Genomic DNA, 55,249 nt, shown 5'->3' with positions numbered 1-55,249 from the left:
CGAGCGCGTCCGCGTCGAGCTGATCGGCATGGCAGGCTGCTTCGATGGCGGGCACGGCCGCCGCAGGAATGACGCGATGCGCTGCGGAAGCGCGCGCGAGCGCTGCTTCCACGTCCAGCATGCGTTGCAGCGTGGCGCGCGGCGACCAGATGTCGTTCATCGGCTGCGTGCCGCAGAGAAGGCCGGTCAGCCGGCCGCTGGAGTCGAGCATGATGACTTCGATGATCGATGATTCTGATGAATGTAGCACTGCGCGCGGCAACGCGTGGCGCACCGCGGCATGCGAACCGCGGCGCAAATCCCTGCACCGGCCTGCGCGCGCATCAGTATGCGCTACAGCGCGCTCACGCCGCCCGCGCGGCTTGGGTACCGTCGATCAGCGGCACGCCCGTGAGTTTCAGCAAGGCGTCGAAGTCGATGTCGGAGAAAATTTCGCGCACGACGAGACCCTCTTCCGTCACGTCGATCATCGCCAGATCCGTATAGATGCGGTCGACGCAACCGACGCCCGTCACCGGATACGTGCACTCGGCGGTGATCTTGCTTTCGCCCTGCTTGGTCAGATGCTCCATCATCACGTAGACCTGCTTGGCGCCGATCGCGAGGTCCATGGCGCCGCCCACCGCGGGAATGGCATCCGGCGCGCCGGTGTGCCAGTTCGCGAGGTCGCCCTTTGCCGACACCTGGAACGCGCCCAGCACGCAAAAGTCGAGGTGACCGCCGCGCATCATCGCGAACGAATCGGCGTGGTGAAAAAACGCGCCGCCCGTAAGCAGCGTGACATGCTGCTTGCCGGCGTTGATCAGTTCGTCGTCTTCCTCGCCTTTGGCGGGCGCCGGGCCCATGCCGAGCAGGCCGTTTTCGCTGTGCAGGAAGATTTCCTTGTCGGCGGCGAGGTGGTTCGCCACGAGCGTCGGCACGCCGATACCGAGGTTCACATACGCGCCTTCGGGGATATCCTGGGCGACGCGCTTGGCCATTTCATCGCGGGTGAGTTTCTTCATGTCGGTCTCCGGTTCAGGCAGCGGCGTCGCGCGGATTGGCTTGCGGGGCATGGGCGGCTTGCGGCACTTCGATCACGCGCTGCACGAAAATGCCCGGCGTCACGATGTTTTCCGGGTCGAGCGCGCCGAGCGGCACGACTTCCGACACCTGCACGATGGCCGTCTTGGCCGCACTCGCCATGATCGGCCCGAAGTTGCGCGCGGTTTTGCGATAAACGAGGTTGCCCCAGCGGTCGCCCTTATACGCCTTGATCAGCGCGAAATCCGCATGCAGCGGCGACTCGAGCACGTAATGCCTGCCGTCGATCAAACGGGTTTCCTTGCCTTCGGCGAGCTTCGTGCCGTAGCCGGTCGGCGTGAAAAATCCGCCGATGCCCGCGCCCGCCGCGCGGATGCGCTCGGCCAGATTGCCCTGCGGCACGAGTTCGAGCTCGATTTCGCCGGCGCGATAAAGCGCGTCGAACACATACGAATCGGTTTGGCGCGGGAACGAGCAGATGATCTTGCGCACGCGCTTCGCCTTCAACAGCGCGGCGAGGCCGATCTCGCCGTTGCCGGCATTGTTGTTGACGATGGTGAGCTCGCGCGCGCCCTGCTCGATCAGCGCGTCGATGAGTTCCGACGGCATGCCGGCCGTGCCGAAGCCGCCGATCATGACGGTCGCGCCGTCGTGGACGTCGGCGACGGCCGCTTGAAGTGACTCGAAAATCTTGTTGATCATGTCGAATTTCCTTGAGAGGCGCCGGTCGGCTCACAGCCGGTTTGTTCGCTCATTTGTTCGCCCATTTGTTCGTATAGTGAACACTGATTCGATTAGCGAACGATTCGGCGATTATGGTTGCGCTTGCGCTGCATTGTCAAGGCGCGGACTTTCCCTTAATCATAGGTTGCCGCGCGGTGGACGGCGCGCCGCGTGGCTGTCCCGCGGCGCCGTCGCTGACTCAATGCAAGGAAAGAGCAAAAGAAAACCCCACTATCGCGTAAGGCGATTCTTCCGCTATGCTTTATCGCTATATCGAATAGCGCCTCGCGGCCCTCGTCGTAGAACCCACCCATGTCGGACAACACGCTCGATCTGAACCTGATCCCTTATCTCGTGGCGATGGAGGACACCCGCAACGTGAGCCGCGCGGCCGAGCAGCTGGGCGTGAGCCAGCCGCGCGTCAGCACGGCGCTTGGCCGGCTGCGCGAGTATTTCGACGACCCGCTGTTCGTGCGCACGTCCAAAGGCATGGAGCCCACGCCGCGCGCGCTCGCGATCCTGCCCGCCGCGCGCGACGCGCTTCTGCGAATCGAAAAAGGCATGCTCGACGTGCAGGACTTCGATCCACAGACCAGCACGCATACCTTTTCAATCGCGCTCTCCGATGTCGGCGAAATCGTCTTCTTGCCGCGGCTCCTGCAGCTTTTCGCCGAGCGCGCGCCGCATGCCAACCTGCGCTCCGTGTCGCTGCCGCCCTCGCATGTGGAACGCGGGCTCGAATCCGGCGACGTGGATCTCGCGGTTGGTTACTTTCCGGACCTGGCGGGCAACAACTTCTTTCAGCAGCGGCTCTTCACGCACCGCTTCATTTGCCTGATGCGCGCGGGTCACCCGCTCTCGCGGGCGCCGCTCACGCTCGCGCAGTTCGTGGCGTCGGGACATGCGGTCGTGCGCGCCGAAGGACGCAGCCAGGAAGTCCTCGAACAGTACCTCGTGAAAAAGCGCATCAAGCGACGCGCGGTATTGGAGACGCCGCACTTCATGAGTCTGCCGTTCATCCTCGCGCGCACGGATCTGATCGCCACGGTGCCGCATGCCATCGGCTTCGCGTATGTGTCCGAGCATGCGTCGATCACGCTCGTCGAGCCGCCCTTGCCGTTGCCGCGCTTCGATTTGCGGCAGCACTGGCATCGCAAGTTTCATAACGATCCGCGCGGCACCTGGCTGCGCGGCGTGGTGGCCGGGCTGTTCAACGACGCGCTCGACGAATGGCCGAAATGAAATCGTCAGCCCCGTGCCGCCCGAAGGGGCATCGGCACGGGCCGGCGTAAACATGGAACAATGACTGTACTCATGAACCCGCGCGCTCCCTCAGGGCCGACGCGCGATTCCGCAGGAGCGACGGATGACCAGCAGCAAAAGAGAAAACACCCCGCCCGCGGCCGCCAACGGCCGTCCGAGCCGCGAAGAAGCGGAAGCCGCCGTGCGCGTGCTGCTGCGTTGGGCCGGCGACAACCCGGAGCGCGAGGGTCTCGTCGACACGCCGGCGCGCGTGGTGCGCGCCTATGAAGAGTTCTTTGCCGGCTATCAGGTCGATCCGCGCGACATCCTCGCCCGCACGTTCTCGGAAGTGGACGGCTACGACGAGATGATCGTGCTGAAGGACATCCGCTTCGAAAGCTATTGCGAGCATCACATGGTGCCGATCATCGGCCGCGCGCACGTTGCGTATCTACCGGGGCATCGCGTGGTCGGCATTTCGAAGCTGGCGCGCCTCGTCGACGCGTTCGCGAAGCGTCTGCAGATTCAGGAAAAGATGACCGTGCAGATCGCCGATACGCTTAACGAGGTGCTGCAACCGGCGGGCGTCGGCGTGATTCTTGAGGCCGCGCATCAGTGCATGTCCACACGCGGCGTGCACAAAGCCGGCGTGACGATGGTCACCTCGCGCATGCTCGGCACGTTTCGCACGGATCCATCCACGCGCCGCGAATTCCTGTCGATTGTCGGCAACCCCGGCGCGATCGCCGTGCCGAACACCTGAGCGAACAGCACGGAGCACAGGCGACGCGGCGAGTTCGGGACGTGTACTGCGCGTGCTTCTCAGGCCCTGTGCTTCAGGTCGGCATCACGTGACCTTGCGCGTGCCGAACATTTGCCCGAACGTCGCGAGCATCACGGCACCCAGCACGCACGCCACGCCCGCAAGCTGCGCCGCACTGACCCGCTCGTGCAGCAGCAGCGCGGCGAGCGCCAACGCACTGACGGGCACGAGCGCTGTCATGAGCCCGGCTTCAGCGCCGCTCACGCGCGCCGCCCCTTCATACCAGAGAACAAAGCCGGCTACGGTCGGCACCAGCGCGTAATAGAGCACGCCGGTGAGCGCACCGGCGTCGAGCGGCATTTTCCAGGGCTGCTCGAAACAGGCCGGCACGATGCACACCGCGAGGCCGATCCCGCACATCAACGCGGAGAGCGGCAGCGGCGCGACCGGCGTGCGCAGCTTGCGGTTCAGCAGAATGAAAAGCGCCTCGCAGACAATCGCTGCAAACACCAGCAGGTTGCCGGCCACGGAGCCGCCTTCATGCGGCGCGGCGCTGCCACCCGGGTGCACGGTGCACGCGAGCACACCCGCCGTGGCGAGAACAATCGCGCCGAGCAGCGCGGGCGACGGACGCTCGCCCAGCGCCACCATGGCCACCAGCGCCGAAACCGCGGGCAAGGTGCCGGCAATCACGCCTGCATCGCCTGCCGAGGCCAGCTTCATGCCGCTGATCAGCAGCACCGTATAACCGACGCTGCCCGCCGCGGCCTGCGCGATCACGAGCGCGGTGTCGCGCGGATCAAGGCGCGGCCAGCGCACGCCGCGTCGGCGCATCACGAGTACGAACAGTGGAAAGGCAATCGCGAAACGCAGCGCCGTCGCGCTGAAGGGCGGCAACCCGGCGGCAATGGGCCTGCTCACCACCACCGTGCTGCCCACGCCGATCATGGCGAGCGCGCAGCAGATATAGCCGACATAGCGTGAGTTCATCGTGCATCTCCGAGACAAAGGGAACAGCACGCAGATTAGGCAGGCGGCAGAGCGAGGTCTTGAACGAAATTGCAGGCGCTCGCGCGGTGGCCCGGCTCGCGGTCCATCGAGTATCCTGAACGCCGCAGGGCGCGAGGCACCACGGGAACGGACTTTGCGTGAGCGAACCCGGCGACCGGCCACGCCGGCGCAGCCCGCTTGCCGGCAAGAAACGGGAAAATGAGGGAAACAGGTGGCGGAAAAAGCGGGAACGAAACGGGAAACAAGCGCGAAAGAAACAGAGGAGCCGCTCAATTGGTCGAGTTTCCGTCGTCGGCGGTTGCCACATGGGGCGGCGCGTTCGTCTTCGTCAACGTGCTGTTGACGCGCCTCGGCGTGCCGATCCCCGCCGTCCCCGTGCTGCTGTTCGCCGGTTCTGCGATTGCGGCGGGCACCCTGTCGTTCTGGCCGGTGCTGTGCGCGGCCGTGCTCGGCGCGCTGATCGGCGACGGCGTCTGGTTTACCGCCGGCCGTCTGTATGGCCGCAAGCTGATCGGCGTGCTCGGCCAGATGCTGCCTGCCGTCGATGCCCGCGTCGAGCAGGCGCGGACCCTCTTCGAGCGCTTCGGCGTGCCGCTCGTGTCGATCTCGAAGTTCGTGCCCGGCCTCGGACTCGTCACCCCGCCGCTGATGGGGACGACAGCCGTCGATGCCCGCATCTATGCGATCTGGGACCTCACCGGCGCGACCGCGTGGGCCACCTTCTGGCTGCTCGGCGGCGCGGCGGCGGAGCGGCAGTTGCACATGCTGTTTGCGTTCGTCCGCGCGCGCGGCGGCACCGTGATCGACCTGCTGATCGCCGCGGCGTTGCTGTATCTCGCGTACCGGCTCATGCAGCAGCGGCGCGCACGCCGTCATGCGGCCGCGGACGCCGCCAACGCACGAGCCTCGCTGCGCGCTCCCGGCCGCGAGGCGACGCCCAAGGTGCTCGACGCCCGCCCGCAGAGCGTGGCGCGCGAGCCCGCCTCGCCGATTCCCGGGGCGCTCGCACTCGACCCGCACTCGCCGGAACAACTCGACCTCGCCCTGCGCACCTACGACAGCGTCATCTACTGCGTATGTCCGGACAGCGCGACCGCCGCCGAGATCAGCGTGCGCATGCGCAATTACGGCTATACGCGGATTCGCGCGCTGCACGGCGGGTTGGAAGCGTGGCAGCGGCGCGGCTTTCCGGTGGGCCTGCTGCTGACGGACGACACAGGCTCGGGCACGCTCGCGCACTCACTCGCCGAATCCGCCGGCGACGCGGGTAACGCCGTGACACTGCGCGGCTTCGCGCCGCGAAGCCGCGCCGGCGCCGGCGCGTGAGGACGTGAGGACGTGAGGGCTGCATGTTTGTAGCGGCCTGTCAGGCTCGCTTTCGATCACGCCTGGGACGGCGAATCCTGCGCCTCCGAGCCCGCCGCCACCTGCCCGCCGGCCACGCGATTGCGTCCGGCCGCCTTGGCGAGGTAGAGCTGACGGTCCGCGGCGGCGAGCAGATCGAGCGCGTTCTCGCCTTGCGCCGGCACACTCGTCGCGCAACCCACGCTCACCGTGACCGTCCGGCTGCCGTCGCCCCCATGCAGAATGTCGTGCGTCTGCACCCTGCGGCGAATTTTTTCCGCGACCGCGAGCGCGCCGTCCGCCGACGTATCCGGCAGGATCACCGCGAACTCCTCGCCGCCGTAGCGCGCGACCACGTCCACCGCGCGACGTACCGTCGTGGCAATGCACTCGGCTACCGCACTCAGTGCCTCGTCGCCGCTTGCATGGCCATAGGTGTCGTTAAAGCGCTTGAAATGATCGATATCGATGAACAGCGCCGACAACGGCTGGCCCGTGCGCCGCGCGCGCCGCCATTCCTCGTCGAGGCGCCTGTCGAGCACGCGGCGGTTGGCGAGTCCGGTCAGCGGGTCGGTGGCGGCAAGACGCGTCAGCGCGGCCTGCGCCTGCAGTTTGCCGCGCAAGGCAAACGCGAGCAGCCACGACACCACCACGAACACCGCGCCGAACGTGAGCGTCAAGGCGCCGCTGATCAGGGCGCGGTGCCGCCACGGCGCGAGCACGTCGTCGACGGCGGGCGCGACGACCGCGATCAGCGGCGTGCCGGGCACGTGCGCGTACGTGTACATACGCTGCACACCGTCGACTGCGGAACTCGCCACATACGATCCGGCGCCTTCCGCGGCCATGCGGATGAAGGTCGGCGACCCGGCAATGCTCGCGCCGATATCGCGCGGCGAATAGGGCTTGCGGGCGATCAGCGTGCCGTCGTCCATCGCGATGAACACCGAGCCCTGCTTGCCGACGCTAATGCGCTCGAGCAGTCGCTGGAAATATTCGATGCGGATCGCGAGCAGCGCGACGCCGGCAAAGCGGCCGTGCTCGTCGTTGATGCGCCGCGTGAGCCCTATCGACAACTTGCCGTCGCGCACACGCGAGCGGAATGGATGCGACAGGTAAAGCCCCACCGCTGGATTGCGCTGATGAACGACGAAATAGTCGCGGTCGGTGAAGAAAACGTTCGCGTTGATCTCGCCGCTTTGCGAGGCGATGACCTCGCCCTTCGCACCGACGATATACGCGCCGCCGAGATAAGCGGCCGTCGTCGCGCGGTCGAACAGCACCGCGCGCTGCACGTTGGGCGGCAGGCCCGCGCTCAGGTGATGCTCGGCGCCGTCCACCATTGCCTGCAACGAAAGCGCGTAGATCTCGACGTTTCTTTCAAGGTCGCCGGACACGGTCGACACGAGGTTCTGCGAGGTTTCGCGCGCATGGTCGAGCGCGTCGGTACGGCCATTGAAGAGCGTCAGCAGCGTGAGACCCGCCATGGCGAAGGCCACGAGCGTGCCGGCGAGACCGGCCAGCACCGGATGATTGCCCACATAACGTGCGACGCCGGCTCCTGCATGCCGCACATTCCTGCGCCAGCGGCGCCCCTGCGATTGCGCTCGATGTGCCACCTGCGCGTTGCCTCCCTTGCCAGCGGGTCCGCAGCAAGGCGTGCGGACCGCCATCCCATGTTATTGACAGGCGCGCGCTTTGTCTGCCGCGTGCCCCGCCGCCTTCACGCGTCACAGCTTGCGCAGCAATCCGGCGGCCGAACGCATGCGGCGTTTGCGCTCCTTGTGAAACCAGTGCAGCACGCCCTCGGTGTCGCCCGACCCGGCGAGCAGACTCGCGTTGTCGCGCAGCAGCATTTCACTTGCGACAATATCGTTTAGCGCGCCGAAACGTTTTTGCACCTGCTTCAGACGCTTGAGCGTGCGCTTGTGGCTGCCGCTTAACACCGGCTCGAAAAATTCGAGCAGATAGCGCAGCTTTTTGCCGGCTTTCCTTACGTCGTGAAAGGCCGCGTAGTTCGAGCGCCTGGCGCGGCGGGCGCGTTTCGCGCGCTTCATCAGCGAACGCTCCGACGCGGCCACCCGCTTGCTCGCGAACTTGTGCAGCGGCACCCGTTCGTGTGCCGTGTTGATGTCGGTGGATGCGCTTGTCAGCGCTTCGCGCAGCAGGTGCTTGACGTCTGCATTGGTCAGCGTCTCGCGGCTGGTTGTGAGCGCGTTGCCGCGCGCTTCTTCGAGCGTGGGGGTCAAGCTGTTGGCGGCCACGTCTTCATGCCGGATCAACTCGATCAGGATGTCCCAGTCACGCGTTTTTCCCGCCGCATTCGCAAGATATTTGTAGAGCGCGCGTTGCCGCGTGTTTTCGCCTTTCTCGAGAAGCGGCGCGAACGCCCACCACAACGAGCGCAAACGGCGCAGCGAAACCCGCAGCTTGTGCAACGCTTCCGGCGAGGGATCGTCGCGCACCGCATTGGCGTACGCGATCGCGTCGCTAACGAGCGGCGCCGCATACGACGCGAACGCGGCCTGGGCCGTGGGCTCGGGCGGATTGGAACCGGCGGGCGAGCTGCCGCCGTCCGTCTTACGACTTTCCCTGTGACCGTCACGCTTCATCGAGACTCCTGGAAAGTGCTGCGCGTCTTTCCAGCGTAGCAAAAAAGATTCCCGTTCGCTGCAAGAAGCCTGCAGGAAGGCCGCATGAAGGCCGCCTGAGGGCGGCAAAATCGAGGCGCGGGCCGCCACGCGCCCAAGCGAAGAACCCGCCTGGCGGAAAGCGGCTTACGGCTGTCATCGTACCGACACACGCCCCCAGCAGGATCGGAAGTTCCGCGACATTTCTCCAGGGGCACACGTCATGCCGGAACTTTCGTACCCGCAATCCAGCGGGGTAAGTGGCAAGGGGCGCAACCTCGGCCTCGTGATTTTCCTCGCCGTGATCGTAGTCGGCATCGGCTATTGCAGCATGCAACTGGTGGGCGACCTGCAACCCGTGCGCGAAGGCTCGATCCTGCCGTACCTGCTGCTCGGCGTCGCGCTTTTGATCGCCCTCGGATTCGAGTTCGTCAACGGCTTTCACGATACCGCGAATGCGGTCGCGACCGTCATCTACACGCATTCTCTCGCGCCGAATCTGGCGGTGGTGTGGTCGGGCACATGGAATTTTCTGGGCGTGCTGACCTCGAGCGGCGCGGTCGCGTTCGGCATCCTGCAACTGCTGCCGGTCGAACTGATTCTGCAAGTCGGCAGCAGCGCCGGCTTTGCGATGGTGTTCGCGCTGCTGATCGCGGCGATCATCTGGAACCTCGGCACATGGTATTTCGGCCTGCCGTCGTCGAGCTCGCATACGCTGATCGGCTCGATCATCGGCGTGGGCCTGATGAACCAGCTGATGCATGGCGTGAACGGCACGAGCGGCGTGGACTGGAACCAGGCGCTCGGCGTCGGCAAGTCGCTGCTGTTTTCGCCGCTCGTCGGCTTTCTCGCGGCCGGCCTGTTGCTGATGATCCTGAAAGCCGTGGTGCGCATTCCCGCGCTGTACGCCGAGCCGAAAGGCAAGGAGCCGCCGCCGTTCTGGATTCGCAGTCTGCTGATTCTCACATGCACGGGCGTCTCGTTTGCCCACGGTTCGAACGACGGCCAGAAGGGCATGGGCCTCATCATGCTGATTCTGATCGGCACGGTGCCGACAGCCTATGCGCTGAACAAGGCCGTCACGCCCGCCGAAACGCAGACCTTCGTGGCGGTCGCCGAGCAAACCTCCGCGGCACTCGCGCGATATGCCAACGGCGCGCCGCCGTCGGCGAATCCGCGCGCCGACGTCGAGGCCTATGTGCGCACGCGTCAGCTCACGCCCGCCACCTTGCCCGCGTTGAAGCAGTTGACGGACCTGATCGCGCAGCAGGTTCGCGCGTCCGGCTCGATGGCCGCCGTGCCGCAAGGCATCGTCGATAACGTGCGTAACAACATGTACGTCGCGTCGGAGGCGATTCGCCTGATGGACAAGGCGAAGCAACCGGCCTTCGCGCCGGAAGACGCCAAAGCCATCACGAACTTCAAGGCGCAGACGGATCACGCGACCAAATTCATTCCGACGTGGGTCAAGGTCGCGGTGGCGATCGCGCTGGGCATGGGCACGATGGTCGGATGGAAGCGTATCGTCGTGACGGTCGGCGAGAAGATCGGCAAGCAGCATCTGACGTATGGACAGGGCGCATCGGCGGAACTCGTCGCAATGATGACGATCGGCGCCGCTGACATGTATGGGCTGCCGGTTTCGACCACGCATGTGCTGTCTTCAGGCGTGGCCGGCACCATGGCGGCCAACGGCTCGGGTTTGCAATGGGCGACGGTGCGCAGCCTGGTGCTCGCGTGGGTGCTGACGCTGCCCGCATCGATCGCGCTTGCGGCAGGGTTGTACTGGGCGTTTCGGGCTGTGTTTTGAGGAGTCAGCGGCGCTTGACGAGGGGCGGCATCTGAGTCGATAGAGTTTAAGTCCGATGGGGTCAAGTCGATCAAGTTGCGGCGCTGCTGCCCGACGAACACGAGCGGCTTCGTCGCTCGCCCTGACCGACACCGCTCAATACACCTCAGGCACAATCATCGAAGCCGGCACCGGCTGCCGGCTGTACTCGTCGTGATAAACACGCGCGGGCAACTCCACGCGCGGATGCTCGATCTCGTGATACGGCACCTGACTCAGCAGATGGTGAATGCAGTTCAGGCGTGCGCGCTTCTTGTCGACCGCCTGCACCACCCACCACGGCGCCTCGGGAATGTGCGAGCGTTGCAGCATCACCTCTTTTGCCTGCGTATAAGCCTCCCAGCGGCGGCGGCTTTCCAGATCCATCGGGCTCAGCTTCCATTGCTTCAGCGGATCGTGAATGCGGTTCTGGAAGCGGATTTCCTGCTCCTCGTCGGTAATGGAGAACCAGTACTTGACGATCTGCACGCCGCTGCGCACCAGCATCTTCTCGAACTCGGGCACCGAGCGGAAAAACTCTTCGTATTCCTCGTCGGTGCAGAAATTCATCACACGTTCGACGCCCGCGCGGTTGTACCAGCTGCGATCGAACAGCACCATTTCGCCGCCGGCCGGCAGATGCGAGACATAGCGCTGGAAATACCATTGGGTGCGCTCGCGATTGTTTGGCGCCGGCAGCGCCGCGACGCGGCACACGCGCGGATTGAGCCGCTGCGTGATGCGCTTGATTGCGCCGCCCTTGCCCGCGGCATCGCGTCCCTCGAAAATCACCACCAGCCGATGCCCCGTCTGCACGATCCAGTCCTGCAGCTTGACGAGCTCGCCCTGCAAACGGAACAGCTCGCGGAAATACATCTTGCGTGCTTCGCGGTGCTCGCGCGTGAAGGCCTCCGGACCGTCGAGGATGCGGTCGTCGACCTCCATTTCGAGTTCCTCGTCGTACGCGTCGATCAGGTCTTCCTCGAAACGGCGTTGCCGCTCGATCAGCAACTCGGCCTCAGGTTTCGGGTCCTGCTCTTTCATTGCGGCTCTCCTGGCGACGGAAATAATCGGGCGCGCGGCGGTATGCGCGACGCGGACGCGCCCGATTATCGGTGCGTCCGGTGTCAGCCGTGTTACCGTTCAGCCGCTTCATGATAGCGAGTTTTCCGCCGGCACTCGCGGCTAGCGCAGCGGTTTCGCGAAGCTGAGCTCGTGTCCATCCGGATCGGTGAGGTGAAAATAGCGCTCGCCCCAAGGCGCGTCAGACGGCACGAACGACGGCACGAAGCCCGCCGCCAGCGCCTTGCGATAAATCGCGTCGACATCCGATACGTAGACGATCACGCGCCCCCACCAGTTGACCGGCGCGCGCGGGTCGGCGATCAGGTTCAGATACGTCCCGCCGAACGCAAACGACGTGAAATCAGCCTCTTCACCGCCGAACTTGAGCGGAAAACCAAGGGCCTCGTAGAAACGCACCGCTTGCCGCATGTCGGCGGTGGCAAGCGTGATCGCGCTCAGCGACTCGATCCGCGGTTCGCCGGGCGCGGTGCCGGAAGACGTTGCGGAAGCATCGGAAGACGTGGCGGACGGGTTCATGATGACTCCCTGATGTGGCGTGACGGGCCGTGAATGGCCCGCTCATCATCTGCTATTGCAAAGTGTCTCACACAGCGCGATCCCGCCACGCGCGCGCCGCTTTACCCTTGAAAACGCCGCGCACGCCCCGCATCTGCGGATCCGTTTATCCGGAGCATCGCCATGGGAAGCCGTCCACGCTTCATCGATGACCTGTCGCGCGCCGCATCCGACGCCCCCGGGCCGAACCCCCTGACCCCGCTATCCGACGACGCCCTGCTCGACGCCTACTCGCGCACCGTGATCGGCGCGCTCGAGCGCGTGCAGCAGGCCGTCGCCTTCATTTCCGTCGAACGCCGGCTGGCCGCCGCCGCAGCGGGCCGCGCGCGCGGCGGCACAGGCTCGGGCTTTATTTTCACCCCTGACGGCTATCTGCTCACCAATAGCCATGTCGTGCACGGCGCAACGCACATTCAGGTGACGCTGGCCGACGGCGCCAAATTCGACGCCGATCTGGTCGGCGACGATCCCGGCAGCGATCTCGCCGTGCTGCGCATCGGTTCGCCGGAGCCGCTGGCGCACGTCGAACTCGGCGATTCGTCGAAGCTGCGCGTGGGACAAATCGCCATCGCCGTCGGCAATCCGCTTGGCCTCGCGCAAACGGTGACGACGGGCGTCGTGTCGGCGCTCGGCCGCTCGCTGCGCTCGAATTCCGGCCGCATGATCTATGACGTCATCCAGACCGATGCCGCGCTCAATCCCGGTAACTCGGGCGGCCCGCTGATCAATTCCGCGGGGCAAGTCATCGGCGTGAACACCGCGATCATTCCCGGCGCGCAGGCCATCTGCTTCGCCACCGCAATCGACACCGCCAAGTGGGTGATCATGCAGATCTTCGCGCACGGCCGCGTGAGGCGCGCGTATATCGGCGTGGCGGGCACGACCACGCCGCTGTCGCGCCGCGTGCAGCGCTATTTCGGCTTGACCGCGCAAAGCGCCGTGCACGTGATGGAAATCGTTAAAGGCAGCCCGGCGGCGACGGGCGGTCTGCGCACTGACGACACCATCGTCGCCGTCGGCTCGCAACCCGTGCAGGATGTGGATGCGCTGCAACGCACGCTCGACGCCTCGCGCATCGACAAGCCCGTCAACGTGACGGTGCTGCGCGGCGCGCAGCGGCTCGAACTGACGGTGACGCCCGTCGAACAGACCAGCTGATTTCCGCACGAAAAAAAGACCTCGGGCTCTTTCGAGCGCGAGGTCCTGTGCTGATCGCCTTGCGACGGCACATCGCGGCGGATGCGCCGTCATACGCGCCTTAAGCAAGGCCTACTGAATGATCCGCGTCACGCCGCGGCCGCGCGGATCCGCCGCCGGCTCGGGCGTATTGTCGTTGATCTTGATTGCCTGAATGTCGCCGTTGAAATTCTGCGCCTTCAGGTTATAGCCCTTCGCCTCCACCTGTTTCGCGAGCTCGCCGTTGATGGGCATGTACGGCTCCCAGAAAATCGTGTTCGGCGGCAGCAACTGGTGATGGAAACGCATCGCGGCAACTGCGTCCGGCAGCGGCATGTTGAAGTCGTAGATGTTGTTGATCACCTGGAAGATCGACGTGAAAATGCGCGACCCACCCGGCGTGCCGATCACGAGCGACACCTTGCCGTCCTTCGTGAGGATGGTCGGGCTCATGGAAGAGAGCGGGCGCTTTTTCGGTTCGATCGAGTTGGCGTCGCTGCCCACCACGCCGAACATGTTCGCCACGCCCGGCTTCGCCGAGAAGTCGTCCATCTCGTCGTTCAGCACGATGCCCGTGCGATCCGCGACCACGCCCGAACCGAAGTAGCCGTTGATCGTGTAGGTGTTCGACACCGCGTTGCCCCACTTGTCGACCACGGAGAAATGTGTGGTCTCGGCCTTCTCCGGCATCGACGTGCCGAGGCCCGGCTGCACGCTCTTGGTGTCCGACGGCGTGTCGGGATTGACTTCGGCGGCGCGCTTCGCGATGTACGGGTCGTCGGTCAGTTGCGCAACCGGCACCTTGTAGAAGTCGGGATCGCCGAGATATTGCGCGCGGTCGGCGAACACGCGCTTCTCGATTTCCGCGATCAGATGAATGTATTGCGGCGAATTGAGCGGCACGTCCTTGAAGTCCGACGCAAGATCGGCCTTCATTTTCAGCAGTTGCACGAGGCCGATGCCGCCCGAGCTCGGAGGCGGCGCGGTGTACACGCGGTAGCCTTTCCAGTCGGCCTGGATGGGCTGACGCCACACGGCCTTGTACTGCTGCAAATCGGCCTTTGTGATGAGGCCGTGACCGCGCATGGATTCCGCGATCAGATCGGCGGTCTTACCCGAATAGAAATCTTTCGCGCCCTGGTCGGCAATGCGCTGCAACACGGCGGCAAGATCCGGCTGCTTGAAGTTGACGCCCTGCTTCATCTCGCCGAAATAGGTGTCGAAGTTCGTCTTGCCGGCGAATTCCTTGGCGGCCGCATCGCGGCGCTCCTGCAGTTGCTCGCTGACCACGAAGCCGTCGCGCGCGTAGTGGATGGCGGGCGCGAGCACCTGCTTCCACTTGAGCTTGCCGAAGCGGCGCTGTGCCTGCCACATGCCGTCCACCGTGCCGGGCACGCCCACCGCGCGATAGCCGTACAGGCTCATGCCTTTGATGACCTCGCCCTTGTCGTCGAGATACATGTTCTTCGTGGCCGCCAGCGGCGCGCGCTCGCGATAGTCGAGGAAGTACGGCTTGCCGGCCACATACAGCGTCATGAAACCGCCGCCGCCGATGTTGCCCGCTTCCGGATAGGTCACGGCCAGCGTAAAGGCAATGGCGACCGCGGCATCGACCGCATTGCCGCCCTCCTTGAAGATCTGTTCGGCGGCATCGGCGCTGTATTCGTCGGCGACCGCAATCGCGGACGCAGTCAGTACAGGCGGCTGCGCTTTCGCGGGCGGCTTCGCGACGGCCGGCGTGGCCTCCAGAAAGCCGAAGGAAACAGACAACACTGTGGCCAGCGCAAATACGCTGGCGGACGCTCTGGCGTTGCGGAACAACTTCATTGATATCCCCCAAGACGACTGTTTCACCTGACGATAACTACAGCTGCCTTGGGCTTATAACATGTGAAGCGCCTCCTTGCGAAGCCGCGCATTTCCGAATGGCGAGTGCTGCGGCACACAAAGAGGCGCACGGCCTTACTCAAACGGCAGCAGCCGGCGTGAGGACCTGCGAGGCGACTTCGTCCACCGCGGCGCGCGCGAGCCGCACGATCTCGTCGACATCGGCACGCGAAGTCACGAGCGGCGGCGCGAAGCCGAGAATGTCGCCGTGCGGCATGGCGCGCGCGATCAACCCGCGCTGCAGTGCAGCAGCCGACACGCGCGGACCGACTTTCAGTGCCGGATCGAACGGCCGGCGCGCATCCTTGTCGGCCATGAATTCGAGCGCGGCCAGCATGCCCGCGCCGCGCACTTCGCCGACGAGCGGATGCGAATCGAATGCGGCATGCAGCTGTTCAAGCAGGTACGCGCCGGTTTGCGCGGCGTTTTGCGTCAGATTCTCGCGCTCGAGGATATCGAGGTTCGCCAGCGCCGCGGCCGCGCAGATCGGGTGTCCCGAGTAGGTCCAGCCGTGACCCATTGGACCGAATTCCTGCGAAGCCTTGTCGATCACATCCCACACACCCTCGCTCACAATCACGCCGGAGAGCGGCGCATAGGCGCTCGTCAGTCCCTTTGCGACCGTGATGAGGTCCGGCGTGATGCCGTAGTGCTGCGCGCCCATCTTCGAACCGAGGCGGCCGAAACCGCATACCACTTCGTCGCAGATGAGCAGAATGTCGTGCCGCTTCAGCACTTGCTGGATCGCGGGCCAATAGCCCGCTGGCGGCGGCAGAATGCCGCCCGTGCCCATGACCGGTTCGCCGATAAATGCAGCGATGGTGTCGGCGCCTTCGCGCGCGATCAGCTGTTCGAGTTCCTCGACGCAGTATGCGACGAACTGCGTTTCGTTCATGCCGGCCGGCGCGTTGCGATACCAGTGCGGACATGTGGTGTGCTTGACGCGTTCGATTGGCAGGTCGAAATATTGATGGAAGCTCGGCAGACCGGTCAGGCTGCCTGTGACGATGCCCGAGCCGTGATAGCCGCGCTGCCGCGAGATGATTTTCTTCCTGTTTGGCCGCCCCTTCACGTTGTTGTAGTACCAGACGAGCTTGATCTGCGTTTCGTTTGCATCCGAACCGGACATGCCGTAATAGACTTTCTTCATGCCTTGCGGCGCCCACTCGATGATGCGCGAAGACAGCTCGATAATCGTATCGGTCGAGTGGCCGACATACGTATGGTAGTAAGCGAGTTTCTTCGCCTGCTCGTAGATTGCCTCGGCAACCTCAGTGCGGCCATAACCGATGTTCACGCAGTAGAGTCCCGCGAATGCGTCGATAAAAGACCGGCCCTCGTGGTCTTCTATGCGAATGCCTTTCGCGCCCGTCACGATCCGCCCCGGCAGCGCGCCGCTCGCATGGTCGTGAGCATGCGTCGAAGGATGCATGAAATGCGCGCGGTCGGCACTGAAAAGCTGATCGAGTTGCTGGCGTTGTTCGAACTGAGTCATGGAGTGCTCCTTCGTTGAATTCATGAATTCGGGTTATGCGGCGGCGGCGCTGCGAGCAGGAAGATTCACGGTCAGCGGCAAGCCGAGCTGGCCGAGGCAGAAATAGCGCGTCTCGACAAACGGCTCGAAGCCCTCGGCACCGCCTTCGCGGCCGAGCCCCGACGATTTGATGCCGCCAAAGGGAATCGGCGCACCGGTAAACCTCGCGCCGTTCACGGAGACCATGGCGAAGTCGAGACGGCGAATCAGTTGAAAGACCGTGTTCAGATCGCGCGAACAGACGTAAGCGGCGAGACCGTACTCTGTGTCGTTCGCGCGCTCGATTACCTCGTCGAGCGAATCGAAGGGCGTCAGCGCGGAAATCGGCGCGAAGTTTTCCTCGTCGTAAATGCGCATGCCGGGCGCGGCGTCGGCCACCACGGTCGGCTCGAAGAACCAGCCGCCGCGTTCATGCGCCGCCCCGCCCACCGTGATGCGCGCGCCCTTCGCCTGCGCGTCCGCGACGCGCCGCACGGTCGTGTCGAATGCGGCCTGGTGCATCAGCGGGCCGACGTCCACGTCGGCTTCGAATGCCGAGCCGACTTTCAAGGCGCGAACCGCATCGCTGTAGCGTGCGACGAACGCCTCGTACAGCGCACGCGCAACGAAAATGCGATTCGCCGCGCAGCAGTCCTGACCAGAAGTCTGGAATTTGGCGGCGACCGCAACGCGCACGGCCTGATCCAGATCGGCGTCTTCGGCCACGATGAAAGGCGCGTTGCCGCCCAACTCGAGCGCCGTCTTCTTGATGCCGGCGTTCGCCACGGCTTGCATGACGAGCGCGCCGACGCGAGTCGAACCGGTGAAGCTCACTGAGCGAACACGCGGATCGCCCACGAGCGTTTGCATCGCCATCTGCGGCTCGCCTAGCACCACATTGAACACGCCCGCAGGAAAACCGGCCTCTTCGGCGAGTTGAGCGAGCGCGAGCGCCGAGAACGGCGTTTCATGCGCAGGCTTCACCACCACCGTACAGCCCGCCGCGAGCGCGGCAGCCGCCTTGCGCGTGATCATTGCGCATGGAAAATTCCACGGCGTGATCAAGGCCGCAACGCCGACGGGCTCGATCACCGTGCCGAGCTGCGCGCCGTCGATATGCGTGGGAATCGTGCGGCCATTCAGGCGCCGTACTTCATGCGCGAACCATTCGACGAAACTCGCGCCATACGCAATCTCGCCGCGTGCTTCGGCAAGCGGCTTGCCTTGTTCCAGCGAGAGAATGGCGGCGAGGTCGTGCTGATGGCGCAGGATCAGTTCATGCCAGCGCAGCAGCAACGACGCGCGTTGCGCCACCGGCAACCAGCGCCACGCGGAAAAGGCGCGCTGCGCGGCGTCGACTGCCTCGGTGATCTGCGCCGCGTCCAGCATCGGCACATGGCCGAGCACCTGCTGGTCCGCGGGGTTGCGCACCTCGATACTGGCTGCGCTCGCGCTGTGCACCCAGCGCCCGTCGACGTAGCACAGCGATTTGAACAGAACCGGATGGCCCAGCAACATGACGATCTCCTGTGTGCAATGTATGCCTGTCACTGTACGTGGCGCGGCGTTGCAGTTTTTTCGGTTCGCGCATGCTGAGACCCGCTTTTTTTCCGTAATTCGCAGCGGCACGTTGTGTTTTTCCGGCCGCTTCGCGGCGCATCTCACGTCTCGTCGCCGAAGGCTTCGCCGGCCCAGTCGGGCACACCTTCCGGCATGCTCTTCACGACCTTCGTGACGATGTAGGTGAAGTACTTCTCAATACCCAACTCCGCCGTGAGCAATGAGTCGATAAAGCGTTGATAGTGGTCGATGTCGCGCGACATCACATGCATCACATAGTCGACACCACCGCCTGTTGCATGGCATTGCACGACTTCCGGCGATGCGCCGATGCGTTCCTCAAAGCGCCGCATATCCTGCGCGGTGTGGCGCGCGAGCGTCACCTCGACTACCACGCGGGCGCCCTTGAACGCGCGCAACCAGTCGACGTCGGCGCGATACCCGCGAATCACGCCACTGTCTTCCAGGCGCTTGACGCGCTCCCACGCCGGTGAAATCGACAGGTTGATGTCTTCCGCGAGGCGCGACTTCGTGATGCGTCCGTCGCGCGCCAGAATGCGCAGAATCGCCAGGTCATAGCGGTCGAGCTTCATCGCGCTCAGACGCTCACCGGTATGCCGCGCTCGACGACGTCGGCCACCACCGCAACCGTATCGCCGATGCGCACAAGGCCCGGAAAATGCCGCGCCGCGAGCAGTCCGCTACGGCGCGCGCGATAGTCCACCGGCGCGATGCCTGTGCGCGACGCATCGTAAATCCGCGCGATCACCTCGCCGCTTTCCACCGCATCGCCCAGGTCCTTGCACATCTCGAGCAGCCCGTCGTGCTCGCTCGTGGTGAAGCAGCTACCGTCGGGCATATCGAGCAGAGTCGTGGTGCGCGCGGTTTGGTCATGCCTGTACGGCTGCGCTGCGAGGATGCCGGCGTGCTGCAGAAAACCACGCACGCCGCGAGCGGCGACCGCCACGCTGGCCGCCGTGGCCGTGCCGCCACCGCCGAGTTCGGTCGAGACGAACACCTTGCCGGCTTCCTCGGCTGCGGTATCGAAGAGTCCCACGCTGTCCAGTTCGAGCAGACGCATCGAGTACGGCGCGCCGAACGCACGCATCGCGGCTTCGCAGCGCGCCTGCTGGCGCTCGTCGGAGAGCAGATGAATCGCGGCGAACGGCAAGAAGTCGAGCGTGCGGCCGCCTGCGTGCAGATCGAGGACGTAGTCCGCGAGCGGCAATAGATGGCGCTGAAAATAATCGGCGATCTTCTCGGTGACGGTGCCGTCCGGCCTGCCCGGAAAACTGCGGTTCAGATTGCCGCGGTCGATCGGCGACGTGCGGCTGCCCGCACGAAACGCCGGGTAGTTCATGAAGGGCACGATAATGACGCGGCCCTTCACATCCTCAGCTTTGAGCGTCGACGCGAGCTTCGAGAGCGCGATCGGCCCCTCGTATTCGTCGCCGTGATTGCCGCCCGTCAGCAGCGCGGTCGGGCCGTCGCCGTTGCGAATCACCGTGACTGGGATCATCACGGCGCCCCACGCGGAGGCGTCATGAGAATGCGGCAGTTTCAGGAAGCCGTGCTGTTCGCCGTCGGTATGAAAATCCACCGTTGGCTGAATGGGCGATGCGCGCATATGCACTACTCCTTCACGAACAGCTTGCGCGGGGTGTTGCAGAAGGTCTCGACGCCGTTCTCCGTGATCAGGATGCTTTCGGTAATTTCGAGGCCCCAATCGTCGAGCCATAAGCCCGGCATGAAGTGAAAAGTCATGCCCGGTTCGAGGACCGTCTTGTCCCCCGGCCGCAGGCTCATGGTTCGCTCGCCCCAATCCGGCGGATAGCTCGCGCCGATGGGATAGCCACAGCGGCTGTTCTTCTCGATGCCGTATTTGTGCAGGACAGCGAAGAATGCATGGGCAATGTCCTCACACGTGTTGCCGGGTTTCGCCGCGGCGAGCCCCGCCTCGATGCCTTCCACTACCGCGCGTTCACCGTCGATGAAATGCTTCGGCGGCTTGCCGAGAAACACGGTACGCGACTGCGGGCAGTGATAGCGCCTGAAGCACCCGGCGATCTCGAAGAACGTGCCCGCCCCTTTGACGAACGGCGTGTCGTCCCACGTGAGATGCGGCGCCGCGGCGTCGGCGCCGGTCGGCAGCAACGGCACGATGGCCGGATAGTCGCCGCCATGACCCTGCACACCGCGAATCCCCGTGGAATAGATGTCGGCGACCAGATCGTTCTTGCCCATGCCCGGCTCGATTCGCTCGACAATGCGCTCATGCATCGCCTCGACAATGCGCGCGGCCACGCGCATGTATTCGATTTCGCGCGGCGACTTCACCGCACGTTGCCAGTTCACGAGGCCGGTCGCGTCGTACCATGTCGCTTTGGGCAGATGCTCGACGAGCGAACGGTATGCCGCCGCGCTGAAATAGTAGTTATCCATTTCGACGCCTATCCTCAGCGCGCCCCAGCCGCGTGCCTCGATCACATCGCGCGCGAGGTAATCCATCGGATGACGCACGGCGGACTGAACATAATGATCGGGATAACCAACTATATGGTCATGCCGCATGAAGACCGTTCGTTTTGCGCCGTTCGCGTCCTGACCGCGGCCGAACCATACCGGCTCGCCGTCAAGCGCGAGCAGCACGCATTGGTGGACGTAGAACGACCAGCCGTCGTAGCCGGTGAGCCAGGCCATGTTGGTCGGATCCGACACGATCAGCAGTTCGATCCCGGCGGCCTGCATCGCCTTGCGCGTCTTCGCGATACGCGCGACGTATTCGGCCGGTTCGAACGGCAGGCGCACAGCCGGAGCCTGATCGCTCGCATTGCGTTCCAGTTGAGTTGTCTCGGACATCATCCCCTCTTAGCGCTGCACATCGTTACGGAAGATCATTCCTGCGGTGGCGTCACGCGCACGCTGCAAGGCGAGCGCGGCAATCGCCGTGTCCTGCGCGCCCGTGCCGGTGAGATCGCAGAGCGTCACGTCGGCATCGCTCGCCCGGCCCACCGCTTTGCCGGCGATGACTTCGCCCAGCTCCGCGATCCCGGCGTCGGCCTTGACCGCGCGCGCAGCCAGCGCGTGATGCAGTTCGCCGAGCACACGCGTTTGCTGCACCCGGTCGCAGATGTAGCGCGCCGCGGCCAGCGCAGCCGGCGCAATTTCGTTCTTGTGTTCGGCATCCGAGCCCATTGCGGTGATATGCAAGCCGGCGTGCAGGTGCTTTGCTTCGATCAGCGGCGTACGGCTCGGCGTCGTCGCGATGGCGACATCGGCTTCGGCAAGCGCGTGAGCAACATCTCGCGCGGCTTCGCAGCGCACGCCGAGCTTGGCCGCCGTCTCTTCGGCGAAGCGCTGGGCGTTGGAAGGATTGCGAGCCCACACGCGCACATGTTCGACACGGCGCACCAGCATCAGCGCCTGCAATTGCAGACGCGCCTGCTCGCCCGCACCGAGCACCGCCACTTGCGGCGTCTCCTGTCTCGCGAGCCAGCGCGCGGCAACCGCGCCCGCAGCCGCGGTTCGCACAGCGGTCAGATAGCCGTTGTCCAGCAACACCGCTTCGGTCAAGCCGGTCTTCGCGGAGAGCACCAGCATCAAACCATTCAGGCTCGGCAAACCGAGCGTGGGGTTATTGAAAAAGCCCGGACTGACCTTGATCGCGAAACTGTCGAAGCGCGGCAGCCAGGCGGTCTTGACATCCACCTCGCCGTTTTGCGCCGGCAGATCGAGGCGCAGGACAGGCGGCATCGCGACGTCTTCGGTCGCCGACGCGAGGAAGGCCGCTTCGATCTGATCGATAGCCGCGAGGTCGAGCGGCACGAGTTCGCGAAGCTGCGCTTCGCCGAGCAATGTGATGGACGTCATGGCGTTTTGTGAGAATGGAATGGCGCGGGCACCGTGTGGACGATGCGGCGATGCAGATTGATGTCGATATTCGCGCCCGTCACGATGATGACGAGCGGGCCGCGTCGAGCACGCGTGTCCGGCAGCGCGCTGTCGAGCAATGCCGCAATGCCGACAGCCGCAGCGCCTTCCACGACGAGCCGCTCATGCCGATAGGCGTGGGCGATGCCGCGCGCGATGGAATCCTCGTCGAGCAGCAGTGCGTCATCGATGAAATCGCGCGTAAGCCGATACGTATAGCGGTTTTCAAGGCCGATCCCGCCACCAAGCGAATCGGCCAGCGTATCGACTTCTTCCACGAGCACGGGCCGGCCGGCCGCCAGACTCGCATGCATGGCGGCGCCGCGCGCCATCGTCACGCCGCTCATGCGAATCGCGCGATTCGCGCTTCGGGCCGCCAACGCGACGCCGGCGAACAGGCCGCCACCCGACAACGGCACGACAATATGCGCGACGTCCGGCAAGGCTTCGACGATTTCCAGGCCGATGGTCGCCTGCCCCGCAATTACGCTTAAGTCGTCGAACGGCGGCACATAGGCGAAGCCCTCTTCGCGCGCGAGCCGCAGCGCTTCGCGCTCCGCGTCGTCCTGGCTTTTGCCCGCAATGCACACGCGTACGCCGAGCGCGCGCACCGCTCCGACCTTGTTCTCGGGCACGAGCGCCGACATGCAGACCGCCGCGTCGATACCGAGCGCACGCGCCGCATGCGCCACCGCGCGCCCATGATTTCCCGTCGATGCGGTCACGACCTGGCGGCAGCCGCGCTCGGCGAGGTCAGCCAGCGCGTTGGTCGCGCCGCGCAGCTTGAAACTGCCGGTCGGCTGCACGGTTTCGAGCTTGAGAAACACCGGTGCGCCCGCGATGGCAGACAGGCTCGGCGATTCGATGAGCGGCGTGCGCAACACGCGTCCCTCGATACGGCGACGCGCGCGGTAGACATCGGCCAGCGACAGAACGGACATGAACTCGGCCCTGCATCAAAGGAATTAATTCGATGCCTGCGCTGCTGCGCGACGACTGAAGCGTCATGCCGGCTGCGGCCGCATCGTTTCGAATGCAGCCCAGTCTAATGTTCTAAAAAACGATTTCTATTGTCCTAGTTCATTTCGCGAGCACCGCTCGAACGGGGCACGCGCTCAGGTGAAATCGTGCACTTGCGGATACTGCTCGAAAACCTCCCGCATCGTCTCCAGCGCGGCCTTGTAGGTTTCGTCGCTCACTTCGGCGCCCACGCATACGCGCACCGCACTCGGCCGCTCCGCTCCGCGCACGAGGAATGGATCGGCGGAAGTCACCGCAATGTCGCGATTGCGCAGTTCCCTGACGAGGCGGTCCGCCTGCCAGTGCTCCGGCACGCGCAGCCAGGCAGACAAGGCCTGCGGATGTGCACCCAGCACATAGGCGCCGAGCGTTTGCTGCAGCAGCGCCTGGCGTCGCCCTAAACGCTCGCGCTGAATCTGCACGAGACGCTCCGCTGTACCGTCGGCGATCCAGCGCGTCGCGACTTCGGCGATCGGCGAGGTCGCCATCCAGCTGCTCACGCGCAGCACGCTCTCCGCGCGCAACGCAAGCCGGCGCGGGGTAGTCAGATAACCGATGCGCAAGCCGGTCAGTACCGACTTCGTCATACTCGTGCAGTAAAACGACAACTCGGGAATGAGGCTCGCAATCGGCGTCGCCGGTTTGGCCGGCAATGGCCCGTAGACATCGTCCTCGATCACGTAGACGCCGTAACGCTCGGCAATGCGTGCAATTGCCCGGCGCCGCGAGTCCGGCATCATCGCGACTGTGGGGTTGTTCAGCGTGGGCGTGCAGACGAGCGCGCTGATCCGCTCGCTGTCGCACATCTCTTCGAAATGCTCCGGGTGGATGCCGTATTCGTCGATTTCCAGGCCTTTCAGCGTGAAGCCCAGCACGTTGGCCGAGCCGATTACGCCGTGATCGGTCAGGCTTTCGCACAGCACCGTATCCCCGGGGCCGACGAGCGAAGCAAGTGCGAGAAAGATGCCGTGCGCCGCGCCGTTCGTCACGAGCAGCGTATCCGCCGAAGCCGGCATGCCCAACGAAGCGAGCCACGCCACGCCCGCCTGCCGGTGATGTTCGAAGCCTGCAATGGGCCGGAACGCACGAATCCACGGCTGGTCGTCGAGGGTGGAAAGCGTCGCGCACACCTTGCGCCACATGGCGTCGTGTTCGGGCGTGTGGATGATGCGAGCGATTGAAAAGTCGACCACGGAGCGCTCGGCCGTATCGAGCATGTAGTTCGACATGGTCTCGGTGACCCGCGCCGCCACGAAGCTACCGCGGCCGACCTCGCAGCGGATCAATCCTTGCCGCTCCAGTTCCTTGTAGGCATTGGTCACGGTCTGCACGCTGATCGCCAGTTCGGCGGCGACGTCGCGCTGCGGCGGCAGGCGCGCGCCCGCAGGCAGCGAGGCGCTTTCGATATCGCCCGCAATCGCCTTGACCAGCCGTTTGTATTTCGACTCCACGCCGTGCACCGCGCGCACCGCATCACGCCACTGCCCGATCACTTGCGTCCTCCGTCATTCCGCTGTTGCGAGCCCGTGCGACAAGCTCTTGCTTTGTCGTCGTATACCCTTGCCTCACGCCCATTCAGAGAGCCGCCGCGCCGGGCATCGCCGTTTCCCATAGTGCCGCGAAACAGGCCCGGAAAATTATTGTCCTAGAGCAATCGGATTAAAAAATTGGCTTTGTATGCTGCATTCAGGGTTGCAGCAGGAGGCCTGGCAGGACGCGGCATCGGCGGCCCTTCGGGTTGGCGCGCGCATGATGCGTCGCGGCATTCATCACCTTATTCATTAGGTCACACAACGGAATCGATATGAAAGCGAAGCGCACTTCAGGATTGCTCGGAGCCCTCTGTGTCGCTGCCGCGACCCTGGCCGTGCCGGCGCAGCATGCGTCGGCGGAAACGACGTTGCAGCGCATCCAGCGCACTGGCGAAGTGCGTATCGGCTATGCGAACGAAGCACCGTTCGCCTACACCACGCCTGATGGCAAGGTGACAGGCGAATCCCCGGAAATCGCCCGCAAAATCTTCGCGAAGATGGGCGTGAAGAAAGTGGACGGCGTGCTGACCGAATGGGGCTCGCTGATTCCGGGCCTGCGCGCGGGCCGTTTCGACGTCATTGCGGCCGGCATGTACATCACGCCGGAGCGCTGCAAGCAGGTCGCATTCGCCAATCCGCAGTACCAGATTCAGGACACGTTGCTCGTGCCCAAGGGCAACCCGAAGAACCTTCATAGCTACGCGGATATCGGTAAGCAACCGGACCTCAAGCTCGCAGTCATGGCCGGCGCGGTGGAGCTCGCCAACTCGCGCGATGCCGGTGTGAAAGACGCGCAGTTCATGCAGGTGCCGGATACGACCGCGCAATTGCAGGCCGTGCGCGCACGCCGCGCCGACGCCGCAGCCGGCACCGCGCTCACCATGAAGGGCCTCGCCGCGAAAGCCTCCGACCAGGTCGAGGTCGTGGCGAACTTCACCGACGACGCAAAGCACACCGGCTATGGCGCGCTCGCATTCCGTCCCGAAGACACGGACTTGCGCGATGCGGTCAACAAGCAGTTGCACGACTGGCTCGGCACACCCGACCATCTTCAAACCGTCGCGCCGTTCGGTTTCGACAAGACCAATCTGACGACGCGCACCGCCGCCGACATCTGCGGCAAATAAGCGAATCTGGAGGCGCCAGCGAGTGCTAGCGCCGACTTTTAAGGCGTGTGCGGCGCACACGCCGTCATGCAAGCGAGGATCCGCCATGCGTGAATTGCTTCCCCTGCTGCTGCAAGGCACGCTCGTGACGATCGAGATCGCCGCCTGTGCGACGGTCCTTGCAATCGTCATGGCGTTCGTCGCCACCGCCGCCAAGCTCGCGCCCTGGGCGCCGCTGCGCTGGCTCGGCAACGCTTACGTCGAGATATTCCGCGGCACCTCGTTGCTCGTGCAACTATTCTGGTTTTTCTTCGTGCTTCCGCTGCCGCCGTTTCGCATCGAAATGACGCCGTTTACCGTCGCTATCGTCGGACTGGGTTTGCATTACGGCGCATACGGTTCGGAGATTCTGCGCGGCGCGCTGCGCTCAGTGCCCGGCGGACAGTTCGAAGCCGCGCTCGCGCTGAACCTGTCGCCGCTCACCCGCATGCGCCGCATCGTATTGCCGCAGGCAATGATCAACGCGCTGCCGCCCGCCACCAATCTGATGATCGAGCTGCTGAAAGGCACCTCGCTCGTATCGCTCATCACCTTGTCCGATCTGACGTTTCGCGCGCGGCAACTCGACGAGGCGACCTTCAGGACCGCGGAAATTTTCATGCTGACGCTTGTGATTTACTTCGTGCTCGCGCAGGTTCTGGTTGCGTTGATGCGGCATTTCGAGCGCCGCGTGAGCCACGGCATTCTGCAGAGGGCCGCCCGATGAACAGCTTCTTCGATCTGCATTACGCCGGGCAGATTCTGCCTGCGCTGCTGCGCGCATCGATCTATACCATCTTTATCACGTTGATCGGTTTCGCCATCGCGCTCGTCCTCGGGCTCGTGCTGGCCGTCCTGCGGCGCAGCCCCGTCAAGGCGGTATCGCGCACCGTGGGCTTTATCGTCGAATTCATTCGCAGCACGCCGTTGCTGATTCAGGTGTACGTACTTTTTTATGTGCTGCCGGTGTATGGCATCACGATGTCGGCATTGACGGCGGGCACGGTCGGTATCGCGCTGCACTATGCGTGCTACACGTCGGAGGTGTACCGCGCGGGCCTGAACGGCGTGGCGCGCGGCCAGTGGGAGGCGGCCTGCGCGCTGTCGTTGTCGCCGTGGCGCACCTACCGCGGCGTGATTTTGCCGCAGGCGATCCGTCCGGTGATTCCCGCGCTCGGCAACTATCTGGTCGCGATGTTCAAGGACACGCCGGTGCTCTCGGCGATTACCGTCGTCGAATTGATGCAGCAGGCCAAGAACATCGGCTCGGAGACATTCCGCTACCTTGAGCCGATCACGCTCGCCGGCATTTTCTTCCTGCTGATCAGCGTGACCTTCGCGCAACTTGTGCGGCGGCTCGAATACGGTTTGAGGTTGCCATGACCGTGAAGACCGACGTCGACGCCCTTACGCCGCCACATTCTGCCTTTGCCGTGGAGAACCCGATGAAACGAGACGATCCCGCTTCCGTACTGGAGCCGCAGGCCGGCGTGCCGGGCGAGGCGCCCATGGTGCGCTTCGTCGGCGTCACGAAGCGCTATGGCGCGCTCACGGTGCTCGACGAACTTGACCTGGACATTGGCCGCAACGAGAAAGTCGCGATCATCGGTCCGAGCGGGTCGGGCAAGTCGACGCTGTTGCGCGTGCTGATGACACTGGACCCGCTCACGGGCGGCATGATCGAAGTGGACGGCGAACCGCTCACGCATATGCGAAAGAACGGCGAACTGGTGCCCGCATCGCCGAAACATCTGCGGCGCGTGCGCAGCAAGATCGGCATGGTGTTTCAAAGCTTCAATCTGTTTCCGCACATGACGGCGCTCGCCAACACGATAGAAGCGCCGATGCAGGTGCTCGGCCTCTCGCGCAAGGAGGCGACCGAGCGGGCGCGCGATCTGTTGTCGCTCGTCGGACTCGAGGACAAATGCAATCACTATCCGTCGCAGTTATCCGGCGGCCAGCAACAGCGCGTGGCGATCGCGCGGGCGCTTGCCATGCGGCCCAAGGTGTTGCTGTTCGACGAAGTGACTTCCGCGCTCGACCCCGAATTATGCGGCGAAGTGCTGAACGTGATTCGGCGCCTCGGCAGCGAGCACAACCTGACCATGCTGATGGTGACGCATCAAATGGGTTTCGCACGCGAATTCGCGGACCGTGTGTGCTTTTTCTCGCAAGGCAAGATCATCGAGCAGGGACCGCCGCAGCAGTTCTTCAGCGCCCCACAGCATGAGCGCACGCAGCAGTTCCTGCGCGCGGTGAAGGAAGCGGTGTAGCGCTGTCGCGGGCTTCGCGCCGCTTCACGCCGCTTGACGCGATCACGCACTGCCGCGCCGGCCGCGTGCGATCTCGTCGCCGGCGCCGCGCGGCAGGCGTGCGGTGACCGGAATCGACAGAAACGAGAACAGGCCAACCACGAGGAACGCCGGCCAGAAGTCGGAGAAAACGATGCTCGAATGGCCCTGCAGGTTGTGCGAGATCTGCAGCACGATGCCCGCGATGGTCACGCCGAGCCCGAGCGAAAGCTGCTGGATCACACTGGCGACGCTCGTTGCGCGGCCCACGTCTCGGCTGGGAATGTCGGCATACGCCAGCGTGTTCAGCGAAGTGAACTGAAGCGACGGAAAGAAACCGCCGAACAGCACGACGCACCAGATCAGCCAATGCGGCGTGCCGGGAAAGAACAAGCCGTAAATCGCTATGGCCACGCCCGCGCAGCCCGCATTGAACATGAGCACCGTGCGAAAACCGAATCGTTCGAGGATGCGCGAGGCCGCCGCCTTCATGAAAATCGAGCCGAACGCCGACGCGCAGGTAATCGAGCCCGACACGAACGCCGTCATGCCAAGCCCTTCCTGCAACGCAAGCGGCAACAGAAAGGGCACGGCGCCCAAGCCGATGCGAAAGAGCGACCCGCCTGCCACGCTCGCGTGAAAGCTCGGAATGCGCAAGAGGCGCAGATCGAGCACCGGCAATTCGACGCGATTCGCGTACAGCACGTAAATGAAGAGCAGCACGACACCCACCGCGCACATGCCGAACGACACCGTGTTCGACACCAGCTCGCCGCCCACGAGCGAAAGCCCGAGCATGAAGAGCGACGCGCCGCTCGCGGACAGCAGAAAGCCGATCCAGTCGAGCCGTCCGGGATGCGCTTCGCGCACATTGGCGATGTGCTTATTGGCGAGCCAGATGCCGAGCAGGCCAATCGGAATGTTGACGAAGAAAATCAGGCGCCAATGCAGATACGTCGTGATGAAGCCGCCGAGCGGCGGACCGACCACGGGCCCGAGCAGCGCCGGCACCGTCAGATAATTGACCGCGCGTATGAAGTCCGACTTCGGCACGGAGCGAAAGATGATGATGCGGCCCACCGGAACCATCATCGCGCCGCCAATGCCCTGCACGAAGCGCGCGACCACGAACATGCCGAGCGACGTCGACGCCGCGCACATCAGCGAGCCGGCCATGAAGATGCCGATGGCCGTGCGAAACACCGTGCGCGAACCAAAGCGGTCCGCGACCCAGCCGCAAATCGGAATGAAGACGCCGAGGCCGATCACATACGCCGTGACGGCCAGCTTCAGGGTGATGGGATCCTGGCCGAGATCGCGGGCCAGCACAGGCAGCGACGTCACGATAACCGTGCCGTCCACGTTTTCCATGAACATCGCGCACGCGACGATCAGCGGAACAATGAAAGCGCCTAAAGCGAAGGGCATTGGCTGGGCGACGGGTGACAAGGCCGTCGCGTCGATATAAAGCGTCGATTATGGCATTGCAGCGGCAACGAATGTTGCGCCGATCCCCTGCAAAGCCATTTCACGACGAAGAGCCGGCATAAAGCCGGCTCTGCGCGATTCAGCGAGACGCGCTGACGAGCGGCTGCAGCTGCGGCAGGATCTCGGTCGTGGCGCGCGCCACGTCGTTCGGGAAGTCGATTTCGATCCACGGGGCGCCGGTCACGTCGGCGGTATCGAACACCTGGCTGCGCTCGAGCAACAGATCGCGCACGGCTTCCTCGTGCGGCATGTTCGCCCGGCCGCTGTCGATATAACCCGCCACGATTTGCGCAAAGCGCCGCGCCGTTTCTTCGCGGAAGCGGAAAAAGCCGACCGATTCGCCGATGGTGTCGTATTCCAGATTCACCGCGAGCTGCTTGCGCAACTCGACCGGCACGCCGTCTTTCAGACAGAGCTTGACGGGCTCGTCGCCGGTTTCGAAATCGCGGTCGATCAGCAGGCGGTTGACCGTTTCGCCCGCCACCAGCGCGGCCAGAATGCGCTCGTCGTACAGCACGTCGGCGTCCATCAGCAGCACGTCGCCGCCGCGCGTCAGCGCCTCGGCGACCGTGTGCACCGTCAGCACGCTGCCCAGATCGTAGCGCGTGTTGAGCACGGTTTCGACCTCGTGCGGCCAGTCGATGCGCGCCAGCTCCGCCTGCACCGACTCCGGCTGAAAGCCGAGCGCCAGCACGACTTCGGTCACGCCGGCGGTTTCCAGCATGTGCAGGTGCCGTTCGAGCAGGCTCATGCCGTCGAACTGCAACAGGCACTTCGGGAACTGGGCTTCCGGCGGTTGCTGGAGACGCAGGCCGAGGCCCGCAGCGAGGATGATGGCACGCATGCGTGGTCCTTTTGAAAAGATACGGGAGTTTAATCGACGGCGGGAACGCGCCCAAGGGCACGCCGCCGCTGCCAGCTTCGTTCGCTGAAATGCAACACCAGGAGGCCCGGCAAGCCTAGCAGGATTTCGCGCGCGCGCTTGGCGAGCGAGAGCGCGAGCGCCGCGTCGGGCGGCAAACCTGCGAGGGGCGCGAGCAGCAGATAGCCGCCTTCCTGCACGCCGAGCGAGCCGGGAATCATGAAAGCCGCGCCACGAATCGCCTGACCGAGGCTTTCGAGCAGCAGCGCGTCGACCCAATCCACGGGATGGCCGAGAAAACGCAGCGCGAGCCACACTTCCACCGTCCCGACGATCCAGCCCGCGAGGCTGAGCGCGAAGCTCGCCGCCACGCGGCCGCGCTCGCGGTACATGGCCTGGACGGCGGCATCGACGGCTTCGGCGCGGGTCATGAGGCCGGACCAGTCGCGCTTGCCGAATACTTTGGAAAGCACGCCGAGCAGGCGGCCGAAGAGCCCGCGCCGCTGCGCATAATAGAAGCCGACGATCATGCCGCCGAGCACGGCCGTTGCAATCAGCGTGGCCGTTTGCAGATCGTGCAGCGCGCCGTGTGCGGCGTAAGCGCCGAACATCAGCAGCCCGAACAATGCAAAGATGATCTGCGCAAGCGCCTGCGCCGTCGTGCTCACGGTGATGGCCGCGGCCGCGTCGCGCATGCGCATGCCGCGTTGCGACAGTTGCCGCACCATCACGACCGGCCCGCCGATCTGGCCCGCGGGCAGCAGGCTGTTCACGGACTCGCCGATCCAGCGCGCGAACAGCGCGTCGCGCAGCGGCAACGGGTGATGATGAGGATGAGGCGCGCCCTCGCGGCGGCGCGGCAACAGCACGGAGATCGCGCCGGCGTCGAGCGCGAGCGGCACGACGTGGAACGCCGCCACGAGCGCAAGTCCCCAGCCGGCTGCCAGCAGCGTCGACACAACGGAACCGAAGCCCTGCCACGCGAGCAGGCCGACAAACAGCGCCGTCCCGATCGACAGCAGAATCAGGGCCGCGCGACTCATGCGCCGTCCTTGCCGCGCGCCTTCGCCCGAGTCATCTGGCGAAACACCTGGCGAAAGCCGAAGTACGCAATCGCGTCTTTCATGTTGGAAATGAAGCGGCGCCATGGACGCATGTTCGGGTCCGTGACGTATTCAAACGTGAGCGACACGCGCATTTCGTTCGGCCCGGCCGGCGTAATGCGATGGCGCAGCTTGTCGCCGTCGAAAAACACGAGGCCGCCCGGCGGAATCTGCACCGAGCCCGGTTGATCCGGCACATCCGGATTGCGCGTATGCAGTTCGTAGTCGAGCCGGCACGACGACTCGTCGATCACACCGAGCAGCAGCGTGTAGCGGCGGCCGTCGTAGTACGACGTATCGTAGTGCCAGCCGATGTGGTCGCCCGGCCGTGTGTAGTAATAGAGCGCGTAGGCATGCGGGTCGTCGGCCGGCGACACTTGCAGCTTGTCGCCGCTCAGTTGCTCGAGCCAGCCGATCAGCGCCTTCGAGCGATACAGTTCGGCGATGAACGGCGCCAGACGGTCGATCGTATGACGGCTCACGCTGCCGCCCTGCTTGTGGCCCGGCAGGTAATTGCGGTTCACTTCGTCGACGAGCGCACGCGCGCTGTGCACGAGCTGCGCGGTGATTTCCGGCGCGAGAAAGTCCTCCATATAGAGGAACGCGCCCTGGTCGGCGAAGTCCTTGCGCAGGCGCGCATTGTCGAATGCGCGGGTGCGGCTCGCCACCGCCCGGTCGGCGTCAGGCGCCACCGGAGGCGCCGTGGGTGCATCAACCGCAGCGACTGCATGTTCCTGAAGAGCCGTTGCCGTCACGTCGTCTTCGGCGGAAGTACTCACGTTAGGACTCATTTGCTCGCCCACGCCTGAGCCGTTTCGGAAGCCGCCGCGCCGGCCGCGGACGGCTTCGCGCTACGGCGCGCGACGCGCCAGTAGTCGACCATGACCCACACCGCAAAAAGCGGCGCGCCGATGGACGCGACCACGACGAACGGCATGACCACGCTCGTCAACGTGACGATGGGCAGCAGATACAACACGTCTTCCGTTTCGAAGCCGCCCACCGCGGCCTGCTTCGTGCCGGCCTTGCCCGCCATTTCCTCGATGCGCATGCGCAGGAAGAAAATCAGCGCGACCGCGACGCCGGCAACGGCGCCGAGCCAGCCCGCATCCACCGTGAACCCGCCGAGCGTCGACGCGCCCGCGCCGACACCCATGCCGACAAACAACATCACCGTGACGAGGGCGTCTGATGCGAGGTCGTAAAAATGACCGATGCGGCTCGACTTCCCGCCGATGCGCGCGAGCTCCCCGTCCGTATGGTCGACGAAATTGGACAACACGATCAGAACCGCGCCGGCATTGGCCCACGCAAAACCGCCGCGCGCGAGGCACAGCGCGCCCGCGACGCCGATCAGAAGGCGCAGCGTGGTCAGGTGATTAGGCGAGACCCGCGTGTTCACGAGCGGTGTCACGAGCCGGCGGGCAAGGCGCGCGTCCCACGTTCTGGGCGGCGCTACGTTAATTGGAGTAGGCGGTCTTGAATTCATAACCCGGAAATATATACGGGATCGAAAAAGATTGCTTTCTTCCTGTTAGTTTCTTCGCAGTCCGTGGGGTCGGCGAGGCGTCGCCGGTGGCCCGCACACGAAGCAGGATTTTCCGAATCGCGATAAAGTGCGAATCCTGTTGCGTCTATCCCGCCGGATCACTTCGATGTGCAACCTGTTCGAGGGCTCGCCGGCCGCGTTTTTGCGGCGCTGAGCGTTGTGAACACACTACATTGCGCCTCATCGAACCATGCCGCCGTCCTCGTTATGAAACGTCTTTTTCCGTCCGCCGCAGGGCATGCTTTGCGTTGCGCCGCCCTCGCCATCGCGGCCGGGGCGCTGCCGCCTGCCGCCTACGCGGCTGCGCTCGACACGCCGCTCACGTGCAACGAAACCGGCCATCAGTTCATCGCCGATCTGGCCGGGCAGCAACTGATCGATCCGAAGCCCACGCGGGTCGAAAGCAATTCGATCAATGCCTTCTCTCCCGCGCAAGGCGCGGACCTGACCGCATTCGGGTTCCACGTGTTTGCAGTGGTCGGCTACGAGAAGGACGACCCGATGTTTCGCGTGGGAGACGGCGAGCCGGTCGCGCGCTCGGCGTATGGCGTGGTGGTGTTCGGGAGCGAATCGAAGGTGCGGGACGCGGTGACGGCGGCGGGCGGCACCGCAATCGTGCACCGCGTGGCGCCGCTCATCACGGCGATTTTCTGCAAGCGCAGCTGAGGCGGCGCGTCGGGGCGCGCGCCGCCTCTCGTGTGTTACAGCTTGATCGACGTCGGATCGGCCGTCAGATAACCGACCGTCGCGCCGAAGCGGTCCTTGTAGTTGGCCCGCACGAGCGGATCGAGCGTCGACTTGACCTTGTCGTGCAACGGACTTTCCCAATCGCCGACGTGCTGGAAGTTGCTCATCACGTAGGTCCAGCCGTTGATTTCGTCGACCGCGTGCAGGCCCGTCGACTCCGCGCCCGCCGGGCATGACAGCACGCGCGAGAGCGTCTTCGTGTCGACGTTGTAGGCCCACAGGAAGTTGTTCACGTGCATGCCGCTGTCCTCGCCGATAAAGAGCGTGCGCAGCTTTTCCGAGAACTTCAGATTGTCCGGGTTCGCGATGCGATCCGGGTTCGCGGTGTTGCCGAGCGCGTCGGCGGCAGAGAGGTCTTCGCCGACGAGCGCCGCGGGCGCCGCCATATCGACGGGCACCCACTCGCTGTTGATCGCCCCGCTGCTGCGGTCGAGCTGGCCGCCCTTCATATTGAGTGCATAGACCGCGCCGGCGCTGATCGTCTTGTCGACCGCCACGTCCGTCGACGCGGCATTGCCGCGCACCATCGACTTCTCGATACGCGACATCGCCGAATACAGCACCTTGTCCCTGATATTGACGGTCGTGCCTTCGAGCTTCGTGAAGCCCATGCTGCCGCCGGCGAGCGCCGCGTAGCGGTGCGTCTCGAGAAAGGCCGCGGCTTTGGTCATGCCCGGCTTCACGCGAATCCAGTTGAACGTGCCGTTGAAATTGATTTTCGTGTACGACGTGTCGGCGGGATCGGCGGTCTTGACGTCCATGATGTCCGCGGCGGTGAGCGTGTTCGCGAGCGACTCGATCTCGTCGCTCGTTGCGTGCCCGAGGTTGATCCACGAGAGCGTGGCCGCGCCCGCGCCGCCCGACGACACCTGCGTCCACTTTGCGACATAAAGCGTGCCCGCCGACAAGTCGGCTTCGCGGTCCGCGACGAACATGAAGAGGCCGCCGTTGGTGGCGTCGTCGCCCATCAGGACGGTGCGCCTGTCCGGCATGACCTGAACGAGCTCGTGCGAGATGCGGCCGAGGCAATAGTGCTTTTTGATGCTGCCGGTGCCGTCGGGATTGACGGTCACTTCCGGCAGATGGCCGTAGTGATACGGATTCGCCGCGGTCTCGCTGCCGTACAGATTGCGGCTGAAGCCCTTGAACTGGCTATTGCCGGCGATGGTGGTGGCGTCGGGCTCGTATTCCTCGCTCGACAGATGCGTGTTCCACGGCGAGAGGCTCGCGCCGCAGGTAATCCACAAGCCATGCACCTTCGACGTATCCACGTTGTGATAGCCGATGAGCGTGAGCTTGCCGGTTGCCTGATCCTGGTCGAGCGTCAGCACGGCGATCGGGGAAGGCAGCTGGCCGTACATCGACACGAGGCTCTGGTCGCGCGTCGTGTATTCGAATTGCACGACCGCGAACACGGCCTTGCCCTTGATGCCCTTGACCGTGGGATTGTCGAGGCGAATCAGCGAGCTGCCGTCCGGGCAGTCCGAATAGAACTGGCGCTCCTTGCCCGCCACGGACCGGTCGACGATCGGCTGATTGTTGATGTCCACATAGCCGCCCGCGAGAATCGTCCCGCCCTGAATATTCGGCACCATGTCGCCGGTCATGAAAAACGGCTGGTAGGACAGCTTGAAAGTGCGGCTGCTGCCGTCGCTCAACTGCACGGTCAGCGTGGAAGCCACCGTGGTCTTTGCCATGGCGGCGGGGTCGGCCAGCGTCGGCGCGGCCATCGAACTGAAAGCCGCCGAGACGAAGTTGGCCGCCGGCTTGACCGGCGTCGCGAGGTCGTTGCTGCCGCCTCCGCACGCGCTCAACATGGACGCCGTGGCGAGCCCGCCTAACGGCAGCATGGGTGCACCGGCAAACAGTTTCAGGGCCTTGCGGCGGGAGGGGTCGAACGGCTCTGCCATGTTGTCGTAATCCTGGTGGTGGGTGGCGTGGTTGGGCTCACAGCCGGCACGACCCGGATTCAGACCGCATGATTCACGCTCGCGCCGCTATGACGCGAGGATTCTATGAAGTGAATGTGAAAGTATATTGACAGCTTTCGGTAATATTCGCGCTTTCGATCACCCGGCTGTCAGGCCGGACGCCGGAATTCGTTCTCCACCCACGCCGACGCGCTCGCCTTGCTGAGCCTAAAGCTCGGCGCGACCTGGACTTGCGCCAGCTGCTCGCCGAAAGCGTCGAGCGCGGTCAGGAGCGCATAGGGTTCGTCCTCGTCGGGCACGATGTCGAGCGTGATGTCGAGTTCGTCGCTGCCGTCCGCGCTGGGCACGCGCACTGCCTTGTGAAGCTGCGCGCGCAGCTGCTGCTCGTGGCGGCGCAATACCTCGGAGGCTGTTTTCACGAGCGTGTTGAACGCCGCGGTGTCGAGCGGCTTCGGGTCCTTCTTGTTGCGGCCCATCGTCCATGGGCCGACGAGCGCCGGCTCCGCTTCGCCGTCCTTGATCATTTCGACAGCCCAGCCTTCGTCGTCTTCGTTCTTGATGACGCGCGCGGTCCAGCCGTCGTCGCGCCAGAGGCGGTCTTCGTGCACCGCTTCGAATGCGTCTTCGGGATGCGCGGCGTTCACGGCGGACGCGCCTTCCGTCGCGGAATCAGCAGCAGGGTCGGACGAACGAAGGATGGGGTCGGTCATTGCGGATTCACTCACTTTCACAAGGCATGGACATAGTCGAGCCTGCGATTTTACCCGGCTAGCGTGCGCGGAACATCGCACTCTGACGAACGGACAAGTCTCTGCGGGCATCTCACGTCCGAAACGCGAGCGCGAAAGTCATGACGGAAGCGGCCCGTCATGCCGCGACGTTTCAGCTTGTAACGGAAGTGACGCAGCGAACCTGTGCTCGGTATACTCGGGCGTCCGCATCTGCATCGCGCCTCCAGTTCCCGCCCATACCGGGACGCCGACGACATCGCCATGAAACGAATCTTCCTGCTTACTCCCGCTGCCGCTCTGATTGCGACGCTAGCTGCTTGCGGTTCGTCCAACGGACCTTCCGCACACGACCCGTCGCAGCCCATGATTTACGTATCCTCGCAGCATGCGCCCGGCTATATCGCGAGCTGCCTGCAAAGCCGCCTGTCGCGCGTGCGCCTCGCGCGCGTGGGCAGCGCGACGGAAATCGCGGTCGGCTCCGACTCGAACAATTCGTACTTCGTCACGCTGACGCCGTCGAACGCCGGCTCTGTCATCAAGGTGATGCGTCCGGCCAATGCACCCGACGATCCGCCGGAACCGGAGATGCGCTTTACCATTGCGCGCTGCGCGACGTAATGGTTGGGTCGGGAGTGCGCTGCATTCCTTTCCTCTCTACCCTGCACCGCTTTCTCCCATGGCATCCAGCAACGCGCACCACGCGACCGGTTTCGCGGCCGGCATCATTGCCGCGGCCCTCGTGGTACACACCGGCAACAGCCACGACAGTCTCTTTTATATCGGCGTACTAATGAGCTTCGTCGCGGGCGTCGCCGGCAGCACGGCGCCCGACTGGCTGGAGGTCGCATGGTGGTCGCGCACGCGCCGCTTGTGGATTACGCATCGCACGTTGACGCATTGGGGCATCGGCTGGATGGCATTGCTCGCGGTTTCGTATCACGAACTCGGGCATTCCCTCTATGCGGCGCCCGCATTCGGCTTTGCCTGCGGCGGGCTGATGCATCTGCTCGCCGACTGGCCGAACCCGCTCGGCGTGCCGTGGATCGCGGCACGGCATTCGTTGAACCTATGGAACAGCGGGCACTGCGATCTGATCGTGGTCGCGGCGTCCTTTGGGGCGGCGTGGTTTATCGGCCGGCATGTCGGGCTGCCCGATCTGCATGGGCTCGCCGCGCTGAAGCATTGGCGGTTTTGAATCGCGTGCCAAGGCCGGGCGTCGCGACACACCGCAGCAACGTTTATCGTCGCGTCGCCGCCGCGTAGTTCGCAGGGGTGACGCCCAACAGACGCACGAAGGCGCGCGTCATGTGACTCTGATCAGCGAAACCTGCCGCCGCAGCCGCATCGGCAAGCGATACGCCGCCTGCTATCAGTTGCCGCGCCAGCACCACACGCCGCTGCATGCGGTAGGCGTGCGGCGGCAGACCGGTTTCATGCGCGAAACTTCGTAGTAACTGGAAGCGGCTGATGCCTGCTTCGTCGGCGAGATCGGCAAGGGTCAGCGGCGCGGACGGATCGTCGTCGATGCGTGCTTTGGCGCGCGCAATCGGCCCACGCGAGAGCGACGACGACGCGTGCGCGTGACGGCTTGTGTCACGGCCCCACTTGCGCCCCACATCGCGGCCTACATCGCGGCCTAAATCGCGGCCTAAATCGCGGCCTAAATCGCGGCTCGCATACGCGGACAGCAGGTGCGCGATCAGCGCGAGCAACGCCTGCTCGCGCGCGAGGTCGTCGCCCGCGTCAAACGGCTGCACCGCTACCGCGAATAATCGTTCGAAGAGAAGCTTGAGCAGCGGGTCGTGCACGACCGGCCGTGTGAGTTCGACCTCGCGCGTCTGCACGCTGCCCAGTTCCGCCGCGGCGCCGGCCAGCATCGACGGCTCGAAATACAGCATGTGCCACGCGCGGCCGCGCTCGTCGAGCGGGCTGCCGTCGTGCACCTCGCCTGGATTGACGGTGATCACGTCGTTCATGCGCGCCTCGACCGGCCCGCGGCCGCTCGCCGATTTATGCCCGCCGCTGACGATCAGCCCCACGCCGAAACGATCGTGCGAATGACGCGGAAATGCACGCGCGGTTTCGGCTATCGTCGCCTCGACGCCGGCAATCGCGCAACGGGGCATGTGGACGCGCTCACGCGTTCCGTTGCGCGCAGGCATCAGCGTCGCCCTTCGTCGCCGCGCTCGCCTTCGCGAATCTTGCCTTGCGACACGCTGCTGCCGGGCGGCACGCTATGCGTGAGCCACACATTGCCGCCGATCACCGAGCCCCGCCCGATGGTCACGCGTCCGAGAATGGTCGCGCCCGCGTAGATCACGACGTCGTCTTCGACGATAGGATGCCGCGCATTGCCCTTGATCAGCGTGCCGTCGACATCTGCAGCAAAGCTCTTCGCACCGAGCGTCACGGCCTGATACACACGCACATGCTCGCCGATGATCGCCGTTTCGCCGATCACGACGCCCGTGCCGTGGTCGATGAAAAAACTCGGACCGATGGTGGCGCCCGGGTGAATGTCGATACCGGTAGCCGAGTGCGCGATCTCGTTGATGAAACGCGCGAGCAGCGGCACGCCGAGCCGATGCAGCGCATGCGCGAGCCGATGATGCGTCATCGCCCACACGCCCGGATAGCAAAGCAGGATTTCGGTGATGTGCTGCGCGGCCGGGTCGCCGGTGAAGGCAGCCTGAATGTCGCTCACGAGCAGCGCGCGAATGCCGGGCAACTGCGTGCCGAACTCGCGGGCCACCTCGAACGCGCGCTCGCGCAATTCGGCTTCGGGCGTCTGCGCGTGCTCGGGAAGAAACCGCAGGGCACGGCGAATCTGTTCGGCGAGCAGGCGCAACGTGCTTTCGAGCGTATGGCCGACATAGTAGTCGACGGTTTCGTCGGTCAGATCGGGCGCGCCGTAGTGCGTGGGAAAGAGCGCCGCGCGCAGACCGGCGACAATGCCGACCACCGCTTCGCGCGACGGCAACTCGCGAATGCCGAGCGGATGCCGCGTGCGATGCAGTTCTTCACGCGACGCGCGCAGGTCCGCGACGATCTGTTCGAGGCCCCAGTTCTGGGAAGGCACGTTAGGCATAAAAAGACAGCGCCGTGCGCCGAGGCACGGTATCGAGTGATGGTCCCGAGAGATTACCGCGTTTTGCGGACGCTCGCGCAGGGCAGCGCGAAGTGTCTGCGCGCGTTCAGATAGTCACGCTGCTCGCGTCGATCCAGCGCACCGCCCAATCGCGCGCATGGGCGATGGCCGTGGCTTCGTCGGGAAAGCGCAGGTCGGTCGGAAAAAAACGGTTGGCGACGAGCTCGCCGTCGCTCGACCGCGAGATGACCACGTACGGCTGCCAACTGCCGTCACCCGCGCGTGCGGGTGCGCAATTTAACAAATAGCCGCGATGTGTGAATGCAGCATCGAAGTGCATAGGTCACCCGCCCTGACGGCCCCGTAGAATGTTTTAAGTCAGCCCGCGTTCCTCGCACCGCACCGGAAAAAGCGGCGGATTTCCGCACAGTAGCACCGGCGCAGTACAGATTAACTTCGCTCGAACCGCCCTCCTCCTGCCGGAGTATGATCATACTCTGTAGAAAATGCGCGTTCATTAAAAAAATCGAAAGACGCGCGAACGCAATCGCCTTGGAAAGGGAACGGACCTTGCTCTCCGGCACCCTGACTTCTTGAAAGGAGAATGCATATGAACAACCAAATCGACAAGCCAGCGGACGCACGCAAAGTCGCGGGCATGAACCGCCCCTGCACTGCGGAGCTCTACAACGACCGCACGCACGACAGCACGGTCGACACCGACGGCAAGAACCATGAAGCGGCGCGCATTGCGGGCCAAAGCCCGATCGCCGTCGATGAAATCACCACCAGCAACGCGACGCTCGAAAACAGCGTGCCCGAAGCGCTCGACGGCATGGCGGGCTTCGACAGCCGTGTGGGCGGCAATCATCTGCTGCTTGCGCTCGAGCCGGGCTATACCGTGATCGACAAGGGCATGTTCGAGCCAGAGGCGCTGCATTCAGCCGACCCGCTCTTCGACTATTCGCCTGCGGGCGAAAATCGCCGGGAACGCGGCCGGGTCCATTACGCCCTTAATCATTTGCGCCCCACGCGCGTGATCGAAATACATCGCGTGAAATAATCATCTGAATCGCACGCGTGTTTGAATCACAGCGCCGCAGCCCATTTGTCGGCGGATAACTCGGGCGCGCGCTGTTTAAATAGCGATGCGATAGCGAGGCGCATTTTTATCGGCTGCTCGCGGGATTACAAACCGAGGGTTGCAAGACCTGCTCGCGAGCGGAGCTTTATCCTGCTCCGCAACGCGGCGCACAATCGCTTCACGTCTAACTCAACGGAGCGGTAGATGAAAAAGATCGTCGTCATCGGCGCAACCGGCACACTCGGCCGGGCAGTGAGCGCGGAGCTGAAGGCCCGCCATGAAGTCATCGAGGTCGGCGCGACGCGCGGCCAGTATCAGGTGGACAGCACCGACCCGGCGAGCGTCGAGCGGCTCTTTCGCGAACTCGGCAAGGTGGACGGCGTGGTGACCACCATCGGCAAAGTGCATTTCGGACCGCTGCCGCAAATGAGCATCGAGCAGTTCTGGGTGGGCCTGCGCGACAAGCTGATGGGGCAGATCAACGTCGTGCTGGCGGGCCAGAACTATGTGAACGACGGCGGCTCCTTCACGCTGACGAGCGGCATTCTCGCCGACGAGCCGATTCGCGAAGGCGCCAATGCGACGACTGTGAATCTGGCACTGGAAGGTTTTGTGCGCGGCGCGGCGATCGAACTGCCGCGCGGCATCCGCATCAACGTCGTGAGTCCGACGGTGCTGAGCGAATCGATGGAAGGCTACGCGCCTTACTTTCGCGGCTTCGAACCGGTTACCGCACAGCGCGCCGCACAGGCGTACTTGCGCAGCGTCGAAGGCGCGCAGACGGGCCGCGTCTATCGCGTCGGCGACTAATCTTCGGACGATGCGGCGTTCGCGCACTGCGATGCGCGTGCGCCGCTAGTGCTTCTGCTCCTTCACGCGCGAGACGATCTGCGTCGGGCTCACGAACTGCAGCGCGATCAGCACCCATATGAGCGTGATCGCCATGTAGATCATCGCCATCGCGTCAATGGACTGCGGCGCGCGCACGCCGGTTGAAAACACCGCGTAGTACAGCGCGACCACGAGGGTTTGCGTCGCCGGTCCGGCCGTGAAAAACGTCAGCTCGAACATGCCGATGGTGCGCACGAGCACGAGGAGCGCGGCCGCGAGCATGCCGGGCACGAGCAACGGCAGCAGCACGTAGCGGAAGTAGCGGAACGTGTTGGCGCCGAAAATGCGAGCCGCCGCTTCCAGATTCGGATCGATCTGCTCGATGAAGGGCGTCATCACCAGAATGACGAAGGGCAGCGCGGGCACGAGATTCGCGAGGATGACGCCGCTCAGCGTGCCGGCCAGCCCGACCTTGTACATGACGGTCGCCATGGGAATGCCGTAGGTGACGGGCGGCACCATCAAGGGCAGCAGGAAAATCAGCATCGCAAGGCGCTTGCCGGGAAACTGCACGCGCGCGAGTGCATACGCCGCGGGTACGCCGAGCAGCACCGAGAGCAGCACGACCGCGCCGACGACTTCGACCGTCACCCACAACACGCTCGCCAGTTGGAAATCGCTCCACGCCTGCGCATACCAGTGCAGCGTGAATCCCTGCGGCAGCAAGGTGCCGAACCAGCGCGTCGCAATCGAATTGACCGCCACGGTCGCGATCAACAGCACGACGTTCGCGAGGAAGAACACCATCGCGCCCCAAACGAAGACACGCCACACGCGGCCGGGCACGCTCGCGCGCTGCTTTGCGCGCTTGCCGGGCTCGCGCGCGTCGTCGCCTGGGTGGCTCGGTGGCGACGCGGACCACGAAGCTGGCGCGCCGCGATGCTCGCTCGTCATCAGCCTTTGCCTCCTGTCGCCGGACCGCTATAGAACAGGCGGCGCGCGCCGAGCATCGCAGCGACCACCAGCAGTTGCACGAAACCCATCACCATCGCGATCGCGGAGGCGAGCGAATAGTCATAGCTCTCGAACGCGGCTTCCGCCGCCGCAATCGACATGACGCGCGTCGGTCCCGCCGGCGCACCCAACAGCACCGCCGATGGAAACACCGAAAACGCCTGCACGAACGAAAGACACGCGGCCATCGTCAGTCCCGGCACGAGGAGCGGCAGATAGATGCGCAGGAACTGCTGCCACGGGCTCGCGCCGAGTGTCGCGGCAGCGCTTGCGAGCGTGGGGTCGATGCCTGTCACGTACGACAAGGTCAACAGGAATGCGAACGGAAACCCCGAGACGATCAGCGAGATCAGCACGCCCCAGAAGTTATGCGTAAGCCGCACTTCGCTCGTATACAGATGCAAGCCGTGCAGCGCCTGCGGAAACCAGCCGTTCGGTCCAAAGTAGGTCAGCATGCCGTCGGCGATCAGCACGGTGCCGAGCGTCACCGGAATCACGAGCAATGTGGTGACAAACTTCTGATAACGCGAATGCCGCCGCAACGCGAATGCGACCGGGACCGATACGCCCGCGTTGATCAGCGTGGCCGGCACGGCGAGTTTCAACGTGACGAGGATGGTCGGCCACATCGACGTGTCGGTGAAGAACGTCAGATAGTTGGCCCAGGCACTGCCGCCGTTCATCGGCCGGAACGAGAGCGCGAGGCCGTACGCGAACGGGTAGATGAACAATGCGACGATGAAAAGCAGCGCCGGCGTGACGAGCCACGCCTTGCCGTCGCGCTGTCGTGCGGGTGCGGCCGGCGCAACGGGCGCGGGAAACGTGGGGGAATTCATGCCGGCTCTGCGTCATACACAAGCGTGCGCGACGGCGGCACACGCAAGCTGATGTGCTGGCCTTCCTCGAATTCGCCGGCCACGCGCGCCCACAAGTCGCCGAATGCCGTCTTCACGCGCAGCAGCGAACTGTTGCCGCCGTATTCGACCACGCTGACGAGCGCGTCAAACGCATTCTCGGCGTGAGGCTCGGTACGCTCCATGTCTTCCGGACGCAGCGCGACGCTCACGCGCTTGCTGTCGAACCCGGCCATCGGCGTGCCGATCAGACGCACGCCGTTTGCACTCACCACCACGCCCTCGCCTTGCGTGCCTTCGAGCGTGAATTCGGCGACATTGCGATAGCCCATGAAGCGCGCGACATGCAGATTGCGCGGGCGCGTGTAGACCTCTTTCGGCGTGGCGACCTGCTGCACCACACCCTCTCTCATCACGACGATGCGGTCGGCCATTGAAAGCGCTTCGTCCTGGTCGTGCGTGACATAAAGCGTCGCACGTTCGAGCTGGCTATGAATGCGCCGGATCTCCGCGCGCATTTCGATGCGCAGCTTTGTGTCGAGATTCGACAGCGGCTCGTCCATCAGAATGAGCGGCGGCTCGATCACGATGGCGCGCGCAATCGCCACGCGCTGTTGTTGACCGCCGGAGAGTTGTCCCGGCAGCTTGCGTTCGTGTCCGACAAGCTGCACGAGTTGCAGCGCCTCGCGCGCGCGTCGCATCATTTCGCTTTTTCCCACGCCGCGCATCTTCAGACCGAAGCCCACATTGTCGAGCACGCTCATGTGCGGAAACAGCGCGTAGTTCTGGAACACCATGCCGAAGCCGCGCTTTTCCGGCGGCAACACGTCGATACGTTGATCGTCGAGCCAGATGCCGCCGCCGCTTAACGGCTGCAAACCGGCAATGCAGTTCAGCGCCGTCGATTTGCCGCAGCCCGAAGGTCCAAGCAACGCGATGAACTCGCCGCGGCGAATGTTCAGATCGAGCCCCTGCAGCGCGGCAACGGACTGCCCTTCGGCATTTGTGAAACTGCGGCTCACCGAGTCGAGCCGCAACTGCTCAAAGTGATGCTTCATGGCGGTTCCCTGATGCGCGTGAGCCGTCACGCGCGACTCGCACTGGCGTGTGTGTTCAGTCGCGGCCGGACAGCCGGGTCATTTGGTTTTCTGCGCACCCACTTCCGTGTCCCATTTCCTGAACGCGGCGACCATCGCGGCTGCGTTGAGCGGCAACACATGCGGGCGCTCGGCCAGCAGCTTCGCGTACTCCGGCCGGCCGTACTTCTTCAGGACTTCCTGGCTATGCGCGGGCGCCTGTGCTTCCGTTAAGCCCTTGATCGCCGGGCCCGGATAGAAGTAGCCGTCGTCGTAGGTCATGGCCTGCTGCGCGGGCTCCAGCATGAAGTTCATCAGCTTGTAGAGCACGTCGAGCTTTTCCTTCGGGACGCCCTTCGGAATGACCATGTAGTGGGCGTCGTTGACCCACGTCATGTTGTCGAACGCCTGCACGCGGAAGTCAGCCGGCACGATGCCGAGCGCGCGCGGATTGATGTCCCACCCCGTCACGGTCACGGTCATGTCGCGCGTCCCTTCGCCGAGTTCCTTCATGACCGCCGACGTGCCGCCCGGATAGTAAGGAATGCATTCGTTCAGTTGCTTGAGGAAAGCCCAGGTCTTGTCCCAACCGTTGATCGGGTCTTGCGGATTCTTGTCGCCGAGCACATAGGGCAAGCCCATCAGAAACGTGCGCCCCGGCCCCGAGTTGGCGGGACGTGCGTAGATCAGCTTGTCCGGATGGGCCTTGCACCATTGCAGCAGTTGCTCGGGCGTCTTCGGCGGATCGCTGACTTTCGCGGGGTTGTATTCGAGCAGCGGCCCCGCCGGCATATACGCGACCTCGAGGCCGAAGCCTTGCGCGAGATCCTGCATCTTGCGCGGGCCGGGCGCGTATTTGTCGAGCACACCCGGAAATTGCGCCGCATTGTCGGGCAGCAGCTTCGTCCACAGGTTCTGTTCGATGCCGGCCGCGAGCGCGTCGGTGCCGGTCAGCACGAGGTCGATGTCCGAGCGGCCGGCCGCCTGCATCGCCTTGATCTTGCCGGGCAATTGCGGCGCGGGCGCATTGGTATAGGTGATATTGGCGACGAGGTTCGGATACTTCGCCTTGAAGGCCTCGAAGCCGTTGCGCGTGAGTTGAAGATCGCCGGCTACGTCGACGATATTGAGGGTAACCGGATCAGCCGCGTAGGCGGCGGATGCGGATGCGAACGCGGCGCTCGCCGCAAGACAGAGCGACACCAGCCTGAGCGACAACCTGTGCGAAACAGTCATTGCGTCTCCTCGCCTTTTAGTATGAAGTCCGCCGGTCCACCACCCCGTGCGTCTCTTTCAACCCTTGCAACATAGCGAAGCGGAACAGCCGATGTCAAGCAAATATGCGCGACCGCGCTTTCCCGCAGATTGCCGCGATGTCGGGCCGAAGGCCTTTGCCTTCAATGATTTGGCGCGGTTGTATACGAGGGCAAACCCCGATCGGCTGCGTGGCCGATTCGCACGCGGCGCGCTTGTCAGGCAACTGTGCGCGGCTTGTCTTCGCGCCGCCTCCTTGCTAACGCCCCTCGGTCTCAGCCGCCAGGCACGCCCTGCGTGTTCACATAGAGTGAATAGAGGCCGTGACTTGCCGCCATGAAGAGCCGGTTGCGATGACGTCCGCCGAAGCACAGGTTCGCGCAGCGCTCGGGCAACGCGATGTGGCCGATCGGCTCGCCTTGCGGCGTGAAGACGCGCACGCCGTCGAGTTCGTCGGTGCCCATGCCCCAGCCGCACCACAGGTTTCCGTGGATGTCGACGCGAAAGCCGTCCGGCGTGCCAGGGCCTGCGTCGATCAGCACGCGGTTGTTCGAGAGCGCCGCGCCGTTGCCGTCGGCCACGACGTCGAACGCGCGGATCTTGCGCGGCTCGCCCCGCGATTCGACGACGTAGAGCACGGACTCGTCGGGCGAAAAGGCGAGGCCGTTCGGTCCGAGGACGTCGTCGGCCACCATGCTGACTTCGCCCGACTGGCCGTCGATGCGGTACACGCACGCCGGCAGCTCCGACTCCTGCTTCTCGCCCTCGTAGAAGCTGTCGATGCCGAACGTCGGATCCGTGAACCAGATCGAGCCGTCCGTTTTGACGACCACGTCGTTCGGCGAATTGAAGCGCTTGCCGCGATAACGATCCGCCAGCACGGTAATGGCGCCGTCGTATTCGGTGCGGGTCACGCGCCGCGTTAGATGCTCGCAGCTCACGAGCCGGCCCTGCCGGTCGCGCGTATGTCCATTCGCATTGTTCGACGACTGGCGGAACGTGCTGACTGCGCCGCTCGCTTCGTCCCAGCGCAGGATGCGGTCGTTGGGAATGTCGCTCCACAGCAGATAGCGGCCGTCGCCGAACCACACCGGACCCTCGGACCAGCGCGCGCCCTGATACAGACACTCGACGGACGCCGACGCAAGAATCAGCGACTTGAAGCGCGGATCGAACACGCGCACGGAAGGATCGGGATAGCGTCGGCTGGTGTCGGTCATGCTGTCTCTAGGTGGATGGGTTAAGCGATTGCGCCCCGCGCGCGTAGTCTCTTTCGAGCGCGAGCAGCGTGCGCGCCGCCTCGGCGATCTTCGCATGATGTTCGGACGGCGTCGAACTGAGCAGCGGCAGCAGCGGCCCCATGTCGGCGAGCTGCGAGAACGTGAGCGCGTCGTGCAGCACGCGGATCAGCGAAATGTCGTCGCGCAAGGTTTCGAGCGGCAGGAAAGCGTCGTACAAGCGTTGCGCGGCGTCGCTGTCGCCCGATTTCACCGCGCGCAGCAAGCCCGTCACCATGTGCGGCGCGATGCAGCCCGAGCCCGTCGTCCATGCGGCGAGGCCGAACTCGCGCATGTGCACGAGCGCAGGCCGCTCGCCCATGCCCGACACGATCTTGCCGGCCGGCACATGTTCCAGCAGCCGCCGGAGGTACCGATCGTCCGACGGATTCTTGCGGACGATCGCATATTTGACGGCGAGCAAGGTGCCACGTTCGACGAGGCGCGCGAGCGTCTCCACCTCCACGTAGTCCTCGCTTTTGAGGTACAGCGTGAGCGGCATGCCGGCCGCGTCGGCGATGCGCGTGAGGCCCGCTTCGACGCCCTCGGACGTGGTCAGGCCCGCGAGCGGCAGCACCATCGCCGTGCGGTAGCGCGTCTGCGCGAGGATGCGCGCCTGATCGAGCATTTTTCCGTAGTCCGGCCCGATCGCGGGAATCACCCGTGTGCCGGGCCCCGTGACGCCGGACAACATGTCTAACAAATCCCCATATTCGCTGACGGCCACGTGATACAGATTGGCATTGCCGCCGTACAGGAGCGTGCGCACGCCGCCCGCCTCGATGTGGCGGACCAGCGCGGCGTTGCGGTCAGGATCGAGTGTATGGTCGGTGCGGCGCGCGAGCGGCGGTACGGCCATGACCGACGCGGCGAGCTCACTGTCATTGAAGGGGGATTCGTTCATGGGCAAACACCCGAGTGAAGGCAGGCGTCCTACGGTAGCACTCGCCTCGACAAGTTGTCAAACAACAGAACCAGGCATCGGATGACGCGAAGGTCTCGCGTTCGTGACGAAACGTCCGGACACCCCATGCCGTTTTTCGTATGAAAATAGTGCCTGGGCTGTGAACAGCGGAGAAAGGTGCTTCACGCAGAATCGGCAATGCCGGGTAAATGCGGCGATTTGGCGAATAAGGTTATTTTGCCCGCTCAATTGGCATAAGCCGCGGCGTCCCATCAACCGGATAGGCGCAATATGAGCGCGAAAGCATTGCTGCACGGGACTTAAAACGCCATCGCGCGGTACCGCTCGAATGTGACGCCAGGATTAACGCGCGCCGACAAATGCAGCCCTGCGCATTGCAGACCACTTTTTAGTGATAGATTGTGCGCATTAAAGCAGTCGCACATAAAAACCTACGCAAATAACCGTGTTGAATATTTGCGAGTCTGAGAGAGTCGAAATTGTCGCTACATTTTATCGAGCAGATGGCGCCGCTACTGGACGCCGCCGACGAGGCGGAATGGTTCAGCGCAGTCGCGGGCCTCGCCGAGACGTGGGGATTCGACCGGCTTCTGGTTGCGATGCTGCCGCGCCCGACCATTCGCCTTGAAGACGCCTACGTTCGCAGCACCTATGCGCCCGAGTGGCGCCGCACCTACGACGAGCAGGGCCTCGTGCATATCGACCCGACAGTCGCGCATTGCGCGACGCGTTCCACGCCGCTCGTGTGGTCGCCGGAAATTTTCACGACTGCACCGCAGCAGTCCATGTATGAGGAAGCGCGCGCCCACGGCCTGCGCGCGGGCGTGACATTGCCGATTCACGGCCCGAATCAGGAAGCGGGCATGATGTGCTTCGTGAACGACGCCAGTCCGACCGACACCTTCTGGCGTCATGTCGACGTGGTATTGCCGAATCTGGTGTTATTGCGCGATCTGGTGATCGACACCAGCCAGCGCCATTTGAATACCCATGCGCAGACGCTGTTACCCAAGCTGACGCCGCGCGAACGGGAATGCCTTCAATGGACCGCGCGCGGCAAATCCACGTGGGAGATTTCCCACATCCTGAACTGTTCGGAAGCCGTGGTGAACTTCCACATGAAAAACATCAGGACGAAACTCGGCGTGAATTCGCGGCGCGCGGCAGCCGTGATTGCGACACAGCTCGGGCTTATTGACCCGGGTTGAACAACGCGGCAGCGTCGCGGCTGTGCATGACGCGCTCGGCGCGGCCGAGGTCGGCGTCCGAAACGGTCTTGGTGAAGTAAAGACCCAGCAGGATGGATACCGGCGCCGGAATTTCCGCACCGGACTCGAAGCGGCTGCCGCGCGACTGCGTGACGCCGAAACGGGCCCAGAAGCGGCGCTGGCTCTCTTTTTTCTTCTTGCGGTAAGCAATGATCAGAACGCGGTCCACCGCCGTGGAAGGCTCGGCCGGACGAGCTTGGAGGCCGGTTTGCGGTTGCCAGTGATTGTCGAGAAGTTCCATTTTTGTGTCCCGTCGGTTGAGTGCTGTTCCTGTCTCAAATTCTGCGTTATCCGATAAGCATGCACACCTATCCAGGTAGATAGGTGGCGGAACGATTCAGAATGCATAAGTTTTCCTGCGTATTGGTTTTCCCCAACACGTTCAGGAGAACGTCATGCAAACAGCGATCCGGATTGGAATGCGTCAGGAGTTCGACAACGAGGACATCAACGAGATGTACCGCCTGCGGGCGCGGGTGTTTCACGGCCGGCTGGGCTGGGATATTCCGACCATAGCGGGTATGGAGATTGACGGCTACGATGCGCTCGGCCCGCATTACATGCTGATTCAGGGCGACGACCGGCGCGTGCGCGGCTGCTGGCGGCTGATGCCCACCGAGGGGCCGAACATGCTCAAGGACACCTTCCCGCAACTGCTGCACGGCGCCGCGGCGCCGGTTGGGCGGCACATCTGGGAATTAAGCCGCTTCGCGATCGACACGAGCGGCGAGGAAAAGTCGTTCGGCTTTGCCGACCTGACGATGCAGGCGATCCACGAGCTCGTCACGTTCGCGGACCGCATGGGCATCACGCGCTATGTGACGGTGACCACTACGCCGATCGAGCGGCTGTTGCGCAAGACCGGCATTGAGATCGACCGGCTCGGCTCACCGCTGCAGATCGGCGTGGAACGCGCGGTGGCGCTGGATATCGCGGTCAGTCCGAAGACGCGCACTGCACTGTTCGGGCCGATGGCGGCGGCGGCTTAGCTCCTCGGCCGCTGCGCGGCTGTGCCGCGTGCGGGTCGGCGCGGCTCGCCGCTGCGGTGCCGTCGTCTGGCACCGGCCTGCAGCGACGAAGGCGGCTCAGACGGCACCACGCGGCAACCGTGCGCCCCCGCGCACGGCGCGTCGCGCGAAGCCGCTCACGAACCGAACATCCGCTCGAGCGCATTTTCCAGGTGCGCTCGCATCGCCTGCCCCGCCGCCTGCGGGTCTCTGCGGCGAATCGCGTCGAGCACCGCCCGGTGCTCAGCCTGCACGAGGCGTTGGCGCTCCACCGTTTTCACGAGCGAAAGATTGCGCGACAGATTCATGCTGAAGACGATCTGTTCCTCGATGAACGACATCACCGTGATGAAAAAGGGGTTTCGCGACGCGCGCGCCACGGCGAGGTGAAACAGGAAGTCGTCATGGGCGCCGATGCCGCGCGTCTCGATGATGCGCTCCAGCTGTTGCCACGCCTCCTCGATGGCGGCGATGTCGGCGGCGTCGGCCTTCAGCGCCGCGTGTTCGGCCGCGCCGGTCTCGGTGACGATGCGAAATTCGTAGCAGCGGCGGATGTCGGACAGCGTCTCGAGCGGCGCAAAGCGCCGCACATCCGGGTCCGGGCGACGCGCGACGGTCGTGCCCGAACCATGCCGCGTCACGATGATGCCGTCCGCGCGCAGCCGCGCGAGCGCCTCGCGCACGGTAGGCCGGGACGTCGAGAAGCGCTCGGCGAGCGCGTGTTCGGTGGGCAGCCGCTGGCCCTCCTTGTACTCGCCTTCGAGAATGCGATTCAGGATGTCGCCGTAAATCTTGTCGGGCAAGCCCGTCGTTTTGCGCTCGTTCATCGGCCGGGCGGATGCTGCTTGTCAGAGTAGATTCCGATTGTAAGGCAAACCCCGGCGGCATTCGCCGCGTGTCGCGTCGCCGCGATGGCGCGGCAAGCCGTCGCGCCTCGCGTGAACGTGGGCGGACTCCTTGCGCCTCGCGTCAAAATTTGTGAACCGCTTGATTGACATCCTGTCCGAACGCGGGTTGATGAACCATCATTGAAGCTCGCAACCTGACGTGGAGTGAATATGTACACACGCATTCTTGTAGCGGTCGACGGCAGCCAGACTTCGCGCCGCGCCTTCGAAGCGGCGCTCGCGCTCGCCAGGTCCACAGGCGCGCTTTTGCAGCCGTTTTATGTTGTCGAAAACACGCCCTTGTACTTCGAGGCGCCGGGCTACGACCCGTCGGTGCTGCGCGAGCGTCTGATCGAAGAAGGCAAGGAACTCGGCGTGAAGTTTGCGCGCGACATGGACACGCAAGGCGTGAAGGGCGAGATCGTGGTAGGCGAAGCCGCGTCGCTCGACGACGTTTCAACGGCCGTGCTGCAGGCCGCCGCCGACTTCAACGCCGATCTGCTCGTCATGGGCACACATGGCCGACGCGGCTTTCGACGCCTCATTCTCGGCAGCGTCGCCGAGCGTTGCGTGCGCCAGGCGCGCTTGCCGGTACTGCTGATTCCGTCGGCGGCAGGCAAGCCGTCCGACGATGCGCACGCGCAGGCCTCGTCCTGAACGCGCCCATGCCGCGAGCGGCACACAGCATCAGGACGGCCCGCCTCGTTGCAATGCGCGATGCGTAACGTGATCCTCCAGCAGGCGCCGCATCGTGGCGAGCAGCACCGGGCCCTCCACCGGCTTGCGCAGAAAGCCGTCGAAGCTGACGAAGGCAGGCGGGCTCGGCTCGCCCGAGACGAGTATGAAGGCGACGTCGGCGAGACCCGGCAGCGTGCGCAAGCGGTGGCACAACTCGCTGCCCGACATCACCGGCATGCGCCAGTCGGCCACCACGACGTCGACGGGTGCGGCCATGAACTGCGCGAGCGCCGACTTGCCGTCGAGCGCGGTTTTCACATCGTAGCCCTCGGCGGCGCAGATCATGCTCCATGCATCGAGCGCCTCGGCGTCGTCATCGACCAGCAATACGGTTGTCATGTGCCCTTGTCCTATCGCTTCGACAACCTGCTTCGCAACGCGCATGCCAACACGCGCCGCCCTGCTTGCAGCGCGCTTGCACGAGATGTGCATGGCGCTTGCACGAGCGTCACGCGCGCCGCCAGCAGACAAGCGAAGCCGGAAACGGCGAGGCTGCCGCCGCGCGGCACGATGCATGCCGCTCACGACACCCTCGCCTGTTGCGCGCCTGCTCCTCGCCTGTTCCTCGCCTGTTCCTCGTCTGCTCCTGTTAACAATAGCAACTCAACGGCAACCCGGCAGACCAACTGCTTGACTTTGCAACTTCACGCGCGCGTCAGTGCCGCCGCGACGAGACGCTGCTGCTCGTCGCGATGCGCGCGAATCGACGAATGGGCGCCCGACGGGCTCTCGCGCCGGCACACGTCGACAATGCGGCAGTTCGCCGGCGCCGCCTGCTGCAGATGATCGCGCACGAAATGCCATGCGCCGTGGTTCTTTTCCTCTTCCTGCGCCCACACTACCTCGGTGAGCTTCGGGAAAGCGGCGAGCGCAACCGCAAGCTCGCCTGTCGGGAACGGGTACAACTGCTCCACGCGAACGAGCGCCGTTCGCGTGTCGCCCGAGGCATCGCGCGCCGCCAGCAAGTCGTAGTAGAACTTGCCGCTCGACAGCACCACGCGGGTCACGTCATCAGGGGAAGCAACGCCGCTGTCGTGCAGCACCGGAGCAAACGCGCCGCCGATCAGCTCGCCAAGCGGCGCATGCGAGCGCATGTTGCCGTACAGCTGCCCTTTCGGCGACATCACGACGAGCGGCTTCGGCTCCGCGCTCAGTGCCTGCTCGCGCAGCAGGTGGAACCACTGCGCGGAAGTCGACGGCATCACGACCTTCATGTTGCCGCCGGCGCACAGTTGCAGAAAGCGGCTGACGTATCCCGTCGAATGCTCCGGACCGACGCCTTCGTGGCCGTGCGGCAGCAGCATCGTCAAACCGGACGGCTGGTCCCATTTGTACTCGCCCGCGGCGATGTACTGATCGATGATGACCTGCGCGCCGTTCACGAAGTCGCCGAACTGCGCTTCCCAGATGGCCAGCCGCGAGCCTGTCTGCACGCTGTAGCCGTATTCGAAGCCGAGCACGGCCTCTTCGGTCAGCGGCGAGTTGACGATGTCGAACTCGCCCTGATGCACGCCGAGGTTTTGCAGCGGCACGTATGGCTCGACCGCGGGCACCGCGCCCCCTTGCGAATGCCAGACCGCATGACGGTGCATGAACGTGCCGCGCCCGACGTCCATGCCGGAGATGCGCACGCTGTGCCCGTCGTCCAGCAAGGTCGCGTAGGCCAGATTTTCCGCGAAGCACCAGTCGACGGCGGCGCTTTCATTGGCGACGCTCTTCTGCCATTTCGCCGTCACGTTGCGCACGAAATCGTGCAGCTGCACTTCGGGCGGCGTGCGGATCAACGCCGCGGTCAACGACTGCACGCGCGCGAGCGACAAAGGCCGCGTGCGCTTCGTGCGCTCAGTGCGCTTCGTGGGCGGCGTCCGGTCCGCGCGCGGCCGCGACAACGTTTGCGCTGACGGCGTCTGAAGATGCTGCAAGGCCTCCGCGCGCAGCGCCTCGAGTGGCGTCTCTTCGGCGATCGCCGCGTGATACAACTCGGTGACCGTCTGATGCGTCGCTATGGCCGCTTGTTGAAACGGCTGCGTGAGCGCCGGAATGTCATGCTCGGAGTGACCCAGCCGCCGGTAGCCGATGAGGTCGATCACGATATCCGCCTCGTGCTCCATCCGGTATCGTAGGGCAAGCTTCGCCGCCCGCATCACCTCGTCGGGTCGGTCGGCATTCACGCGAATCACGGGCGCGTCGATCATCCGCGCAATGTCGGTGCAATACGACTGCGCTTCGGCGTCCATCCGGTTCGGCGTCGTAAAGCCGATCTGATTGTTCACGATCACATGGACGGTGCCGCCCAAGGCGTAGCCGTCCTTGCGCGTCATGTTCAGGGTTTCCATCACGATGCCCTGCCCCGCGAACGCCGCATCGCCGTGCACGACGAGCGGCAGGCAGCCGAAGCCGCGATGCTCGTCCTGATACGCGCGCGCCATGCCGCTCACCACCGGATAGACGCTCTGCAAGTGCGACGGATTGGGCGCGAGGAAAATCGCCACGTCGCCGTCGGGCGTCTTCTTCACAGTGTTGCCGCCGAGGTGGTAAGGCAGGTCGCGCTGCACGGCCGCCGCATCCGAATCGGGGTCGAGGCAGGCAAGCAGTGTCGCCGGATCAACACCCATCACGTTGACGAGCATGTTCAGCCGTCCGCGATGTGGCATGCCCGCGAACACCTGCCTGACACCCTGAGCGGCAGCCTGATCGACGATTGCTTCGATCAGCGGCACGAGGCTCTCGCAACCTTCGAGCGAGAAGCGCTTCGCATGTTCGAAGCTCGCGGCCACGTGTCGCTCCCACATCGCGGCGGCCACGAGGCGGCGCAGCAGGCGGCGGCGCTCGCCGCGCGCCGGCAACGGTGCCAGCTGCTCCGCCTTGAGCCATGCGGACAACTGGGCGCGGCGCTGCGAATCGCGAATGCCGCTCAGATCGAGGCCGATCGGGCCGCAATAGACGCGCCGCAGTTGCCGCTCCAGTTCATGCACCGCAGCCGAGGGCGGCAGCAGCGGGTTCTGCGCGCCAATCGGCTGCGCCGGTTCGAGCCCATGAAACACGGGGTCGAGTTCGGGCACCTCGGGCACGGCTGCAAGACGCAGCGGATCGAGCGACGCCTGGCGGTGACCGTACTGACGGAAGGCGTCGATGAAGCGCCGGACCTGCAGCGTCCGCGCGACCGGCGACAGGTCGCCTGCCGGTTCGAGAACCGCGCTGGCCGGCGAGCGGGAAAGAACAATCGATTCAGAAGAGACGTGGGACATGGTGGATAGCGTGCGGATGAAATCGTTA

54 protein-coding genes (1 of these 54 cut by a window edge) are annotated in these 55,249 nt (G+C 64.5%); 17 read left to right on the top strand and 37 right to left on the bottom strand.

Translation table 11 applies throughout. The features are described from left to right. The 3 genes from ACEN8U_RS04565 to ACEN8U_RS04555 form a co-directional block, all read right to left on the bottom strand. Positions 1–211, bottom strand: partial view of a 3-carboxy-cis,cis-muconate cycloisomerase gene (locus ACEN8U_RS04565; RefSeq protein WP_310108640.1) — the 5' end (the start) only. The gene continues 1,169 nt to the left of window position 1, outside the view; only the first 211 of its 1,380 coding nucleotides appear in the window; it begins with the start codon at positions 209–211; the stop codon falls past the left edge of the window. A 133-nt stretch (positions 212–344) separates the two neighbouring features. Continuing rightward, positions 345–1,004 (bottom strand): 3-oxoacid CoA-transferase subunit B, encoded by a 660-nt coding sequence (locus ACEN8U_RS04560; protein ID WP_013590802.1) that lies wholly within the window; start codon positions 1,002–1,004, stop codon positions 345–347. Between the two features lie 13 nt (positions 1,005–1,017). Then, on the bottom strand, positions 1,018–1,725 hold the full coding sequence (locus tag ACEN8U_RS04555; RefSeq protein ID WP_310108643.1) for a 3-oxoacid CoA-transferase subunit A: 708 nt from the start codon (positions 1,723–1,725) through the stop codon (positions 1,018–1,020). A 333-nt stretch (positions 1,726–2,058) separates the two neighbouring features. Between ACEN8U_RS04555 and ACEN8U_RS04550 the strand changes: the two genes are divergently transcribed. Further along, entirely contained in the window at positions 2,059–2,988 is a 930-nt protein-coding gene (locus ACEN8U_RS04550) for a LysR family transcriptional regulator (RefSeq protein ID WP_013590804.1), read from the top strand. 124 nt (positions 2,989–3,112) lie between these two features. After that, positions 3,113–3,751 (top strand): GTP cyclohydrolase I FolE, encoded by a 639-nt coding sequence (gene folE / locus ACEN8U_RS04545; protein WP_310108646.1) that lies wholly within the window; start codon positions 3,113–3,115, stop codon positions 3,749–3,751. 84 nt (positions 3,752–3,835) lie between these two features. On the opposite strand, the gene ACEN8U_RS04540 is transcribed toward folE, so the two are convergent. Next, on the bottom strand, positions 3,836–4,741 hold the full coding sequence (locus ACEN8U_RS04540) for a DMT family transporter (RefSeq protein WP_310108649.1): 906 nt from the start codon (positions 4,739–4,741) through the stop codon (positions 3,836–3,838). 294 nt (positions 4,742–5,035) lie between these two features. Between ACEN8U_RS04540 and ACEN8U_RS04535 the strand changes: the two genes are divergently transcribed. Further along, complete coding sequence (locus tag ACEN8U_RS04535; protein WP_310108655.1) at positions 5,036–6,088, top strand: VTT domain-containing protein; 1,053 nt, start codon at positions 5,036–5,038, stop codon at positions 6,086–6,088. A 56-nt stretch (positions 6,089–6,144) separates the two neighbouring features. Here the strand turns inward: ACEN8U_RS04535 and ACEN8U_RS04530 are convergent, their stop codons facing one another. Continuing rightward, positions 6,145–7,725, bottom strand: coding sequence for a sensor domain-containing diguanylate cyclase (locus ACEN8U_RS04530; RefSeq protein ID WP_374725920.1), 1,581 nt, complete (start codon positions 7,723–7,725; stop codon positions 6,145–6,147). Positions 7,726–7,836: 111 nt separating this feature from the next. Then, complete coding sequence (locus tag ACEN8U_RS04525; RefSeq protein ID WP_310108661.1) at positions 7,837–8,718, bottom strand: CHAD domain-containing protein; 882 nt, start codon at positions 8,716–8,718, stop codon at positions 7,837–7,839. 241 nt (positions 8,719–8,959) lie between these two features. Between ACEN8U_RS04525 and ACEN8U_RS04520 the strand changes: the two genes are divergently transcribed. Further along, positions 8,960–10,546 carry an inorganic phosphate transporter gene (locus ACEN8U_RS04520; protein ID WP_310108664.1) on the top strand — a complete coding sequence of 529 codons (1,587 nt, stop codon included), beginning with the start codon at positions 8,960–8,962 and terminating at the stop codon, positions 10,544–10,546. Between the two features lie 135 nt (positions 10,547–10,681). Here the strand turns inward: ACEN8U_RS04520 and ppk2 are convergent, their stop codons facing one another. Both ppk2 and ACEN8U_RS04510 read right to left on the bottom strand, forming a co-directional pair. Further along, positions 10,682–11,608 (bottom strand): polyphosphate kinase 2, encoded by a 927-nt coding sequence (gene ppk2 / locus ACEN8U_RS04515; RefSeq protein WP_310108668.1) that lies wholly within the window; start codon positions 11,606–11,608, stop codon positions 10,682–10,684. Between the two features lie 141 nt (positions 11,609–11,749). Beyond that, positions 11,750–12,166 (bottom strand): VOC family protein, encoded by a 417-nt coding sequence (locus ACEN8U_RS04510; RefSeq protein WP_368608045.1) that lies wholly within the window; start codon positions 12,164–12,166, stop codon positions 11,750–11,752. Between the two features lie 162 nt (positions 12,167–12,328). Here ACEN8U_RS04510 and ACEN8U_RS04505 point away from each other — a divergent pair, with 162 nt between their 5' ends. Then, positions 12,329–13,363 (top strand): S1C family serine protease, encoded by a 1,035-nt coding sequence (locus tag ACEN8U_RS04505; RefSeq protein ID WP_310108675.1) that lies wholly within the window; start codon positions 12,329–12,331, stop codon positions 13,361–13,363. A gap of 111 nt (positions 13,364–13,474) precedes the next feature. Here the strand turns inward: ACEN8U_RS04505 and ggt are convergent, their stop codons facing one another. The 9 genes from ggt to ACEN8U_RS04460 form a co-directional block, all read right to left on the bottom strand. Then, positions 13,475–15,208, bottom strand: a complete 1,734-nt coding sequence (gene ggt / locus ACEN8U_RS04500; RefSeq protein ID WP_310108677.1) for a gamma-glutamyltransferase — start codon at positions 15,206–15,208, stop codon at positions 13,475–13,477. 139 nt (positions 15,209–15,347) lie between these two features. Beyond that, positions 15,348–16,763 (bottom strand): aspartate aminotransferase family protein, encoded by a 1,416-nt coding sequence (locus ACEN8U_RS04495; RefSeq protein ID WP_310108679.1) that lies wholly within the window; start codon positions 16,761–16,763, stop codon positions 15,348–15,350. 33 nt (positions 16,764–16,796) lie between these two features. Then, a complete protein-coding gene (locus ACEN8U_RS04490) occupies positions 16,797–18,299 on the bottom strand; it encodes an NAD-dependent succinate-semialdehyde dehydrogenase (protein ID WP_310108682.1) in 1,503 nt (500 codons plus the stop codon). A 143-nt stretch (positions 18,300–18,442) separates the two neighbouring features. After that, positions 18,443–18,934 (bottom strand): Lrp/AsnC family transcriptional regulator, encoded by a 492-nt coding sequence (locus ACEN8U_RS04485; protein WP_310108685.1) that lies wholly within the window; start codon positions 18,932–18,934, stop codon positions 18,443–18,445. A gap of 5 nt (positions 18,935–18,939) precedes the next feature. Continuing rightward, entirely contained in the window at positions 18,940–19,968 is a 1,029-nt protein-coding gene (doeB, locus tag ACEN8U_RS04480) for a N(2)-acetyl-L-2,4-diaminobutanoate deacetylase DoeB (RefSeq protein WP_310108687.1), read from the bottom strand. A 5-nt stretch (positions 19,969–19,973) separates the two neighbouring features. Further along, positions 19,974–21,200, bottom strand: a complete 1,227-nt coding sequence (doeA, locus tag ACEN8U_RS04475) for an ectoine hydrolase DoeA (protein ID WP_310108690.1) — start codon at positions 21,198–21,200, stop codon at positions 19,974–19,976. A gap of 9 nt (positions 21,201–21,209) precedes the next feature. Then, entirely contained in the window at positions 21,210–22,211 is a 1,002-nt protein-coding gene (locus ACEN8U_RS04470) for a cyclodeaminase (protein WP_310108693.1), read from the bottom strand. Next, complete coding sequence (gene eutB / locus ACEN8U_RS04465; protein WP_310108694.1) at positions 22,208–23,212, bottom strand: hydroxyectoine utilization dehydratase EutB; 1,005 nt, start codon at positions 23,210–23,212, stop codon at positions 22,208–22,210. The genes ACEN8U_RS04470 and eutB overlap by 4 nt, the downstream gene beginning before the upstream one ends. A 174-nt stretch (positions 23,213–23,386) precedes the next feature. After that, positions 23,387–24,784 carry a PLP-dependent aminotransferase family protein gene (locus tag ACEN8U_RS04460; protein WP_310108697.1) on the bottom strand — a complete coding sequence of 466 codons (1,398 nt, stop codon included), beginning with the start codon at positions 24,782–24,784 and terminating at the stop codon, positions 23,387–23,389. A gap of 311 nt (positions 24,785–25,095) precedes the next feature. Between ACEN8U_RS04460 and ehuB the strand changes: the two genes are divergently transcribed. The 4 genes from ehuB (at position 25,096) to ehuA (ending at position 28,241) form a co-directional block, all read left to right on the top strand. After that, the gene (ehuB, locus tag ACEN8U_RS04455) at positions 25,096–25,950 is read left to right on the top strand and encodes an ectoine/hydroxyectoine ABC transporter substrate-binding protein EhuB (protein WP_013590823.1); all 855 of its coding nucleotides are present in this window, start codon (positions 25,096–25,098) and stop codon (positions 25,948–25,950) included. A gap of 85 nt (positions 25,951–26,035) precedes the next feature. Continuing rightward, positions 26,036–26,695: an ectoine/hydroxyectoine ABC transporter permease subunit EhuC gene (gene ehuC / locus ACEN8U_RS04450; RefSeq protein WP_310108700.1), complete on the top strand. Its 660-nt coding sequence runs from the start codon at positions 26,036–26,038 to the stop codon at positions 26,693–26,695. After that, positions 26,692–27,351, top strand: coding sequence for an ectoine/hydroxyectoine ABC transporter permease subunit EhuD (gene ehuD / locus ACEN8U_RS04445; protein WP_310108702.1), 660 nt, complete (start codon positions 26,692–26,694; stop codon positions 27,349–27,351). Before ehuC ends, ehuD begins: the two co-directional genes overlap by 4 nt. 62 nt (positions 27,352–27,413) lie before the next feature. Further along, on the top strand, positions 27,414–28,241 hold the full coding sequence (gene ehuA, locus ACEN8U_RS04440; protein WP_310108704.1) for an ectoine/hydroxyectoine ABC transporter ATP-binding protein EhuA: 828 nt from the start codon (positions 27,414–27,416) through the stop codon (positions 28,239–28,241). A 42-nt stretch (positions 28,242–28,283) separates the two neighbouring features. Here ehuA and ACEN8U_RS04435 read toward each other — a convergent pair whose 3' ends face one another. The 5 genes from ACEN8U_RS04435 to ACEN8U_RS04415 form a co-directional block, all read right to left on the bottom strand. Continuing rightward, positions 28,284–29,687, bottom strand: coding sequence for an MFS transporter (locus ACEN8U_RS04435; RefSeq protein ID WP_413657370.1), 1,404 nt, complete (start codon positions 29,685–29,687; stop codon positions 28,284–28,286). A 139-nt stretch (positions 29,688–29,826) separates the two neighbouring features. Next, on the bottom strand, positions 29,827–30,591 hold the full coding sequence (locus ACEN8U_RS04430; protein ID WP_013590828.1) for an NTP transferase domain-containing protein: 765 nt from the start codon (positions 30,589–30,591) through the stop codon (positions 29,827–29,829). Between the two features lie 29 nt (positions 30,592–30,620). Next, positions 30,621–31,652, bottom strand: a complete 1,032-nt coding sequence (locus ACEN8U_RS04425; RefSeq protein ID WP_310108709.1) for a lysylphosphatidylglycerol synthase domain-containing protein — start codon at positions 31,650–31,652, stop codon at positions 30,621–30,623. Next, a complete protein-coding gene (locus tag ACEN8U_RS04420; RefSeq protein ID WP_310108711.1) occupies positions 31,649–32,491 on the bottom strand; it encodes a 2OG-Fe(II) oxygenase family protein in 843 nt (280 codons plus the stop codon). Before ACEN8U_RS04420 ends, ACEN8U_RS04425 begins: the two co-directional genes overlap by 4 nt. An 8-nt stretch (positions 32,492–32,499) precedes the next feature. Continuing rightward, positions 32,500–33,201, bottom strand: coding sequence for a CDP-alcohol phosphatidyltransferase family protein (locus ACEN8U_RS04415; RefSeq protein ID WP_013590831.1), 702 nt, complete (start codon positions 33,199–33,201; stop codon positions 32,500–32,502). 267 nt (positions 33,202–33,468) lie between these two features. Here ACEN8U_RS04415 and ACEN8U_RS04410 point away from each other — a divergent pair, with 267 nt between their 5' ends. Further along, positions 33,469–33,927, top strand: coding sequence for a hypothetical protein (locus ACEN8U_RS04410; protein WP_368576717.1), 459 nt, complete (start codon positions 33,469–33,471; stop codon positions 33,925–33,927). Positions 33,928–33,962: 35 nt separating this feature from the next. On the opposite strand, the gene ACEN8U_RS04405 is transcribed toward ACEN8U_RS04410, so the two are convergent. Continuing rightward, positions 33,963–35,918 carry a PhoX family phosphatase gene (locus ACEN8U_RS04405; RefSeq protein ID WP_368608046.1) on the bottom strand — a complete coding sequence of 652 codons (1,956 nt, stop codon included), beginning with the start codon at positions 35,916–35,918 and terminating at the stop codon, positions 33,963–33,965. Between the two features lie 170 nt (positions 35,919–36,088). After that, on the bottom strand, positions 36,089–36,649 hold the full coding sequence (locus ACEN8U_RS04400) for a hypothetical protein (protein ID WP_368576715.1): 561 nt from the start codon (positions 36,647–36,649) through the stop codon (positions 36,089–36,091). A 204-nt stretch (positions 36,650–36,853) separates the two neighbouring features. Here ACEN8U_RS04400 and ACEN8U_RS04395 point away from each other — a divergent pair, with 204 nt between their 5' ends. Together ACEN8U_RS04395 and ACEN8U_RS04390 are read left to right on the top strand one after the other, a co-directional pair. Then, a complete protein-coding gene (locus ACEN8U_RS04395; protein ID WP_368608047.1) occupies positions 36,854–37,288 on the top strand; it encodes a sugar ABC transporter ATPase in 435 nt (144 codons plus the stop codon). Positions 37,289–37,346: 58 nt separating this feature from the next. Beyond that, complete coding sequence (locus tag ACEN8U_RS04390) at positions 37,347–37,865, top strand: metal-dependent hydrolase (protein WP_368576713.1); 519 nt, start codon at positions 37,347–37,349, stop codon at positions 37,863–37,865. A gap of 43 nt (positions 37,866–37,908) precedes the next feature. Here the strand turns inward: ACEN8U_RS04390 and ACEN8U_RS04385 are convergent, their stop codons facing one another. The 3 genes from ACEN8U_RS04385 to ACEN8U_RS04375 form a co-directional block, all read right to left on the bottom strand. Beyond that, positions 37,909–38,832, bottom strand: a complete 924-nt coding sequence (locus ACEN8U_RS04385) for an AraC family transcriptional regulator (RefSeq protein WP_413657365.1) — start codon at positions 38,830–38,832, stop codon at positions 37,909–37,911. Next, positions 38,832–39,758, bottom strand: a complete 927-nt coding sequence (gene epsC / locus ACEN8U_RS04380) for a serine O-acetyltransferase EpsC (RefSeq protein WP_368576711.1) — start codon at positions 39,756–39,758, stop codon at positions 38,832–38,834. Before epsC ends, ACEN8U_RS04385 begins: the two co-directional genes overlap by 1 nt. 106 nt (positions 39,759–39,864) lie before the next feature. Continuing rightward, entirely contained in the window at positions 39,865–40,098 is a 234-nt protein-coding gene (locus ACEN8U_RS04375; protein ID WP_013590843.1) for a hypothetical protein, read from the bottom strand. Positions 40,099–40,368: 270 nt separating this feature from the next. Here ACEN8U_RS04375 and ACEN8U_RS04370 point away from each other — a divergent pair, with 270 nt between their 5' ends. Further along, positions 40,369–40,821 (top strand): DUF3005 domain-containing protein, encoded by a 453-nt coding sequence (locus ACEN8U_RS04370; RefSeq protein WP_368576710.1) that lies wholly within the window; start codon positions 40,369–40,371, stop codon positions 40,819–40,821. A 225-nt stretch (positions 40,822–41,046) separates the two neighbouring features. Next, a complete protein-coding gene (locus ACEN8U_RS04365) occupies positions 41,047–41,652 on the top strand; it encodes a short chain dehydrogenase (RefSeq protein ID WP_014972314.1) in 606 nt (201 codons plus the stop codon). Positions 41,653–41,697: 45 nt separating this feature from the next. Here the strand turns inward: ACEN8U_RS04365 and ACEN8U_RS04360 are convergent, their stop codons facing one another. The 6 genes from ACEN8U_RS04360 to ACEN8U_RS04335 all read right to left on the bottom strand — a co-directional run bounded on the left by ACEN8U_RS04360 (position 41,698) and on the right by ACEN8U_RS04335 (position 48,052). Beyond that, positions 41,698–42,627, bottom strand: a complete 930-nt coding sequence (locus tag ACEN8U_RS04360) for an ABC transporter permease (RefSeq protein WP_368608049.1) — start codon at positions 42,625–42,627, stop codon at positions 41,698–41,700. Next, positions 42,627–43,523, bottom strand: coding sequence for an ABC transporter permease (locus tag ACEN8U_RS04355; protein ID WP_368608050.1), 897 nt, complete (start codon positions 43,521–43,523; stop codon positions 42,627–42,629). Before ACEN8U_RS04355 ends, ACEN8U_RS04360 begins: the two co-directional genes overlap by 1 nt. Further along, positions 43,520–44,599 (bottom strand): ABC transporter ATP-binding protein, encoded by a 1,080-nt coding sequence (locus ACEN8U_RS04350; protein WP_368576707.1) that lies wholly within the window; start codon positions 44,597–44,599, stop codon positions 43,520–43,522. The genes ACEN8U_RS04355 and ACEN8U_RS04350 overlap by 4 nt, the downstream gene beginning before the upstream one ends. 78 nt (positions 44,600–44,677) lie before the next feature. After that, positions 44,678–45,853 (bottom strand): extracellular solute-binding protein, encoded by a 1,176-nt coding sequence (locus ACEN8U_RS04345; protein ID WP_368576706.1) that lies wholly within the window; start codon positions 45,851–45,853, stop codon positions 44,678–44,680. A gap of 293 nt (positions 45,854–46,146) precedes the next feature. Next, positions 46,147–47,091 carry an SMP-30/gluconolactonase/LRE family protein gene (locus ACEN8U_RS04340; protein ID WP_368608051.1) on the bottom strand — a complete coding sequence of 315 codons (945 nt, stop codon included), beginning with the start codon at positions 47,089–47,091 and terminating at the stop codon, positions 46,147–46,149. Between the two features lie 7 nt (positions 47,092–47,098). Next, positions 47,099–48,052 carry a dihydrodipicolinate synthase family protein gene (locus tag ACEN8U_RS04335; RefSeq protein WP_368608052.1) on the bottom strand — a complete coding sequence of 318 codons (954 nt, stop codon included), beginning with the start codon at positions 48,050–48,052 and terminating at the stop codon, positions 47,099–47,101. A 524-nt stretch (positions 48,053–48,576) separates the two neighbouring features. On the opposite strand from ACEN8U_RS04335, the gene ACEN8U_RS04330 reads away from it, so the two are divergent. Further along, positions 48,577–49,281, top strand: a complete 705-nt coding sequence (locus tag ACEN8U_RS04330) for a LuxR family transcriptional regulator (protein ID WP_368608176.1) — start codon at positions 48,577–48,579, stop codon at positions 49,279–49,281. Here ACEN8U_RS04330 and ACEN8U_RS04325 read toward each other — a convergent pair. Next, positions 49,265–49,582: a transcriptional regulator gene (locus ACEN8U_RS04325; RefSeq protein ID WP_013590853.1), complete on the bottom strand. Its 318-nt coding sequence runs from the start codon at positions 49,580–49,582 to the stop codon at positions 49,265–49,267. The genes ACEN8U_RS04330 and ACEN8U_RS04325 overlap by 17 nt on opposite strands. Positions 49,583–49,736: 154 nt before the next feature. On the opposite strand from ACEN8U_RS04325, the gene ACEN8U_RS04320 reads away from it, so the two are divergent. Further along, a complete protein-coding gene (locus ACEN8U_RS04320; protein ID WP_013590854.1) occupies positions 49,737–50,330 on the top strand; it encodes an acyl-homoserine-lactone synthase in 594 nt (197 codons plus the stop codon). Positions 50,331–50,485: 155 nt separating this feature from the next. On the opposite strand, the gene ACEN8U_RS04315 is transcribed toward ACEN8U_RS04320, so the two are convergent. Beyond that, positions 50,486–51,175 carry a FadR/GntR family transcriptional regulator gene (locus ACEN8U_RS04315; protein WP_013590855.1) on the bottom strand — a complete coding sequence of 230 codons (690 nt, stop codon included), beginning with the start codon at positions 51,173–51,175 and terminating at the stop codon, positions 50,486–50,488. Positions 51,176–51,406: 231 nt separating this feature from the next. Between ACEN8U_RS04315 and ACEN8U_RS04310 the strand changes: the two genes are divergently transcribed. Beyond that, on the top strand, positions 51,407–51,892 hold the full coding sequence (locus ACEN8U_RS04310; RefSeq protein ID WP_368608053.1) for a universal stress protein: 486 nt from the start codon (positions 51,407–51,409) through the stop codon (positions 51,890–51,892). 30 nt (positions 51,893–51,922) lie between these two features. On the opposite strand, the gene ACEN8U_RS04305 is transcribed toward ACEN8U_RS04310, so the two are convergent. Together ACEN8U_RS04305 and ACEN8U_RS04300 are read right to left on the bottom strand one after the other, a co-directional pair. Continuing rightward, entirely contained in the window at positions 51,923–52,312 is a 390-nt protein-coding gene (locus ACEN8U_RS04305) for a two-component system response regulator (RefSeq protein ID WP_013590857.1), read from the bottom strand. Positions 52,313–52,617: 305 nt separating this feature from the next. Further along, positions 52,618–55,221, bottom strand: a complete 2,604-nt coding sequence (locus ACEN8U_RS04300; RefSeq protein ID WP_368608054.1) for a 2-oxoglutarate dehydrogenase E1 component — start codon at positions 55,219–55,221, stop codon at positions 52,618–52,620. Positions 55,222–55,249 lie beyond the last annotated feature (28 nt).

The sequence above is a fragment of the Paraburkholderia phenoliruptrix genome (genome assembly GCF_047325075.1).
Classification (GTDB): Bacteria; Pseudomonadota; Gammaproteobacteria; order Burkholderiales; family Burkholderiaceae; genus Paraburkholderia; species Paraburkholderia phenoliruptrix.
The sequence above is the reverse complement of the archived record's forward strand: the minus strand, read 5'-3'. Positions and strand labels throughout refer to the sequence as shown.

Bases quoted from the DNA above. Each gene is read 5' to 3' on its own strand.
- ACEN8U_RS04315 (WP_013590855.1), bottom strand. From the start codon at position 51,175: ATGAACGAGCGCAAAACGACGGGCTTGCCCGACAAGATTTACGGCGAC.
- epsC (WP_368576711.1), bottom strand. From the start codon at position 39,758: ATGCCTAACGTGCCTTCCCAGAACTGGGGCCTCGAACAGATCGTCGCG.
- ACEN8U_RS04555 (WP_310108643.1), bottom strand. From the start codon at position 1,725: ATGATCAACAAGATTTTCGAGTCACTTCAAGCGGCCGTCGCCGACGTC.
- ACEN8U_RS04560 (WP_013590802.1), bottom strand. From the start codon at position 1,004: ATGAAGAAACTCACCCGCGATGAAATGGCCAAGCGCGTCGCCCAGGAT.
- ACEN8U_RS04320 (WP_013590854.1), top strand. From the start codon at position 49,737: ATGCAAACAGCGATCCGGATTGGAATGCGTCAGGAGTTCGACAACGAG.
- ACEN8U_RS04550 (WP_013590804.1), top strand. From the start codon at position 2,059: ATGTCGGACAACACGCTCGATCTGAACCTGATCCCTTATCTCGTGGCG.
- ACEN8U_RS04310 (WP_368608053.1), top strand. From the start codon at position 51,407: ATGTACACACGCATTCTTGTAGCGGTCGACGGCAGCCAGACTTCGCGC.
- doeB (WP_310108687.1), bottom strand. From the start codon at position 19,968: ATGCGCGCATCGCCCATTCAGCCAACGGTGGATTTTCATACCGACGGC.
- ACEN8U_RS04425 (WP_310108709.1), bottom strand. From the start codon at position 31,652: ATGAGTCGCGCGGCCCTGATTCTGCTGTCGATCGGGACGGCGCTGTTT.
- ehuC (WP_310108700.1), top strand. From the start codon at position 26,036: ATGCGTGAATTGCTTCCCCTGCTGCTGCAAGGCACGCTCGTGACGATC.
- ppk2 (WP_310108668.1), bottom strand. From the start codon at position 11,608: ATGAAAGAGCAGGACCCGAAACCTGAGGCCGAGTTGCTGATCGAGCGG.
- ACEN8U_RS04490 (WP_310108682.1), bottom strand. From the start codon at position 18,299: ATGTTGCTGGGCCATCCGGTTCTGTTCAAATCGCTGTGCTACGTCGAC.
- ACEN8U_RS04430 (WP_013590828.1), bottom strand. From the start codon at position 30,591: ATGCGTGCCATCATCCTCGCTGCGGGCCTCGGCCTGCGTCTCCAGCAA.
- ACEN8U_RS04360 (WP_368608049.1), bottom strand. From the start codon at position 42,627: ATGACGAGCGAGCATCGCGGCGCGCCAGCTTCGTGGTCCGCGTCGCCA.
- ACEN8U_RS04375 (WP_013590843.1), bottom strand. From the start codon at position 40,098: ATGCACTTCGATGCTGCATTCACACATCGCGGCTATTTGTTAAATTGC.
- ehuA (WP_310108704.1), top strand. From the start codon at position 27,414: ATGAAACGAGACGATCCCGCTTCCGTACTGGAGCCGCAGGCCGGCGTG.
- ACEN8U_RS04350 (WP_368576707.1), bottom strand. From the start codon at position 44,599: ATGAAGCATCACTTTGAGCAGTTGCGGCTCGACTCGGTGAGCCGCAGT.
- ACEN8U_RS04300 (WP_368608054.1), bottom strand. From the start codon at position 55,221: ATGTCCCACGTCTCTTCTGAATCGATTGTTCTTTCCCGCTCGCCGGCC.
- ACEN8U_RS04400 (WP_368576715.1), bottom strand. From the start codon at position 36,649: ATGACCGACCCCATCCTTCGTTCGTCCGACCCTGCTGCTGATTCCGCG.
- ACEN8U_RS04390 (WP_368576713.1), top strand. From the start codon at position 37,347: ATGGCATCCAGCAACGCGCACCACGCGACCGGTTTCGCGGCCGGCATC.
- ACEN8U_RS04495 (WP_310108679.1), bottom strand. From the start codon at position 16,763: ATGACTCAGTTCGAACAACGCCAGCAACTCGATCAGCTTTTCAGTGCC.
- ACEN8U_RS04330 (WP_368608176.1), top strand. From the start codon at position 48,577: ATGGCGCCGCTACTGGACGCCGCCGACGAGGCGGAATGGTTCAGCGCA.
- ehuB (WP_013590823.1), top strand. From the start codon at position 25,096: ATGAAAGCGAAGCGCACTTCAGGATTGCTCGGAGCCCTCTGTGTCGCT.
- ACEN8U_RS04415 (WP_013590831.1), bottom strand. From the start codon at position 33,201: ATGAATTCAAGACCGCCTACTCCAATTAACGTAGCGCCGCCCAGAACG.
- ACEN8U_RS04370 (WP_368576710.1), top strand. From the start codon at position 40,369: ATGAACAACCAAATCGACAAGCCAGCGGACGCACGCAAAGTCGCGGGC.
- ACEN8U_RS04505 (WP_310108675.1), top strand. From the start codon at position 12,329: ATGGGAAGCCGTCCACGCTTCATCGATGACCTGTCGCGCGCCGCATCC.
- doeA (WP_310108690.1), bottom strand. From the start codon at position 21,200: ATGTCCGAGACAACTCAACTGGAACGCAATGCGAGCGATCAGGCTCCG.
- ACEN8U_RS04405 (WP_368608046.1), bottom strand. From the start codon at position 35,918: ATGGCAGAGCCGTTCGACCCCTCCCGCCGCAAGGCCCTGAAACTGTTT.
- ehuD (WP_310108702.1), top strand. From the start codon at position 26,692: ATGAACAGCTTCTTCGATCTGCATTACGCCGGGCAGATTCTGCCTGCG.
- ACEN8U_RS04355 (WP_368608050.1), bottom strand. From the start codon at position 43,523: ATGAATTCCCCCACGTTTCCCGCGCCCGTTGCGCCGGCCGCACCCGCA.
- ACEN8U_RS04340 (WP_368608051.1), bottom strand. From the start codon at position 47,091: ATGACCGACACCAGCCGACGCTATCCCGATCCTTCCGTGCGCGTGTTC.
- eutB (WP_310108694.1), bottom strand. From the start codon at position 23,212: ATGTCCGTTCTGTCGCTGGCCGATGTCTACCGCGCGCGTCGCCGTATC.
- ACEN8U_RS04410 (WP_368576717.1), top strand. From the start codon at position 33,469: ATGAAACGTCTTTTTCCGTCCGCCGCAGGGCATGCTTTGCGTTGCGCC.
- ACEN8U_RS04520 (WP_310108664.1), top strand. From the start codon at position 8,960: ATGCCGGAACTTTCGTACCCGCAATCCAGCGGGGTAAGTGGCAAGGGG.
- ACEN8U_RS04305 (WP_013590857.1), bottom strand. From the start codon at position 52,312: ATGACAACCGTATTGCTGGTCGATGACGACGCCGAGGCGCTCGATGCA.
- folE (WP_310108646.1), top strand. From the start codon at position 3,113: ATGACCAGCAGCAAAAGAGAAAACACCCCGCCCGCGGCCGCCAACGGC.
- ggt (WP_310108677.1), bottom strand. From the start codon at position 15,208: ATGAAGTTGTTCCGCAACGCCAGAGCGTCCGCCAGCGTATTTGCGCTG.
- ACEN8U_RS04335 (WP_368608052.1), bottom strand. From the start codon at position 48,052: ATGAACGAATCCCCCTTCAATGACAGTGAGCTCGCCGCGTCGGTCATG.
- ACEN8U_RS04325 (WP_013590853.1), bottom strand. From the start codon at position 49,582: ATGGAACTTCTCGACAATCACTGGCAACCGCAAACCGGCCTCCAAGCT.
- ACEN8U_RS04525 (WP_310108661.1), bottom strand. From the start codon at position 8,718: ATGAAGCGTGACGGTCACAGGGAAAGTCGTAAGACGGACGGCGGCAGC.
- ACEN8U_RS04470 (WP_310108693.1), bottom strand. From the start codon at position 22,211: ATGACGTCCATCACATTGCTCGGCGAAGCGCAGCTTCGCGAACTCGTG.
- ACEN8U_RS04365 (WP_014972314.1), top strand. From the start codon at position 41,047: ATGAAAAAGATCGTCGTCATCGGCGCAACCGGCACACTCGGCCGGGCA.
- ACEN8U_RS04385 (WP_413657365.1), bottom strand. From the start codon at position 38,832: ATGCCTGCGCGCAACGGAACGCGTGAGCGCGTCCACATGCCCCGTTGC.
- ACEN8U_RS04435 (WP_413657370.1), bottom strand. From the start codon at position 29,687: ATGCCCTTCGCTTTAGGCGCTTTCATTGTTCCGCTGATCGTCGCGTGC.
- ACEN8U_RS04540 (WP_310108649.1), bottom strand. From the start codon at position 4,741: ATGAACTCACGCTATGTCGGCTATATCTGCTGCGCGCTCGCCATGATC.
- ACEN8U_RS04485 (WP_310108685.1), bottom strand. From the start codon at position 18,934: ATGAAGCTCGACCGCTATGACCTGGCGATTCTGCGCATTCTGGCGCGC.
- ACEN8U_RS04510 (WP_368608045.1), bottom strand. From the start codon at position 12,166: ATGAACCCGTCCGCCACGTCTTCCGATGCTTCCGCAACGTCTTCCGGC.
- ACEN8U_RS04345 (WP_368576706.1), bottom strand. From the start codon at position 45,853: ATGACTGTTTCGCACAGGTTGTCGCTCAGGCTGGTGTCGCTCTGTCTT.